Below are 57,671 nucleotides of genomic sequence, written 5' to 3'. Positions count from 1 at the left end.
TTGAAACTCATGCCATTTCTCAATAGTTGCCATCTATAAGTTTTCTACTCTACTCTTGGACGAGGCAATCGGCGATAGAAAAGGTGCTTTCAAGTTAAAATAAAGTAAAAATAAGTTAATTATTATGGTAAATAGTGGTTAATTTGTTATTTTTTTATCTCTTGAGCTAGCAAATTCGAATATTTATAATATTGTTTCACATGCGTTTTCAGGACGACCTGAATATTGACGCTTTTAATTAATGGGGACGACCCCGGCTATTATGGAAGAAAAGAGTGGCTTGGATCATCCTTTTGTGTGCAGGTTTATTAGAAATTGTTTGGGCAGTAGGTTTAAAGTACTCTCATGGTTTTACTCGTTTGACACCAAGTGTTATTACTGCGATCGCGATTATTGCGAGTATGGGGTTACTTGCCACAGCCATGCGTGATTTACCCGCGGGTACTGCATACGCAATTTGGACTGGTATTGGTGCTGTGGGCACGGCGATTGTAGGGATTATATTCCTTGGTGAATCGGCGAATATATTCCGTTTGTTAAGCCTCGGCTGCATTGTGATTGGCTTAATTGGTTTGAAACTCTCTAGTTAGCAACCTCTAATAACTAATAATAAGTGAAATACAAACCTTGTATTTTACTTATTATAGTACTTTTCTTGCATGTTATTTTTAATCTGATTGCATTTATACTCGTCATACTTCAAGTTGTAGGGCTTTTGTTAAGGTATAAGTGACTACGCTACGCTCCCCGTCTATCTTCACTTGTCGCCTACCTGCAACTCGAATTATATGGCTGTTCTGCGAGTGGTGATCCTTTTTCTCATTAATCCATGTTGGTATATAAATAATCTCTATTTTCATATTGCTGTGATAGAAAACGATCGTTAGCGGCTACGGATGATTTAGCTAGCGATAAGAGCAAATGTTAAGAACTGTATCAGCTGCTCCTAGCTGGTAAGCTTTGGCCAATGTTTATCAAGCATATTGGGAGGAGAACGGTGAGAGCAGTATTGTATATTGCTTTAAAGAATAGTGATAAGAGAATCAAACGTATGATCAGCTTCTTTTAACCTAATGCTAATAATTAAATATAATTAGACGCTTGCTGTAAATAAAACACCCAAATCAACGATTTATTATTGATTGATTTGGGTATGATTTTATATTGTGTTTTCAGCATATCGCAATATTCAATTTTTTACCTTGTGATGTTTTTCAACATAACGAGAAGGCCATATATCTGCGGGTTGTAAATCTAAGAAGTCAGCAATAATTTTTTCGCCTTTAGGCCAACGGCGAGCAAGAGCATTACTCAATGTGGATGAATTTAATCCAGCAAGGCGTGATACTGCGGAGAGTGATGAACCTTTTTTCTTTATTGCCGCAATGATATCTGCAGGATGCCAATCTTCTTTCATGATACCTCCATTTGTTATTGAATAATTAAATGTCAAATATAATTATTCTTTGTTTAATTAAATGTACTAGTGCTTTTTTGTTAATAATAAAAATAAACAAAGATTAATTATTTTTAAATATTTATAAATAAGGACTGTGAATCTGATTTTTGATGTGCTAAAGATATATCTCCTTTAATGTGAATAATTAATTCTAATTGATGGGGAGTAAAATGAATATAGAAAAAAAATCATTGGAAGAAATATGTACTAATTTCACTCGATATTTTTCTTATTATTTCGATTGGAATGATGTAGATGTTACTTTTTTCCATGTTAATTTGGCTAATAAAGAAATTCATCATATATCTAACAATTACGAATGGTTATTAACTTGCTGGGAGGACGATCTCGATCTGCATTTAAGTGAAAGGCTCTCTCCAGGTTTTCAGTATTGGAGTAATTATTCGGAAATTTATGAAAAAACGTTAGCTAAAACAGAAAAAAGGAATGTAAAACTGGATATTTGCAACAAGTATGGCAATATTTTTGAGATAATTTCAATTAATTCTAAGAAACTGCTTTCATTAGAAAATACCTTGGAAATTTATCAAACACGTCCGATTATAGCCGACTATGCACGTAATATATGGTTTAAAAGAGAAAATATCATTTTACCGGTTAGAGCAGGGATCCCATCATCTTATAAAGCAATAAAAGAGATTAAAAATAACCCTAAAGATTTATTGGATACATATCATCATATGAGATTTGGCAAGATTCGTTTTACACGTAAAGAGATGGTTACTATTGGATTATTTCTATCTCATTGCAAAATAAAAGAAATCAGTACAATTCAAGGTTGTTCAGACGCATCAGAAGTTAAGCGAATTCAAAACATTAAGGACAAATTAGGCTGTTCTAATGCTTCTTCAAGTGGTTTATTTAAGGCTCTTAAAAATCATGGTATCACGCAAGCATGTTTAGGTATTTTAGTTAATTGTCCATAATGAAATTATTTCAATTTCCAATGAAACGCTTATATTAAAAATATAAATTTAGGATAATATATGAAATGGAAAATTCGATTCGGTGCTGCGTTAGGAAATATGTTAGAACATTACGATATTGCTGTTTTTGCAGCAGTTTCAGTGTATCTTAGCGCTGAACTGAAACGTTTGGGTTATCACCAAGCGACAGAAATAGTCTGGGGTATTTTTGCACTACGTTATATGATTAGGCCTCTTGGTGGCTATATTATTGGGTGTTATGCGGATAGGGTAGGTAAAAAGCCAGCACTCATTCTGACCACAGTCATTACGGGGGTGGCCACATTCTGTATGGCTTTAATTCCTATTGAAACTCTTGGTGTTTATACACCAATTGTAATATTTATTCTTCAGGTAGCCCTTTCTTTTAGTTTTGCGGGTGAATATCCATCATTAATTACCTATTTATTTAGTGGAGCAAACAGTAATGAAAGTTCAAAAGTGTCTACACTTTCTGCTGGGAGCTCATTATTGGGTTTTTTTATTGCTTTTGGATTAGTTTTTGTATTAGAAAAAATCATAGAGCCTGAGTTAATGCAATCTATAGGTTGGCGGATTCCTTTATTATTGGGGATTGTAAATGTTCTTGTGAGCTTTTGGTTTAGAGCAAAACTACCAGACCAACCTATAATAAAAACTGATCATACTGTAGTAAAATGGCGCAATTGCTTTTATGTTTTTCTAATTGCAATCCCATCAAGTGCCACTTTTTATACACAGAGCATATCTCCATCTTTAGTCTCTCAGTATTTTAAAAATCCTGAACTTAAACGTATTTATGGAATGCTATCAACTGGCTTACTATTAGTCGCAATGATTATTTGTTCATGGCTTACTGACAAATATAGTAAACCTGAAAGAGTTTTTAATATGGGGGTTATGGGATTAGTTATTTTTTCTATACCCATTTATTATGCTATGAATAATGGAAGCTTTGAAACTATTTTGGTATCACAGTTTTTTATTACCATATATATTTCAATGATTTGGTGTAATGTCGCCGATCAATTAGTTAGAGACTCTGGTGGGGAAGTCACAATACTTGGCGTTGGATTTAATTTGACAGCGACTCTTGTCGGTGGAATGACACCATTAATTATAAGTTATTTAGTTGATATTAATCTGATTTATGTAGGTATGTTTTTATCGTTATGTGGATTATTCCCATTAACATTGAAAATGCTAAAACTAAATTAGTTTCAATGTGTAAGGATGAAATTATGGATATAAAAAATAGTTCAATAGAAAAATCATGCTCGAATTTATCTAAAGAGTTTTATAACTGTTTTGATTGGAATGAAATAGATATCACGGTTAATCATTTAAATATAAAAAAGAAAGAAGTTTATATTATATCTAATAATTATGAATGGCAATTAATGTGTTGGGATGATGATCTTGATTTATTAGTTAATGAGAGATTAAATGCAAGAATACAATATTGGAGAGATTATTCTGAAGCTTTTAAAAGAACATTAGAAAGAGCGAGTAAGAGAAAGTTGAAAATTGATTTCTGTGACATACATGGCGATGTAATTGAAATTATGACAATAAATTCGAAAAGTGAAATTCCCCCTTTAGATATAATGAAGATTTACCAATATAAACCAGTAATTGTTGATTACGCATATAAAATATGGAGGAATAATCCAAATGTCACTTTACCATTAAGAGCTAAAATAGAGGAAGTTCCCATTGAATTATCAAAAGGTATAAAACAAAAAAGTAAGCTAATTGATATACATGGATACATGCGATTTGGTAACATTCGATTTACGCGAAAGGAATTAATTACAATACGTCTATTTTTATCCCATTATCAGATAAAAGAAATTAGTGCTATTCAGGGATGCTCTGATGCATCAGAAATTAAACGGATTAAAAATATTAAAGAAAAATTAGGGTGTCCATATGTCTCTTCAAGTGGCTTATTTAAAGCATTAAAAGAGTACGGCATAACACTAGCTTGTCTAGATACGTTTATTAGTTAGATTTAATCAATGCATGCGGAGTCATAGATTGAGCATGAAACATTATATTATTCAAAGTGATGAAAAGGGAAAAAGGTATGAAATGGAAATTTCGATGCGGCGCTGCCTTGGGCAATGCACTTGAATATTATGATATTGCTGTGTTTGCAGCAATATCAATGTATTTGAGTGCAGAGTTAGAGCGTTTAGGATATTCACAAGCAACAGAAATGGTATGGGGAATTTTTGCTTTACGTTTTTTAATTCGTCCTATAGGTGGCTATATAATAGGGCGCTATGCAGATAGGGTTGGAAAAAAACCAGCGTTGATCCTAACTAGCTTGATTACCGGTATAGCAACACTTTGTATGGCATTTTTACCAATCCAATGGCTTGGTCATTATACACCTATAGCTATTTTAATTATTCAAATGGCTCTTTCGTTTAGTTTCGCGGGCGAATACCCTTCTTTGGTGACTTATTTGCTCAATGATGTATCTTCAACGGAGCGATCACGAGTCTCTTCTCTAGCCTCAGGTAGCTCATTATTAGGCGTTATTATTTCATTAGGGTTAGTATTTATATTAGAAAAATTATTAAGTTACGAAATGATGCAAGCCGTGGGGTGGCGTATTCCTTTACTGGTTGGGGCTGTTAATATTGCGGTTAGTTTTTGGTTTCGAGCTAAATTACCTAATCAACCTGTCTCTTCAGAAGGTTATCAGTCAATAGATTGGTCACGTTCACTATATGTTTTTTTATTAGGCGTGCCGGCAGCAGCAACTTTTTATGTGCAAAATATTTCCTCGTCATTAATTATCGAACACTTGCAATTAGATGTATATAAAAATACTTATGCAATAATTTCATCTAGTTCCTTATTGTTGATGATGATTACATGTGCGTGTCTAACTGATAAATATAGCTCATCAATTAAAACATTCAACATTGGGGTTTGGGGAATCGTTATTCTCTCTATACCTATGTATTACATTATGCAAAGTGACATTATTGAGCTTATTATTATAGCTCAATTAGTGATAACGGCATGTTGTGCAATGATTTTATGTAATGCTGCCGATCAAATGGCTAGTGCTTCTGCTGGGAAAGCAACAACTCTTGGAATTGGCTTCAATTTTACAGGAGTGATAATTGGCGGAACAACACCATTAATCATTAACTATCTAGTGGAGCTACATTTGGCGTATGTAGGGGCATTTATTGCACTTTGCAGTTCAACTGCTTTATTAGCTAACTTTATAAAAAAGAAAACGGCCATGATAAAAAAATTAAGTTTAAATACATAAAATATAATTTAAATATTAAAGGCTGATATATTATTAAATAATACAAATTTCAGATAGGCAACAAGCGAGGACAGTCGGGAGAATATAGATAAACTCTGTGAGTATAGCCTAGTACCTTATATTTTAACGAAAATTCCTGAAACTTGAAGAATGATGCGTATAGAATAATAGATTTTATAATATACGATATTTAATAAATAAAGATATTAACTACAAATTGTAATAGTATTTTTTAATCAATATTTATCTATGGATATAGGATATTAAAAATGAAATGGAAATTTCGATTTGGTGTGGCTTTAGGCAATGCGCTTGAATATTATGATATTGCCGTATTTGCGGCGATATCCGTGTATTTAACGGCAGAGTTAGAGCGTTTAGGGTATTCACAAGCCACAGAAATGGTATGGGGAATTTTTGCTTTACGTTTTTTAATTCGTCCTATAGGTGGATATTTGATAGGGCGCTATGCGGATAAAGTAGGAAAAAAACCAGCATTGATCCTGACAAGCCTAATAACAGGAACAGCAACACTTTGCATGGCATTATTACCTATTCAATGGCTTGGTTCTTATACTCCAATAACTATCTTGTTCATCCAAATGGCACTTTCATTTAGCTATGCAGGCGAATATCCATCATTAATTACCTATTTAATCAATGATACCCCAGATAATGAGCGTTCTCGGTTATCTTCTCTATCGGGTGGAAGCTCATTATTAGGGGTCGTTGTTTCATTAGGTCTAGTATTCACATTAGAAAATATTTTAACCCATGAAATGATGCAAACTATAGGTTGGCGGATCCCTTTGTTTTTAGGAACTATCAATATAGCGATTAGTTTTTGGTTCCGAGCCAAATTACCCAACCAGCCTGTAGTCCCAATGCATGAACGATCTATAGATTGGTCTCGGGCATTGCATGTATTTTTAGTGAGCACACCAGCAATGGTCACTTTTTATGTACAAAATGTTTCATCATCATTAATTGTTGAACACTTACAATTGGGTGATTATAAAAATATTTATGGCATGATTTCGGCTAGTTTATTATTAGTCACTATGATTGTCTGCTCATATCTAACAGATAAATACAGTTATTCAGTAAGAGTATTTAATGTTGGTATTTTTAGTGTGATTATTTTTTCTATACCTTTGTATTTTATTATGCAGAGTGGCGTTATTGAACTAATTATTATTTCTCAATTAATAATAACAGTTTTATTTTCTATGGTTTGGTGCAATGTCGCTGATCAAATGGTTAGAGCTTCTGGTGGGCAGGCGACAACGTTAGGTATTGGTTTAAATTTAAATGGCGTGTTAGTTGGAGGGATAACGCCATTAATTATCAGTTACTTAGTTGAATTTAATTTAACCTATGTCGGTGTATTTATTGCATTATGTTGCTTGACGGCAATGCTATCAAATGTTTTGCAAAATAAAGTGATGATACTGAAAAATCAAAGCTAACTATATGAGGTATAGAAAAAAGATAAAAAATTAGGTTGCCCTCATGTCTTGCCAAGTCGTTTATTTAAAGCATTTAAAGAGCATGCATGACGTTGGAATACCTCGACATTAGTGAGTCTAACTTAGTAACACATATCAATTGAATACTAGGGAAATAGAAAATGAAATGGAGATTTAGGTTTGGGGCTGCACTAGGCAATACATTGGAGTATTACGATGTTGCCGTATTTGCCGCGATATCTATGTATTTAAGTGCTGAGTTAGAACGTTTAGGATATGCTCAAGCAACCGAGATGGTATGGGGAATATTTGCATTACGCTTTATTGTCCGTCCTGTCGGTGGTTACGTGATAGGACGTTACGCAGATAGAGTCGGCAAGAAGCCTGCTTTGATATTAACGAGTTTAATTACAGGCACTGCAACGCTGTGTATGGCTTTATTACCGATTGAGTTATTGGGGGCTTATACGCCAATGGCGATTTTGGTTTTACAAATGGCTTTATCCTTGAGCTTTGCAGGTGAATACCCCTCTTTAATCACATACTTATTTGCAAGCACAACTCATCATGAGCAAGCTAAAGTATCATCAATTATTAGTGGTAGCTCAGTTCTAGGCGTTATTCTTTCGCTGAGTTTGGTTTTTATTTTAGAACGAGTTTTAACACCTGAAACAATGCAGTCTATAGGGTGGCGGATCCCTTTGCTACTTGGCGTTGTCAACATAGTGATAAGTTTTTGGTTTAGAGCTAAATTACCTCATCAGCCTCTGGTAGCAAAAGAGGAACAGGCAATTAATTGGTTACAAGCTAGTCATATTTTTCTGCTGACAATACCGGGTACGGTTATTTTCTTCGCTCAAAATATCTCCGCTTCTATTATTATTGAAAAAATACAGATTACAGATCTAAAAAATATTTATGGCATAACACTATCGTGTTCATTATTAATATGTATGTTGCTATGTGGTTGGTTGACAGATAAATATAGTTCACCAGAAAAGGTATTTAATTTGGGTGTATCGGGAATGATAATTTTATCAGTTCCTCTCTATATTGCGATTAGTCATCACTCTGTCATCTTCCTCATACTTTCTCAGACTATTATGACTATTTATGCAGCGATGATCCTCTGTAATTTTTCTTACATGCTATCACAAGTAGCGCAAGGAAAGGTTGCGACATTAGCATTTGGTTTTAATATTGCAGCGACAGTATTGGGAGGGATTACACCTTTAGTTATTAATTATTTAGTTGAAATTAATTTACTTTTTGTTGGTGTTTTTTTAGCTTTTTGCGGTGTAAGTCGATTTGTGGTTTATCGATTACCTAAATCAACATTAAATTAAAATTATATAAGAGGTTGTCATGGATATAAAAAGTCATTTATTAGAGAAAACATGTTTGAATTTAAAAAAAGAGTTTATTAATCATTTTGATTGGAATGATATTGATGTAACTTTCTTTCGTGTGGATGTTAAAAATAGAAAGATTTATATTATATCTAATAATTATGAATGGCAATTGATTTGCTGGGATGATAATTTAGATTTACTCCTTAAAGAAAGACTGAAACCAGGAACTCAGTATTGGAATAATTATTCTGAATCGTTTAAAAGAACCTTAGCGAAGGCGGATAAAAGAAATCTAAAAGTTGATTTTTGTCAGAGTAAAAATGACACTTTTGAGATGATAACAGTTAATACTAATAGGCAATTTTCGTTATCGGATATGGCAAGTATTTATAAGTATCGGCCAATAATCTCCGATTATGCATATCAAGTATGGAAGAAAAACCCAGATATTGCTTTACCGATGAGAGCGGATATCCCACTTCCTACCAATAATTTTGATAGTAAACGAGACGAGCAACTAATTAATCATCAATATATGCGTTTTGGTGATATTCGTTTTACGGCTAAAGAAATGTTAACGATCAAAATGTTATTATCTCATTGCCGAGTGAAAGAGATCAGTTATATCCAGGGTTGCTCTGAAATGTCAGAACATAAACGTATTCAAAATATTAAAGATAAGTTAGGTTGCCCTCATGCATCACCGAGTGGTTTATTTAAAGCTTTAAGAGATCACGGTGTGACATTGGCATGCCTTGATACGCTGATTGATTTTCCATGATATAGAAATTCAAGGGGAATTTTTATTGCATATTTTAAAAATAAATAGAGTGATAAAGTTATCAAGAAGTACATGTATGAAAATTTTTTAGTTAATTATTATTAGTTATGGTTTTTATGCTAATTATTACTCACAATTTATTTAAATTTTAATTAATAAAGTGATAGAAAAGGATTTTTATGAATATCAGATATCATGCATTAGAAACGGCTTGTTCAAATTTTAAAAAACATTTTGAAGATTATTTTGATTGGAATGATATTGATTTGAATTTTACGAGTATTGATATTGAATATAAGGAAGTTAAAATTATTTCAAATAATTATGAATGGTTATTAACCTATTGGGAGGATGACTTAGATCTACTGATAAGTGAAAGGCTAGAAGTTGGTTTCCAATATTGGGATGGTTATACCGAGAGTTATAGAAATACATTTGCAAAAACAGAAAAAAATGGTTTTAAAATTGATTACTGCAACAACTATGGAAATGTTTATAAGATCTTATCTATTAGTTCAAAAAGAGTTCTTTCGGTTGATGAACTTATGGATATCTACTTTCATCGCGCAGATATCTCAGATTATGCACACCAAACATGGCAGAAAAATCAAAGTCTGGCTTTACCATTAAGAGCCAATATAGAAGCGAGACAGTTTTCGTTATTAGATGACGACCAACAGCGAGCTGGGTTAATCGATACTCAGAAATTTATTCGTTTTGGCAATATATCCTTTAACTACAGAGAGGCAGTAACACTGAGATTACTGTTATCAAACTGCCGGATTAGTGAAATTAGTGTGATGCAAGGGTGTACAGATGCTATCGAGCTAAAACGAATTCAACGTATTAAAGAAAAACTAGGTTGTTCTGATGCGTCACTTGAAGAACTGCGCAAGACAATGACCGAACATGGAATAATATTAGTTGGGTTAGAACGGCTGGCCAGTTTTTATAAATATTATTAATTAAAAATAATATCTAGACTGTGTTGATATTTGTTTTATTCGCTTAACATTTTCAGTACGGTCTATATTTTATGATTTCCACTAGGTTTAACTTAAATATTAAGGTTATTGCCATGGATATAAAGAATGAAATCTTAGAAGGTTCTTATGATAATTCTTTAATTGGCATGTATTTAACGTATGTTGGTGGTTTTGTTGCTTTATGTTATTTGACATTATTAGTATCAAATCGGCTACCGAAACCGCAGACTGCCTAGATAATAAAAAAGCAGTAGTTAGATATGTATCTAGCCGCTGCTTTTATCAATAGGTACTTATGTGTTACTTACAGTGTAAATACACCAATCACTGCAATTACAGAAATGATCGCTGAAGCACCATAGAAAACCCATTTTGACGCAGGGACATGCACTTTAAAGTCATGCAGTGTGTGGTGAATACGGTGCATACCACACCATACCGGCAAAATGATCATCAGTAATAAGAACACTCGTCCAATAAAGCTGGAGCAGAATGCCATAATGCGTTCATAGCTGAGCATTTCTGGTGCGACACCTAGTGGAATTAAAATCCCAAGTAAGATAATAATTGCAGGGCCAATCACCGCGCTCCACATACCACCGGCACCAAATAATCCCCAGAAAATCGGTTCATCGGAACGTTTAGGCGTTAGATTCATCTGATCCTCCTTGGATTAAAATAGTAGCGCGATGGCTAAAATCGCAGCGGTAACAATAATGGTTAATGCCCAAAAGCCTTTTACAATTGGCTCATCTGGCATTTTTTTATCTTTAACAATAATCGCGACAGCTTTCGGGGCTAACTTAAACCATGTCGTGGTATGTAGTAGTGTTGCTGCTAACGTAATAATGTTAATGATCAAAACGATTGGGTTATGCAAGAAACCCACAAAGCCAGCCCATGATTCAGGGCCACCTTTCAATGCAAATACGCCGTATAGCACCAGTAGACTGAACCAAACTTGCAGTACGGAAGTACTTTCACGCATGATATAAAAGCGATAAAAACCCAGCTTTTGCCACCAGTCGCCTTTCATTTCCCTGACGTAGGGTTTACGTTTTGTTGTCATGACTTCAATTCTCCTTATCGTGGCTTCAGCATGGCGATAACAAGGTCTTGTGCACTAGCTACTTTACCTTGTTGAATTGCCGCAGCAGGGTCGACATGCTTAGGACAGACTTCAGAGCAGTAGCCTACAAACGTACAGCTCCAGACACCGTTATCACCATTTAACAATGGCATACGTTCTTTCGCACCATGGTCACGGTTATCAAGATTGTAGCGCTCTGCTAATGTGATCGCAGCTGGCCCAATAAATTCAGGGTTTAGTCCGAATTGTGGGCAAGCTGCGTAGCATAGGCCGCAGTTAATACAGCCAGAGAACTGATGGTATTTTGCCATCTGTGCTGGGGTTTGCTTATTTGGCCCTTCTGACGGCTTTCTATCGTTACCAATAATATAAGGTTTGATCGCCTCTAAGCGTTCGATAAAGTGAGTCATATCAACAACCAAATCGCGCTCGATTGGGAAGTTACCTAATGGTTCGACTTTTAACCCTTCTGGATAATCACGTAAGAATGTTTTACAGGCCAGTTTTGGTACGCTGTCAACCATCATGCCGCAAGAACCGCAAATCGCCATACGGCACGACCAGCGGTAAGACAGATCAGGCGCAAGGTTATCTTTAATGTAACCTAAAGCATCCAGCAACGAGGTTTGCTCATCATAAGGGACATCATATGCCACTAAATGGGGCTCATTATCCGTTTCTGGATTGTAGCGCGTGATCTCCATTTTTAAGTGTTTCATATCATCCATTAGCTTGCTCCTTCTTTGCCTTGTCTTGAGCTTCAGCTTCTGCACCATATACACGTTTTGCTGGCTGAGATTTAGTAATCTTCACATCACTGTATTCAAGGCGAGGTGCGCCTTCGGGATTATAGAATGCCAATGTGTGTTTTAAGAAGTTCACATCATCACGCTCTGTGCAGCCTTCGTCGAGACGTTGGTGTGCACCACGTGACTCTTTACGGTTAATCGCAGAATGAGCCATACACTCGGCAACATCCAAACCAAATCCGAGTTCGATGGTGTAAAGAAGATCAGTATTGAAGACGCTACTATGGTCACTAATCTCAACGTGTTTAAAGCGCTCTTTCAATTCAGCGATCTTATCAACAGTTTTTTGCATTAGCTCAGGTGTACGGTAGATACCGCAGCCTTCTTCCATTGATATTCCCATTTCATCACGAATTTTCGACCAACTTTCTTTACCTTTTTGGTTGAGAAGTTGATTGAGATTTTCTTCGATATCGCGAGTACGTGCTTCGATAGCGCTTGCATTCGCAGGTGTGGCTTCCGCTGCATGTTTTGCAGCTTGCTCACCGGCTAAGCGACCAAATACCACCAGCTCAGCTAATGAGTTGGAGCCTAAGCGGTTTGCACCGTGCAGACCGACTGATGAACATTCACCAACAGCGAATAGGCCTTTGATGCGAGTCTCACAGTTTTGATCTGTTTCGATACCACCCATTGTATAGTGAGCTGTTGGACGCACAGGAATTGGGTCGGTGACAGGGTCAACACCAACGTAAGCTTTTGCCAGCTCGCAAATAAATGGTAGACGTTCATGGAGTTTTTCTGCACCTAGGTGGCGGAGATCCAGATAGACGACGTCACCACGGTGAGTGCTGATAGTGCGTCCAGCACGCCATTCGTGCCAGAAAGCTTGTGAAACTTTGTCTCGTGGACCTAGTTCCATATATTTATTTTCAGGTTTACCGAGAGGGGTTTCTGGTCCCATTCCGTAATCTTGAAGATAACGATAACCATCTTTGTTAACGAGGATCCCACCTTCACCACGACAACCTTCAGTCATCAAAATCCCTGAGCCAGGAAGACCTGTTGGGTGATATTGAACAAATTCCATGTCACGCAGTGGCACACCATGGCGGAAAGCCATCCCCATACCATCACCCGTCACAATACCGCCATTGGTATTGTAGCGATAAACACGGCCAGCACCACCCGTAGCCATAACGATAGAATTTGCGCGGATCTGAACTTTGGTGCCTTCCATCATATTGAGGGCAACCAGACCGCGTACTTGGCCTTCATCCACAATGATGTCCAGAACGAAATGTTCATCAAAGCGCTGAATTTGTGGGTATTTTAATGATGTTTGAAAAAGAGTATGAAGCATATGGAAGCCGGTTTTGTCAGCAGCAAACCAAGTACGTTCAATTTTCATTCCACCAAAGCGGCGAACGTTAACTGAACCATCTGGTTTACGGCTCCAAGGGCAGCCCCATAGTTCCAGTTGGGTCATTTCTGTTGGGCAGTGTTCGACGAAATATTCGACGACATCTTGCTCACACAGCCAGTCACCACCTGCAACAGTATCATTAAAATGATAGTCATAGGAGTCATGAGCCTGAGTCACTGCGGCTGATCCCCCCTCTGCGGCCACGGTATGGCTACGCATAGGGTAAACTTTTGAGATCAGAGCAATCTTGATGTTGGGATTTGCTTCTGCGGCAGCAATCGCTGCACGTAAGCCTGCGCCCCCGGCCCCGATAATCGCTAGATCGGCATTGAAGGTTTGCACTGCGCTTCTCCATTGTTCAAGTGTAAATTGATAAATTCTTTTAAATACTTTTGATACTTAGCTATTTATTTGTCAGCACCAGTGAATACCGGTCTGCAAAACTCTCTTTTTTAATTAGTAAATAATATAATAGCTAATAATGACTTATCATGCTGGGAATTATAGCGAATAGTACCGCAGATAAATTTGATATAGAGGGGGGTTTTAGGTGATTTACTCCATAAAGTGTGATCTGAACCAAGTTTTTGCTAATTGTTTTTTCATGATTAGCATTTTAAGTTTAATAAAGAGTAAAAAAATGGAAATTCAAATGATTACCATTATTTTTCGGTGAGTTGGCAGCGTTAAAATCTAATCGAAATCGTTCTCATCGCGAGAGAGAGCATAAATTATTATAAAAATTTACCCAAATTGTTTTGTTTATTCTAAATGTGTAATTATGAGATGAAAAGCCAATATTAAAATATCTAATTTTGATATTTGTGTTCTTTCTGTGATGACTTTTTAGAATATTTTTTAAGATCTCTTATTTATAACATCACATTAACATTATATAAGAAATAATCATGTTTTTACCTTGAAGGCATCTATGACTTACGATTATGCGAAAAGGTTTTTTGCTTAATCGGTTGAAGCAGAGGATAATCGCGCATCAATTCGCTTGCCTTGTTACATTTTTGTGTGCCTACAGCGTTTATTACAGCATCATTGCATTTGGTTGAAGTGAATGCATTGTTTGTAAGGCAAGAGGTGAGTAAACTGCTCGACTATGTTTATTTTGGAGTTATGTTAATGAGTGAAGTAGCAGACTGGCAGCCCAGTGCCCCCATCGCTAACCTGTTACAGCGAGCAAAAATCGTCGCTGAAATAAGACGTTTTTTTACTGAGCGCTGTGTGCTAGAGGTGGAAACTCCTGCAATGAGTCAGGCCACCATCACAGATATTCATCTTGTTCCTTTTAAGACCCGTTTTGTCGGACCGGGAGCGGCACAAGGGATTGATCTCTATCTGATGACCAGCCCTGAATACCATATGAAGCGTTTGCTTGCTGCTGGCAGTGGGCCAATCTACCAACTCTGTCGTAGTTTCCGTAATGAGGAAGCTGGAAGGCATCACAATCCTGAATTTACCATGCTTGAATGGTATCGGCCTCATTACGATATGTATCGTTTAATCAATGAAGTCGATGATCTACTTCAGCAAGTCTTGGATTGCGAAAGTGCGGAACTTCTCTCTTATCAGCAAGCATTTTTACGTCATTTAGATATTGATCCGCTTTCCGCAGAAAAAAGTGAGCTAAGGGAGGTTGCTGCACGCCTCGATCTAAGTAATGTCGCAGACCAAGAAGAAGATAAAGATACCTTGTTGCAATTGTTGTTTACGATGGGGGTAGAACCTCATATCGGTAAAGAAAAACCGGCTGTGGTTTATCATTTCCCAGCAACGCAAGCCTCTTTGGCTGAAATTAGTACTGAAGATCATCGTGTTGCTGAGCGTTTTGAGGTTTATTTTAAAGGCATGGAACTAGCAAATGGTTTCCGTGAATTAACCGACGCTAGTGAGCAACGTCAGCGTTTTGAACAAGATAATCGTCGTCGTGCTGCGATGGGGCTACCTATTCATCCGATTGATGAACATTTATTATCCGCATTAACTCATGGTTTACCTGAATGCTCAGGTGTCGCATTAGGCGTCGACCGCCTGATCATGTTGGCGCTGAATGCAGAAAAAATCAGTGATGTGATTGCATTTCCTGTGACGATTGCATAACTCACTACTTGATTGCAGCCTATTGGCTGCAATCAATCGAGTGATTATGGATGTTGTTGCTGTTTTTGCAGAAATTGTACCCCTAAATCAGGGAAATCAGTAAAGACACCATCAACATCGGCTTGGTTGTAGATAATATCAAAGAGCTGCTGACCATCTTTCGCGTATTTCGGCAATTTATCAACACGAATGGTATAAGGATGCACCGCCATATTGTTGGCATGGGCGTCTTTAACCATGCCTGTTAGCTTAATATTATCAGGTGTTGACTCTTCGCTGACTAACATATGGTAATCAGGACCAATACCATCGGCATATTTAGCCACTTCTTTCATCGAGCCTGGCTTGAACATCCAGTCATAACTGTAGTTTACCCACGTTCCATCAGGTTTTTGTTCCTGAGTTTCATTCCAATCTGTGTAGGCTATCAATTGAACCAATTTTAAATTCATGCCCATTTCTGGCATCAATGTATTTTTAATGCGTTTAAGTTCATTAGCATCAAAACATTGTAGGTAAACATTTGAATCTTTATTGGTATAACCATATTGCTTAAGGACTTCGAGGGTTTTTTTAGTGATGTCTTTGCCTTCTTGTTGGTGGAACCAAGGCGCTTTGATTTCAGGGTAAATACCGATGTTTTTCCCCGTCGATTTATTCAAGCCTTGAATAAATTCGATCTCTTCTTGGAAAGTATGTACTCGGAAATCAGATTTCCCCATAGGGAAACGATTTGGGTAGCTTTGTATTTTTTTACCATCGACAAGGTCAAATCCTTCCGTGAATTTTAGTGATTTGATTTCATCAAGGGTGAAGTCAATCGCGTAATAACGTCCATCTTTGCGGGCTCGATCTGGAAAGCGTTCGGCGACATCAGTGACGCGATCAAGGAAATGATCATGAAGAACAACCAGTTCATTGTCTTTCGTCATCACTAAATCTTGTTCAAGAAAATCTGCATCTTGTGCGTAAGCCATCGCTTTCGCTGGCAGTGTATGCTCTGGTAAGTAGCCACTAGCGCCGCGGTGAGCGATAACAACTTTTTCTGCCGCTTGCGCAACAGCGGTCGCTGACACCACTAAAACCATACTGGCAACCAATGTTTTGAATCGGAAGTGCATGATGATATCTCCTTGTCACTTTTTATACTCGTCATACTTCAAGTTGCAGGGGTGTTGACTACGTTCAGCTAGCCGAGTCATATAGTTTATCTATGCTCCCCGTCTATCTTCGCTTGTCGCCTACCTGCATCTTGAATTATTTAGAGTATAGGTAAAAAAATAGGTCATACTTCTTAGTAAGAATATGACCTATTCAGGTTAAAGCATTAATGTGAACCTTTTAGTTCATTTTCGCTAATTCACGTTTATGTTTGGTTTCGCTAATCATAACGATGAATAAGAGAACAACGGCTAATGCAGAGCCACCGATCATGACGGCAAAACCACCGTCCCAACCGAAGTAGTCAACGGTATAACCCACGATTGCACTCGCTGCCACAGAACCACCTAGGTAACCAAATAGACCGGTGAAACCTGCCGCAGTACCCGCTGCTTTCTTCGGTGCTAGCTCCAGTGCGTGCAAACCGATCAGCATGACTGGACCATAGATCAAGAAACCAATGATTAGCATACAAGCCATATCGATATTCGGGTTACCTGCTGGGTTCATCCAGAAGACGATGGTGGCAATAGTCACCAAAATCATAAAGAACACACCCGTTGCACCACGGTTACCACGGAAGACTTTATCTGACATCCAACCACACAGTAATGTTCCCGGGATACCTGCATACTCATACAGGAAATAAGCCCAAGAGGATTTATCCATCGCAAAGTGTTTTACTTCACGTAGATAAGTTGGTGACCAGTCAAGAACACCATAACGGAGTAAATAAACGAAGACGTTTGCAATTGCGATCATCCATAGAAGTTTGTTAGGGAAAACATACTTCATAAAGATTTCTTTTGCTGTTAGCTCTTGCTCATCGGATTCTTTGTAGTCTGGTGGATAATCATTTTTATATTCTTCAATTGGAGGTAGACCACAAGACTGTGGTGTATCACGCATTAAAGCAAAGGCGATCATCGCAACAAGGATGGCAGCAAATGCAGGCATATATAGCGCTGCTTTCCAATCGTTAAACCACGCCATACCTAGCATGAATAGTAGAGGAGGAATACCACCACCAACGTTGTGAGCACAGTTCCAAATAGAAACAATTCCCCCACGTTCTTTTTGCGACCACCAGTGAACCATAGTACGGCCACAAGGAGGCCAGCCCATGCCTTGGAACCAACCACATAGAAATAGCAGTACAAACATCACCATGATGCTTGAAGTTGCCCATGGCACGAAGCCCATAATGAGCATCACTGCTGCGGCGAGGATCAGACCGGCGGGTAAGAAGACACGTGGGTTAGATCGGTCTGATACTGACCCCATAATGAATTTAGAGAAACCATATGCGATAGAGATCCCTGACAATGCAAAACCCAGATCCCCTTTGGAGAAGCCTTGTTCAACAAGATATGGCATCGCTAAAGCGAAGTTTTTTCTTACTAAATAATAGGCTGCGTAACCAAAGAAAATACCCATAAAGATCTGCCAACGCAGTCGACGATAGACGGGATCTATCTTCTCAGCGGGCAGCCTCTGGGCATGAGGTGCTGGTTTAAAAATACTTAACATATAGCCTCCGATGGCATGCTAATAGTTATTTCACTCTTTTCTTTTATCTATTGAAATAGAAAATGATGAGTGTTTTTATGGGTAAAACAACTAAAACGAAAGTGTTTGAGTGTTATATCGAGCAATATCTTTCATGAGTGCATTTATGATAGTCATAAAAAAACATTTTATCTGTAATCTACTGCACAAATATTTGTTTTATTTATTGGTCGCATAGTTAATGTTATTTATGAATGAAAAGAAACCATTTGAAGTGAATTTTTTGTGATGTTTGTCACGATTTTTGTCTTTTTATTACTTATTTAGACGTAATTGCTTTCGTTTTTGTTCCTTATCAAACACTGAGCACGTTTCTTGTCTATATTTAGTTATAGATTATAAAAATAGACCATACTAAAAGTAGTGTTGATGAATGTGAGGAAGACGACATGAATGGTTCATCTGTAGCTGAAACGGATGTCATCATTATCGGTGGTGGCGCAACAGGTGCAGGTGTTGCTCGTGACTGCGCCCGCCGAGGTTTAAAAACAGTTTTGCTTGAACGCCATGATATTGCTACTGGTGCAACAGGGCGTAACCATGGCTTGTTACATAGTGGTGCGCGCTATGCTGTCACTGACGGCGAGTCAGCAAGAGAGTGTATTGAAGAAAATAAAATACTAAAACGTATTGCACATCATTGTATTGAGCGGACAGATGGTTTGTTTATTACACTTCCAGAAGACTCGCTTGAATATCAACAACAATTTATTCGTGCCTGCCAAGCGGCGGGTATTGATGCGAATGCCATCGATCCCGCAGAAGCTATTCGCCTTGAACCGTCAGTCAATCCACAACTGATAGGTGCGGTTAGAGTGCCTGATGGTACGGTAGATCCTTTCCGTTTAACCGCAGCCAATATGTTGGATGCTCGTGAGCATGGTGCCAAAGTACTGACTTATCATGAAGTAATAGGCTTAATTCGTGATGGCGACAAAGTCCGTGGTGTGACTGTTTATGATCACCAAGCTAAACAACAGTATGATATTTACGCGGAAATCGTGGTTAACGCAGGGGGGATTTGGGGTCAGAAAATCGCCGAATATGCAGATTTAAAAATCAAAATGTTCCCAGCCAAAGGGGCTTTATTGATTTTGGGCCATCGTCTAAACAATATGGTCATTAACCGTTGTCGTAAACCTGCGGACGCCGATATTTTAGTTCCGGGTGACACTATTTCATTGATTGGAACTACATCAACGCATATCGAATATGACCAAATCGATAATATGTATGTGACACCTGAAGAAGTCGATATTTTGATTCGTGAAGGTTCGATGTTGTCACCTGCATTAGCGAAAACGCGTATTTTGCGTGCTTACGCCGGCGTTCGTCCTTTAGTGGCGAGTGACGATGATCCATCAGGTCGTAATGTCAGCCGTGGTATTGTGTTACTCGACCATGCGAAACGCGATGGCTTGGAAAACTTTATTACTATCACTGGTGGTAAGTTGATGACCTATCGCCTCATGGCTGAGTGGGCAACTGATAAAGTGTGTGAAAAACTAGGTCATTCAGCGAAATGTACCACCGCGGAAGCCGCGTTGCCGGGCTCGCAGCATAGCGCTGAAGAAGCATTACGTAATGTCGTGGCCATTCCTGCGCCAATTCGCGGCTCAGCAGTTTATCGTCATGGTGATCGTGCTTCGGCGATACTGAGCACTGACCGATTAGATAAAAGCTTGGTGTGTGAATGTGAAGCGGTCACCGCAGGGGAAGTCCGCTATGCGGTTAACTCTTTGACAGTGAATAACTTACTAGATTTACGTCGTCGTACTCGAGTCGGAATGGGAACTTGTCAGGGAGAGCTATGTGCATGTCGCGCAGCAGGGCTATTAAATCGTTTTAATGTTACAACACCTCATGAAACTGAACAGCAATTAAGTCATTTTCTCAATGAGCGTTGGAAAGGTGTGCGCCCAATTGCATGGGGAGATGCGTTACGTGAAAGCGAATTTACCAGCTGGGTTTATCATGGGCTATGTGGCATGAATGAAACCACATTAAGTAAAGGATCTGACAAGGAGGCTGGCAATGAAATATGATGCAGTCGTCATGGGAGGAGGGCTAGCTGGCCTTATCTGTGGTATTCGTTTAACACAGTCAGGTTTATCTTGTGCCATTGTGAGTGCGGGACAAAATGCGTTGCATTTTTCTTCAGGCTCCTTGGATTTATTAACCCATTTGCCTAATGGTCAATTAGTTGAAAGACCTCTTGAAGCTTTAGAAGCGCTGAGTGAACAGTCACCACATCATCCTTATAGTCGTCTTGGGAAGTTAGCCGTAATTAAGCTAACTCACCAAGCCGAAGCTTTATTGCAACAAAGTGGTATAAAGCTCAAAGGCTCTAGTGATGAGAACCATTACCGTATCACGCCTTTAGGCCATAAACGACTAACATGGCTAAGCCCTAAATCAGTGCCAACCGTTGATCTGCATAAAAAAATGAAGATGGGGAAAATTGCTGTTGTAGGTATCGAGGGTTTTTTAGACTTCCAACCACAAATGGTATCGGATGAGTTACAACGCGAAGGCCTTGCCGCGAGTGCCTATTATGTTCACTTACCGCTGTTGGACAGATTAAGAGAAAATGCCAGCGAATTTAGGGCAATCAATGTCGCTCGTTGGCTAGATCGCCCTGAAAATATGGCGCAAATTGTCGCTGAAATGGCCCCATTAGTTGCTGAATCAGAGTCTATTTTCATGCCAGCTTGTATTGGCCTAGATAGTGAAGAACCGTTGCTTGAGCTACAAAAGCAACTCGGTAAGCCTATTTATTTATTGCCAACACTCCCCCCATCATTATTAGGAATTCGATTACACGAAGCATTATTACGTCAATTTCGCCGTCAAGGTGGCATTATCATGCCAGGCGATAAAGTAACTTCCGTGAATTGTGTGGGATCACGCATTGAGTCTGTGATGACACGCAATCACGGTGATATCTCATTGAAAGCCTCTCAATTTGTATTGGCGACTGGGAGTTTTTTCAATAATGGATTAGTTGCTGAATTTGATCGCGTATATGAACCGTTAATGCACCTTGATTTGTGTGATATTCCTCAGCGTGGTCAATGGACTAACAAAGAGTTTTTTGCTTCACAGCCTTATATGGCGTTCGGAGTACAAACTGATGACCAGCTACGTGCGCAAAAAGAGGGTCAGACATTTGAAAATTTATATGTTGCTGGCGCTATTTTAGGGGGCTTTGATCCTTTAACCGAGGGCTGTGGTGCAGGGGTTTCATTGATCAGTGGTTTGCACGCCGCTGAAGAAATTATTGGTTACTTTGCAAGACAAAAAGCCATGCAGGCGGAGGTGGCACAATGAGTATTCAGGATGCAAGCTTTGAAAGCTGTATTAAATGTACAGTGTGTACGACCTATTGCCCTGTTGCTAAGGTGAATCCTCTGTATCCGGGGCCAAAACAAGCGGGGCCTGATGGGGAGCGTTTACGCTTAAAAGACCCGATGATGTATGACGAAGCGCTAAAATATTGTACTAACTGTAAACGGTGCGAGGTTGCTTGCCCGTCAGACGTAAAAATTGGCGATATTATCGCGCGGGCTCGTAATACCTATAGCCAGCAGAAACCGAAATTACGAGATGCTATCTTAAGTCATACCGATCTGATGGGATCATTATCAACGCCTTTTGCTCCCGTGGTTAATACGATCACGGGTTTGAAACCGGTTCGTCAGATCCTTGATAAGGCATTGAAAATCGATCATCGCCGTGAGTTGCCTAAGTACTCGTTTGGGACTTTCCGCCGTTGGTATGCAAAACAAGCTGCGGAGCAGCAAAAGTTTGCAGAGCAAGTGGCTTTTTTCCATGGTTGTTATGTGAATTACAATCACCCACAGCTTGGCAAAGATCTTATTAAAGTCTTCAATGGCATGGGGATCGGTGTTCAATTACTGAAACGTGAAAAATGCTGTGGTGTGGCATTGATCGCGAATGGTTTTATGAAACAGGCGAAACGGCAAGCGAATGTAAACCTAGAGTCGCTACAGGAAACGATCCTTGAAAATCATGTACCTGTTGTTGCGACCTCATCAACCTGTACTTTCACTATCCGTGATGAATACCCTCATGTGCTTGATGTGGATACATCGCAAATGCGTGAAAATATTGAGCTAGCAACGCGTTACATTTATCGTTTATTAGAGCAAGGTCGTGAGTTAAAACTTAAACATACACCATTAAAAGTCGCCTACCATACACCATGCCATATGGAAAAAATGGGTTGGACATCTTATACATTAGAGCTGATCAAACGTGTACCGGGGGTGGAGCTGATTGTGCTTGATTCTCAGTGTTGTGGTATCGCGGGGACTTACGGGTTCAAAAAAGAGAACTATGAAGTATCTCAAGGGATTGGCGCAGGATTGTTCAGACAAATTGAAGAAAGCGGTGCTGATATGGTGATCACTGACTGTGAAACCTGTAAATGGCAAATTGAGATGTCGACCAGTAAAAAATGTGAGCATCCGATTAGCTTATTAGCCAAAGCATTATAATCGTTGTTTGGTTAACCCATTAGAGAAAGGCATAAAACCTTTCTCTTTTTTTATGTTATGAGTCGGGATGGCACTGGCGAGAGATATCGCCAGCAGAATGGAAAACTACAGTGACTGTTGAAGCGTTTTCATCAGGAGCAATACTGAGGTACCACCCGGATCAGCATGGCCAATACTGCGTTCCCCGAGGTAACTGGCTCTTCCTTTGCGTGCTTGCATTGGAATAGTCGATTCAACACCTTGCTTTGCGGCTTCTACTGCTGCTGAAATGGCTTCATTTAAAGGTTGGGAAGCAGCATTTTCGAGAGCAGTACTCACTGGCCACCACACATCACACATGGTTTTATCATTTGGTTCTGCTTTGCCTCGAGAAACCACGCCTTCAGTACCTGTTTTAATAAGCTCTGCCAAATCTGCGACGCTCAGCGCTTCTTTACCAGCCGCACTTTGAGCTGCCTTAATAAAAAAAGTCCCAAATAATGGGCCGCTCGCTCCGCCAACACTCGAAAGTAATGTCATACCTGTTGTTTTAAGCAAAGTAGCAATGTCTTTGTCTTCGACAGAAGGCAGCTTTTCGGCGACTTTTTGAAAGCCTCGGTTCATATTAAGACCATGGTCACCATCGCCAATTGCTGTATCTAGCTCGGTTAGATTGTTTTGTTCTTGAGCAAAGGTCTGCGAACATTGGATTAACCAATGATAGATCTGTTGTTGTGTTAAATTCATTTGTATTACTCCTTTGGCCTAGCATTTCCAACGTAAAGCAGGGGTGTTAACGGGTTCGTCCCAGAGCATCAACGTTTCGTCATCAACTTTTAATAAGGTGATTGAAACGCCTTGCATATCAAGCGCAGTGCAGTATGAACCGACTAGGTTACGCTCAATAGTGAGGCCAAATTGGTGACAACAAGTTTGTAAACGATGGTATACCGCATAGAGCTCAGATAGCGGGGTTGCGCCTAGGTTATTGACGAGGGCAATGACACGATCGCCTTTTTTTAATGGCTGTTTGATCTGTTTATGTTCTTGCCAGCAGCTATTTTGACGATCCCATTGGCGGATCACGCGTTCATAATGACCATTGTCGATCAAAGTTTGGAACATCTGATCAACCGTATTATTTAAATTGCTAAAACTGCGCCGTTCAATACCCGGTTCTCCGTGAATGCCAACACCAAATTCCATTTCATTATCAGGTAGCTCAAATGAAGGTTTTCCTGCTGCTGGTACAGTACAAGCGTGTAACGCCACTCCTAAACTGTAGCCATTATTATTGGTTTTGTGGCCCAGTTCGACGAGCTGGTCAAGTGTGTATCCTTTAACCGCAGCCGCACCAAGTATTTTTTCCATTAATACGGTGTTGGCAACACCACGACGCCCTGCGGTATATAGACTATCTTTTACTGCCACGTCATCATCGACTAAAACTGTTGCGACTTGAGTACCTGCATCATGCAGTAGCTCGGCGGCAGTTTCGAAATTGAGAACATCCCCTGTATAGTTTTTGATGATCATCAAGACACCTTCGCCACTGTCAATGGCCATCGCACATTCCATCATTTGGTCAGGTGTCGGCGAGGTAAACATTTCTCCGGGACATGCTCCATCCAGCATGCCGAGTCCGATGTATCCGCTGTGCATGGGTTCATGACCGCTGCCACCTCCAGACAATAACCCCACTTTATTCTTTATTGGAGCATCCTTATGAACTAGGTAGGTAGGATCGATATTTAAACGCAGTTCGGGGTGAGCCGCTACCAGCCCTTGATTGACTTCACTGATGATATCTTCAACACGGTTAATCAGTTTTTTCATCTTACAAACTCCAGAAAATAGAGGTCGATGGTTATACTCGTCATACTTCAAGTTGCAGCGCCTTTCGTTAAGGTATAAGTGACTACGCTCACTCGCGCCAGTCACATAGTTTTCTATGCTCCTAGCGACTCATTCACTTGTCGCCTAGCTGCAACTCGAATTATTTAGAGTATATATCTGTTCGTTTGTGTTCTTTTTTGAGTGAATTGAAACGTAAACAGCGCGGTTCGTTTCGATTGTGCAATCAGACTATCACGGCTGTGGAATTATTGATGGGGCAAACCTATAAAATGAGAGTTGGATCGGTAATTTTTATTCGTCGATGAGAGGGAACATTTTCCCTCTCAAACTCAGCAAATTAATGTTGATCAGCCAGTTTTTGCTCCGAGGTGTGGGCAAAGAAGGTTTTTAGGATAAAGTTGAGTAGTACACCATAGGCTGGTAAGAAAAATAACATACAGATTAACAGCTTAAAAGTGTAATCCACTAAAGCAATCTCCACCCAATTAGCGGCCATAAAAGGATCACTACTGCGGTAAAATGCAATGAAGAAGAAGGCAATCGTGTCAATCAAGTTACCAAAAAACATGGCGCACGCAGGGGCGACATACCAACGTTTGTTCTGGCGTAATTTATTAAATACGCTGACATCCAGTATTTGTCCTAATACATAAGCCATAAAACTGGCGGCTGCGATACGTGCAACAAACAGATTAAATTCATTGAGAGCGCTAAAACCTTGCCATGCTCCTTGGAAAAACAGTGCGGATATGACGTAAGAGATCAGCAGTGCAGGTAGCATAACCGCGGTAATGATACGGCGAGCTAGTGGCGCGCCATAAATACGCACTGTCAAATCGGTGGCTAAGAAAATAAAGGGAAAGGTAAATGCCCCCCATGTGGTGTGGAAACCGAAAATATTAATCGGTAGCTGCACTAAATAGTTACTAGAGGTAATAATTAGGACGTGGAATAACGAGAGCCAAATTAACGCAGTGGCTCGTTGCTGCGCAGTGAACGTAAACATATTGTACCTTTTTAAGTAGCCATGGGGTGAGGGAACCCATAAAACATAGCCTCGACATCGAGGGAGCGTGTATATACTCGTTATACTTCAAGTTGCAGCGCCTTTCGTTAAGGTATAAGTGACTACACTCACTCGCGCCAGTCACATAGTTATCTATGCTCCTAGCGACTTGCTCACTTGTCGCCTAGCTGCACCTTGAATTATTTGGAGTATAATACGTTTGTTGCGCAACAAAAGCAAAACTGTTAAACCTGAGATAGGCTTTTTATTATATAATCAAAACATCATTTATTTTTTTATAAGTATGGTTATGTCTGATTCATTTGCAAATGCCACAAAAACCCTTGATACACTTGGCTTACGTTGTCCTGAACCTGTGATGTTAGTTCGTAAAACTGTTCGTGGAATGGCAGCGGGAGACACATTACTGATTATTGCCGATGACCCAGCAACAACGCGCGATATACCCGGATTTTGCCGTTTTATGGAACATGAATTGCTGGCGGTTGAAGCGGAACAAGCACCTTATCGCTATTTGTTACGCAAAAAAGCAGAAGGGCTGTAACTGTGATTTGAAACCGTATGACTGGCTGGGAATATGTTATTTATTTAAAATAGATCAAGGTACAACGCAAGTTCTATATCGGAACTAGCGCCTTGATTTTTCTCTTAGTTATTGAGTTTGCTCTTCAATCAGTGACAAAATCTCTTCGCGGCTCAATTTTGTGCCTGCCATAATTAATTCAATATTAGCGCCAGCAGTGAAGAGCGATTTTACCATTTGACGTTGGGTTATTTTGACACCTTCTTCAACGCCTATTTTACGGCCTTTTTCAATACCTTCTTCAATACCTTCTTCAATACCTATTTTATGACCTTTTTCCTGACCTTCTTGTCGTAGCCGCTCTGCTAAATTCATAACCACCTCTTTATGTTGTGGAATTTGCTGACTAAAGCAATGAATTATTTGTTCAAAGTGCTCTGGAGACTCCAAAACCACCAGTAAGTACTGCAAAATAATCGTAATGTCATCTTGACTGTTACCATTATTATTGAGCGTTTGAGCAAAGAGTTCAACCATTCGTTGGTATTCATCACGCAGGTTTTTATGCTTCATTGCCAGTTCCATTACTGCAATTTTTCGATGATTAGCTAGCTCATTATCATCTATGACAGTGATATCAACTAAAGGAAACGGTTTAAAATACAGCTCTTCGGCAAGCTCTTTCCAATCAAAGCAGCGAGTCCATAAATTCTGATAAGGGTAGGGGGACATTTTTCCATGATAAAACAGTATGGGTACAACCAATGGTAGTACCTTGTGTCCTTGCTGTAAGTGTTGGTTCATTGCGGAAAAAGCATAGTACATCAATCGCCAACTCATTAATTTATCTGGCGTTGATTGATGTTCGACTAATAAATAAAAATAACCATCGCCCATATCTGTTTTTACAGAGTAGAGAACATCTGACAATCGTGAACGCAATTTATTATCGATAAAAGACGAGTTAGTGAGTGCTAGCGTCTTAAAATCACATAATGATTTGATATTTTCTGGAAGGTAAATATCAAAAAAGTCTCGTGCATTATCGACTTGGTTCAGAAAACCCTTAAAAGTCGCATCATGCGGTGTTTTAGGTGGCTGTAGTGACATAGCGTATATATCAAAGTTATTTTGGAGCATTGATAGTAACCAATATGACGGTGAGAGAGGAGCAAGTTACTCCTAATTTTAGCAAAAATTAATCAATTAAAACAAAGTATTAGTCTTATCATTTAAACGAAAACTACATTTGATTAGTAGTAAAAAACAATAGTTGCTTAGTTGACTAGTAATGAGTTTGCTATGTGTATTAAAAAAGCGCCACAAGGGCGCTTTTAACTAGATGCGATCAATAATGATGGCTATTTTTTCACTTGCGGCAATTTCACTTTCAATAACCGTACGGCATTCGCCGTTACTAGAGCCGTAGCCCCTGAATCGGCGAGTACTGCTACCCATAACCCTGTGATCCCCAGCAAGCTGGTCACTAAGAACACCGCTTTTAAACCAAGTGCAATAGTAATGTTTTCACGAATGATCTTACGAGTTGCTTGGGACAGCGCAATGATTTCTGGCAAACCGGTTAAACGGTTATGTGTCAGCGCAGCGTCTGCCGTTTCCAGTGCTACATCAGTTCCACTACCCATTGCAACGCCAATACTGGATGCTTTCATTGCTGGCGCATCATTGATGCCATCACCAACCATCATGGTGCTGTGATTACGGTTTAATTCCATTACCGCGGTGACTTTGTCTTCAGGGAGCAAACCTGCACGGTATTCCATACCGAGTTGTCCTGCGATAGCACTTGCCGCTCGTGGGTTATCTCCCGTTAACATAACGGCATTAACATTGAGCGCTTTAAGCATAGTCATTGCATCAGTAGCATCACTACGTAAGGTATCTTGTAGTGCAGTTAAACCAATAACTTGGTTGTTTTCTAACGTCACAACAACCGTTTTACCTTGCGCTTCAAGTGCTTCAACTTGATTCTGCCAAGTTGGCTCAAGCGGTGTATCTAAGCGGCTTGGTGCACTCACTAAGATATGTTTATCACCAAGGTAGCCTTCAACACCTTTACCTGCCAAGGCTTTGCGATTTTCAGCTTCGACAACCGTGATAGACAGTGCTTCTGCTTTATTAATGACTGCTTTAGCTAATGGGTGATGTGAACCTGCCTCAACGGATGCAGTGATCCTCACTAACTCATTTTCAGATAAACCATCAACGGGCACTAAATCGGTAACATGAGGTTTACCTTCAGTTAAGGTGCCTGTTTTATCCAATGCAATTGTCGTAACAGAACCGAGTTGTTCTAATGCGGCACCACCTTTAATTAATGCACCTCGGCGTGTTGCCGTTGCTAGGGCTGAAGTGATTGCTGCTGGTGTTGAAATAACTAATGCACAAGGACAACCTATTAGTAACAGCGTTAAACCGCGATAAATCCATGTTTCCCATGGCGCACTAAAGAAAATAGGTGGAATAACAACAACGAGTGCCGAAAACAGCATGATTAATGGAGTATAAATACGGCTAAAGCGATCAATAAAGCGCTCAATAGGCGCACGGCGCTCTTCCGCTTCTTCAATCAGCTGTAGGATGCGGTCGATAGCATTTTGACCTTGCTCAGAAACCACTTTCATCTGTACAGCGCGATCAACAGATAAACAACCCGCCGCGACTTTTTCACCTACATTACGTTCAACAGGGACAGATTCCCCCGTTAGTGAGCTTTCATCAAAACTAGCAAAACCAGAAACCAATTCAGCATCTGTTGGTAAACGCCCGCCCGGTGCAATTTCAATAATATCGCCTGGACGTAATTGTGAAACCGGAACCGTCATTTTTTGCCCATCTTTCACTAAGATGGCTTCTTCAGGAACAAGAGCCATCAGTGCACTGACTCCGCGCCTTGCTCGGCCTGCGGAGTAGGACTCCAACATTTCGCCTAACATAAATAGCAAGATAACCATTGCCGCTTCTTCGGTAGCTTGGATAAAAATGGCACCGATAGCTGCTACTGTCATCAATGTTTCGATGGCAAAAGGTGTACCTGTTCTAATTAAACGTAATGATTTACGTGCAATAGGGTAAAGCCCAAACAATGTCGTTAATGTAAAAGCAATCAGGCCAACTTTCGGGTTGATCAGCTCAATACCCCAGCTAATGGCCATCAGGATAGCTAAAATAATAACGGGTTTGGATTCGCTTAACAGGCTCTGCGGTGGCGCGATTGTTGCAGCGCTATTATTACCAACATCATGTAATTCATAACCCGCGGCTTCAACGGTTGAGCGGACGGTTGCACTGATATCACTATCGGCATCAACCACCAACTTTTCAGTTGCAAACAAAACCTTAGCTTGAGTCACTTGTGGTATTTGTTTAACGGCATTTTCGATTTTTTGCGCACAACTCGGGCAATCCATCCCACGGATTATCCAGTTGAAACGTTGTCCCGCTGTTTGTACGGGCTCAATTTCGTCTGCCACATTATGAGATACGCTACAGGCAGAGCCATGTTGATGTTCTGTATGATCATGAGTTTGATGAGAGGAACTACTACAGCCTGTGTGCTGATGAGTCTCCTCATCATCGTCAGGGTGTTTCTCAACAGTACTATGAGCATGGGTATGTGAGTCATCACTTACTTTTTGACTATTTTGTACAGCGGTAGACGAACAGCTGTTACTTGAGCAGCAAGAACTGGTGTGCTGATGTGCTTCTTTATGGTTGTGTGAGTGCATATAAGCCCCCTTATCAAACAATAAACTTATACTCGTCATACTTCAATTTGCAGGGCTTTTCGCTAAGGTATAAGTGACTGCGTTACGCCTAGGTCACATAGTTTATCTATGCTCCCCGTCTATCTTCGCTTGTCGCCTATCTGCAACTAGAATTATTTGGAGTATGATCAATATTGATAAGTCTACACTTTGGAGTCTACTCCAGAGTCAAATAAATAAAGGGGCGCCAATTGACAATAAATGCTATTTGAGAATTTTATCAATTGGCGAAGTGTATTTTATAGATAAATCGCTCGGATAATAAAGAATTGCCCAAGGAAATAGAGTGCGGCAACAATCGCTTTAGATGCTTTAAACGAGAAGCGGAAGCGTGCAATCAGCCAAATACAGTTGGAAATAAATAGCAAGAAAGCGCCAACCATAATGGAAAAGTTGTAATCACGACCTAAACCAAAGAACTGGTCACCAGCGACCCATGCCATGATCATGCTCATGATTAACAAAGCAAACACCATCGCTTGCATATCTTCTAATTTGGTCCAAATTAAAACTAGGGTGATAGCTGCAATGACTAGAGGGATAGGAAGCCAAGGTAGGTATAAGCTGAAATCAAGTTGCATACCAAAACTGATGGTATAGAGCAGGTAGCTAGTGAACATCAAAGCTACAGATGCAAGTAAGCGCTCACTTGATAGCATGCGCATCATATCAGCCAGTAGTGAAACTGCTAAACCGGCCAAGATCAGATAACCTTGAGAGGTTAAAAAATCAGCGTTCCACCCCCAAAGTAGTAGTAATATCAGTGTGATAGGACGAAATAGCCAGCGTTGCCACTCAGGGCCACGATAAGCGGCATCAACATACAGCCAACCAGAAAAAAGTACGGCAAGGAATGGCCAACTAATCATAAACACATCCTTATAGATTCGAATAAATGAAGCAACTGTGGTGGTATTAGTTCTTTGACATTAAGATAAACTATATTGTTGAACAGATTAAGTGCAATGTTAAATTTATGAATAAACCAATTTTATTAATTATTGTGTTTGCGATTATTGCAGTATTAGCGACTAAACGTTTTTTTGACCAACGCAAGCAAAATGAAATTAATGATAGTTCTTTACCCGTTAGCTACTCCGTCGTGGTAGAAAGTAAAAAAGACTATCCTTATCCAAATATGCGCTCTCGTGAACGTGATGTCGTGTCACCGGAAACTTTCCGCTACGAAGTTTATTTCAAGCCATTGAATAACATGAAGGTGATGAAAGTGATCGTAACCGAAAAACAGTATCAAGAGATTGAACAAGGCAGCCAAGGAACTTTGCGCATGCAAGGGACAAGGTTTCTTGGCTTCATACCTGATTAACGGTTTTATTGTTTTTTCTTAGCGTCTTCAATGGCTTGTTTTTGTTTCTTTTGCATGGCTAACATCTCAAATACGCCAAAAAAGAAAATACGTGTTTGCAGCCAACCTGATAATTTTTCGTCTTTGGCTAAGGTAGCTTTTAAAAAGATAGTCTGCAATGCATGCATGAAAATCATAAAGATCATCGCAATATCCATAAAATACTTCAGAGGCTTAGGAAATGGATGGATTAAATTGAATACCATAAATGCCCAAACACAAATCATTAGCACACGGCCTGCATTAATTAGCATGGCTTGTTTCCTCAATTGAATGACGAATAAATAAACGATAGGCGACTTGGCCTGCAATTTTCTCACGATGCAGCTGCCAATTTGTTGGAATGTTAGTAAGTGGTGACTCCGCTTCTGATTCTACATATATCCAGCTTTCATCGGCTAACCATTGGTTTTTTTCTAATAGTTGAATGGTTTCGAGTAGTAAGCCCTTGCGAAAAGGGGGATCAATAAACACCACATCAAAAGGGGTGCCTGTTTGTGCAAGCACTGCAAGGCTATTTCCTTGTACAATTGTGGCGTTATCTGCTTGCAAACGTGCTTTATTTTCAGTGAGTAACTGGCTGTTTTGTTTCTCTAATTCAATAAAAGTCACATGATCAGCAAATCGAGAGAGGGCTTCAAACCCCAGTGAGCCACTACCCGCAAAGCAATCAAGGCAACGCGCATCTCGTACAATAGGCATTAGCCAGTTAAATAAGGTTTCTTTAATTCTATCGGTGGTGGGACGTAAGCCCTCACTATCGCGGACAGGGAGTTTTCTTCCGCGCCATTTTCCACCGATGATACGTATTTGACCGATTGATGCACTTTGTGGTTTTTTTGCCATAATATCCATTGCTGCTCAATGTAACTGAGCGTCGAAAAATTGATGTTATACTCGCCATACCTCAAGTTGTAGCACTTTTCGTTAAGGTAGAGTGACTACGTTCATGCGCACTAGTGACATAGTGTTCTATGCGTCTAGTGATTGGTTCATCAGTTGCCTAGCCGCACCCTGAATTATTGAGAGTATATCTATTGTAGCGCGTCATTTTCACAGTTTTTACTTAAAAAATCAGATTAAATTGTCATGATTTTTCTTTCAGATATGTGTTGCAGCGCGATGAAATGATAGACTGCATGTAATTTTATTGCGATTTAATTATTAAGCGCCATGTTTTTACCGCGAGGAGTGTAGTGGCTGATGGCTAAAGACAAGAAAAAAGGCTTTTTCTCATGGTTGGGTTTTGGTCGTAAAGACGAAAAAGAGACCCAACAGCAAGAAGCAGAACAACAAAAAATAGATGCTGCTAAAGCGAATGAGCTGCAACAACAAGATAATGAAGCTGCCATCAAAGCAGCTGAAGATGAAGCCGAGCGCCAGTATCAAGAGAAGCAAGCGCAAGAGCAAGCGGCAATTAAGGCAGCTGAAGAAGAGGCGGAGCGCTTACATCAAGCACAGCAAGCTGAGTTAAAAGCAGCTCAAGAAGAAGCTGAACGCCAACGTCAAGCAGAGCTGGCGGCTGAGAAAGCCGCGCAAGAACAAGCGGAACGTGATCGCCAAGCCGCAGAAGCGGCGCGTGTAGCGGAAGAAGAAGCTGAACGCCAACGTCAAGCAGAGCTGGCAGCAGCGAAAGCCGCAGCAGAGCAAGCGGAACGTGATCGCCAAGCTGCGGAAGCGGCGCGTGTAGCGGAAGAAGAAGCCGAGCGTCAACGTCAAGCAGAGCTGGCAGCAGCGAAAGCCGCAGCAGAGCAAGCGGAACGTGATCGCCAAGCTGCGGAAGCGGCGCGTGTAGCGGAAGAAGAAGCCGAGCGCCAACGTCAAGCAGAGCTGTCGGCAGCGAAAGCCGCAGCAGAGCAAGCGGAACGTGATCGCCAAGCCGCGGAAGCGGCGCGTGTAGCGGAAGAAGAAGCTGAACGCCAACGTCAAGCAGAGCAGGCAGCAGCGAAAGCCGCAGCAGAGCAAGCCGAACGTGATCGCCAAGCCGCAGAAGCGGCGCGTGTAGCGGAAGAGGAAGCCGAGCGTCAACGCCAAGCAGAGCTGGCGGCTGCGAAAGCCGCAGCAGAGCAAGCGGAACGTGATCGCCAAGCTGCGGAAGCGGCGCGTGTAGCGGAAGAAGAAGCCGAGCGTCAACGCCAAGCTGCGGAACAAGCTGAGCTTGAAGCACAAGAAATTGTTGCATTACGCGATGAAGTTCTCAGTGAACAAACCGAAGAGGAAGAGCCTAAGCAAGTTGAACAAGAGAAACCGAAAAAAGAAGGTTTCTTTAGTCGTTTGAAAAAAGGTTTATTAAAAACTCGTCAAAATTTAGGTTCAGGTTTCCTTGGTTTATTCACGGGGAAAAAAATTGATGATGATCTTTTTGATGAATTAGAAGAACAGCTGTTGATCGCCGATGTTGGCGTTGAAACTACGCGCAAGATCATTGATAACTTAACTGCACATGCAAGTCGTAAAGATTTAAAAAATGCAGAAGCGTTATATGGTCGTCTGCGTGAAGAAATGTCTGATATTTTAGCAGGTGCGGACAAACCGCTGGTTATTGAAGACAAGAAACCCTATGTTATTCTTATGGTTGGGGTTAATGGTGTGGGTAAAACAACCACCATTGGTAAATTAGCTCGCCAGTATCAGTCCGAAGGGAAAAGCGTCATGTTAGCGGCTGGAGACACTTTCCGTGCTGCGGCGGTTGAGCAATTACAAGTATGGGGTGAGCGTAATCAGATCCCTGTTGTCGCTCAACATACGGGTGCCGATCCTGCATCTGTGATTTTTGATGCCATTCAATCTGCACAAGCAAAAGGTGTGGATGTTCTTATCGCTGATACCGCAGGTCGCTTGCAAAACAAAGCGCACTTGATGGAAGAATTGAAAAAAATCGTCCGAGTCATGAAGAAACTGGACGAAGAAGCGCCGCATGAAATCATGCTAACCTTAGATGCAAGTACTGGACAAAATGCTGTCAGTCAGGCGAAACTTTTTAATGATGCTGTAGGTCTGACAGGTATTACATTGACTAAGCTCGATGGTACAGCAAAAGGTGGGGTTATCTTCTCTATTGCTGATCAATTCGGTATTCCTATTCGTTATATCGGTATTGGTGAGGGAATTGAAGATTTGCGCCCATTTAAAGCAGACGACTTTATCGAGGCTCTATTTGCCCGAGAGGAATAATTTTCGATGATCCGCTTTGAACATGTCAGTAAAGCTTATCGTGGTGGCCGGCAGGCTCTTCAGGGGGTAGATTTTCATCTGCAACCGGGAGAGATGGCTTTTTTAACTGGGCACTCAGGTGCCGGTAAAAGTACGCTACTCAAACTCATTTGTGGTATTGAGCGCCCAAGTGCAGGGCATATACTGTTTAATGGTCATGATATCAGTCGATTGAAAAATCGGGAGATCCCTTTCTTGCGCAGGCAAATTGGGATGATTTTTCAAGATCATCACCTGCTATTTGATAGAACAGTTTATGACAACGTCGCGATGCCATTGATTATTTCAGGGGCGAGTTCAGAAGATATTCGTCGTCGAGTTTCGGCGGCTTTGGACAAAGTTGGTTTGCTTGATAAAGCAAAAAACCTGCCAATACAATTATCTGGCGGTGAGCAACAACGTGTTGGTATTGCCCGTGCGGTAGTCAATAAACCAACGATGTTATTAGCGGATGAACCAACGGGTAACCTTGATGGCGAATTGTCTGAGGGGATCATGCGTTTGTTTGAAGAGTTCAATCGTGTTGGTGTAACGGTGCTCATGGCGACTCATGATATTGCATTGATTGAGCGACGTAACTGCCGTGTACTGACCCTGAGTGAAGGAAGAATGGTCGGAGGTCAACATGGCTAAAAATGTACGCAAAGGTAGACCAGAAAGGCCAATGCAGTCAAAAACCAAAGCGTTGAAAGGTGGCTGGCGTGAGCAATGGCGTTATGCATGGTTAAATACGATTGCGGATATGCTAAGACAGCCTCTAGCGACCTTTTTGACGGTTATGGTAATTGCAATTTCTTTAGCTTTACCAAGTCTTTGTTACATTGTTTGGAAAAACGTTGCTCAAGCAGCAAACCAATGGTATCCGACGCCTCAGCTTACTGTTTATTTAGATAAATCCCTTGATGAGCAAGGTGGACAAAATGTGGTTAATCAACTGCAAGCCCTTGATGGGGTTGAAAGTGTAAACTACTTGTCACGTGATCAAGCGATGAGCGAGTTCCGTAGTTGGTCGGGTTTTAGTACCGCACTTGATATGTTAGAAGAAAACCCATTACCTGCTGTGGCAATCATTACACCAAAAATTGATTTTCAAAGCTCAGAGGTGTTAACCACCTTACGTGACCGAGTCGGTCAGGTTAGTGGTATTGAAGAAGTACGCATGGATGACAGCTGGTTCTCTCGACTTGCGGCGTTGACTCAGTTGGTTGGGCAAATTGCGACGGTGATTGGTGTTTTAATGATTGTGTCGCTATTCCTTGTTATTGGTAATAGTGTACGTTTAAATATTTTTGCCCGTCGAGATACCATTAATGTTATGAAACTCATCGGTGCGACAGATGGATTTATTATGCGGCCATTCCTACATGGCGGCTTGCTAATGGGGGCACTTGGTGCAGTGATCTCCCTGATTATGTCTGCACTATTGGTTTGGAAGTTATCCGATGTTGTGACCCAAGTTGCGAGTGTCTTTGGCACACAATTCCATATCGAAGGACTGCTATGGGAAGAATCATTATTGGTTATTCTTATGTCAGCAATGATTGGTTGGGTGGCCGCGTGGCTAGCAACAGTTCAGCATCTACGCCATTTTACACCTGAGTAATCATAGTATTATCGGCACAGCGGTCAACTTTGCCGACTGTGCCGATAAAAAAAACGATATAAGTAGGAACTTTTGAGTTTTACAAATGTCTGACTTTGACTTGCTGCGATAATAGTAAGTGTCATTTATTTGACTCACTAAAACTGCTAAACTACGTTTCACTAATCTCGTATATCACATCGAATTAATCTCTTTTATATTATTTTCAATGAGGATCTGAATGACCAAAGACATGCAATCATTAGCACTTGTTCCGCAAGGAAGTATTGAAGCCTATATGCGGGCGGCTAATGCTTATCCTATGCTCACCGCTGAGGAAGAAAAGGAACTTGCTGAACGGCTGCATTACCATGGTGATCTGGATGCGGCAAAACAATTGATCCTATCGCACCTGCGTTTTGTGATCCATGTGGCTCGTAGCTACGCAGGCTATGGTTTACCGCAGGCAGATCTCATTCAAGAAGGAAATATTGGCCTGATGAAGGCCGTTCGTCGCTTTAATCCAGAAGTTGGCGTTCGCTTAGTTTCTTTCGCTGTTCATTGGATCAAAGCTGAAATTCATGAATACGTCTTACGTAATTGGCGTATTGTTAAAGTTGCAACCACTAAATCACAACGTAAGCTGTTTTTTAACTTAAGAAAAAACAAAAAACGTCTTGGTTGGTTTAATCAAGATGAAGTAGATATGGTGGCAAAAGAGCTGGGTGTTAGCACAAAAGATGTCCGTGAAATGGAATCCCGTATGTCTGCGCAAGACATGGCATTTGATATGTCAGACGATGATGACAGCGGTGATTTTGGTCAGCCTGTTGCGCCTGTGCTGTACTTGCAAGATAAGTCGTCGGATTTTGCAGGTTCTATCGAAGAAGATAACTGGGAAAGCCATGCGACAGATCGCCTTGCAGATGCTTTAGATTCATTAGACGAACGTAGCCAAGACATCATTCGCGCGCGTTGGTTGGATGATGATAATAAAACGACGTTACAAGAACTGGCTGACAAATATGGTGTTTCTGCTGAACGTGTCCGCCAGCTGGAAAAAAACGCAATGAAAAAATTGCGTGCTGCTATGGAAGATGACGAAGAAGACGAATACTAATCTTCTTTTAATCTATCTACTCCTGCATTTATTGTTACCAATCACTATGGTGCAATAAATGCAGAAATTATTTTATGACTCACTATATAGCTCTAGGGGTAATCCATCAGGATCAGCAAAAAAGGTAAATCTTTTTTGTGTATAGGGATCCACTCGTGGTGCTTCACAAGCCACATCATGTTGGCGCAAATAATCAATCCACTTATCAAGATCATCAACGCTAAACGCCAAATGACGTAAGCCACAAGCTTCGGGGTAACTTAGACGTGGTGGTGGCGTTGGAAAACTAAACAATTCAATTTGATACTGATTATCTAGTGCTAAATCGGCCTTCCACGAATCAGACTCTACTCGATAATGTTCTTCCAATAAATGCATACCTAAGATCTGGCAATAAAAATGTTTACTCAATGCGTAATCAGAAGCAATGATGGCAACATGATGGATCCGTTTTAGTTTCATCTAATTAAACTCGCTTTTCCCATTGATTTTCATTTGCTGTTTCCGTAAAGCCGCAGGCTAATAAAAACGGTATGAGTATATTTTTATTTGTATCGGTAACGTCTTCTAAACTAAACAGCCAATGCGTGACTTGGGGCTGTTGTCGGCAAATTTCATCCAGCAAATAAAGCCCTACACCACGACGGCGGGTGATCTCACGTATTAAAAAGTGGCTAATAATTCCTTGTTGGTGGTTAATTTGCACTTTTGCAGCACCAAGTAGGCGATCATTAAAACGCGCCGCATAGATTTTTTGTTCTGATTTAATCAGATCATCGACGTGATTTCGGGTCTGGTCTGTCCAGATTTTGTACAGGTCAAGATATTGTTGTTCAGTAGGATCCACCAAAGGAATTATTGTCAGTTTCATGATATTTGTAGCTGTTTCCCCGTTCATTTTTCAGTCACACCTGCCGACAGAGTGATCTGTAACCGATTTTTAGATTTTAGAGTTAAAAATTTGGCTTGAAGAGATCTTCCGAGTTTAGCTCGGATTTATTTAAATTTAACTAGAATATAACACTAGCATTTAGCCAAAAACTACCGATTAACATTAGATTTTTATTCTGCTTATAACGTAATTATCTATCATATCCATTTGCTATTTAGCATATTTATCTTGTTTAATGTTATGAAATATATGGTCTTATTGGCTATGCATTGAAATATAAAGTATAGATTAATACCAATTATAATAATCTACAACAAATCAAACACAAACACGCAGAATCATGCGGAACCATAAAGATGGGGACGGACGAATGAAACAAATGAATAAAGCATTATTAGCGGGATGTATTGCGATGGCATTTAGCCAAGCGGTATGGGCTAAAGAAATTAAAATCGCGGTTGTTGGTGCTATGTCAGGTCCTGTTGCTCAATATGGCGATATGGAATTTACAGGGGCGCGCCAAGCGGTTGCTGATATCAATGCAAAAGGCGGTATTAATGGCGATACCTTAGTTGCGGTGGAATATGATGACGCATGTGACCCAAAACAAGCGGTCGCCGTGGCAAACAAAGTTATCAACGATGGTATCCGCTATGTTATCGGTCACCTGTGCTCTTCTTCAACACAGCCAGCATCTGATATCTATGAAGATGAAGGCGTTATCATGATCACCCCTGCCGCGACTAATGCTGATTTAACCACGCGTGGTTATCAAATGATCATGCGTACTACGGGGTTGGATTCAGACCAAGGGCCAACAGCGGCGAAATATATAATGGATCAAGTCAAACCTAAACGTATTGCGGTCGTTCATGATAAACAACAGTACGGTGAAGGCTTAGCGCGCTCTGTGCGCGAAAACTTGAACAAAGCAGGTGTCAAAGAAGTCATGTTTGAAGGTGTGACCGCAGGTGATAAAGACTTCTCTGCGTTAGTTGCGAAATTGAAAAAAGAGAACGTCGATTTCGTCTACTTTGGTGGTTACTACCCAGAAATGGGGCAAATTTTACGCCAAGCAAAACAGTCAGGTTTGAATATTCGTTTTATGGGGCCTGAAGGTGTTGGTAACTCATCACTGTCGAATATTGCCGGCGAAGCCTCTGAAGGCATGTTAGTGACGTTGCCTAAACGCTACGATCAAGTACCAACAAACCAACCGATTGTTGATGCGATCAAAGCTAAAAAAGAAGATCCAACCGGTCCATTCGTTTGGACAACGTATGCAGCAATCCAAGGTCTGACAACGGCAATGGAGCGTACGGGGAGCCGTGAACCAGAAGATTTGGCTAAAGATCTAAAAGCCAATCCTGTTGATACTGTAATGGGAACATTGAGTTGGCAGCCTAATGGGGACTTGAAAGGTTTTGAGTTTGGTGTATTCGAATGGCATGCAGATGGCACATCCACTGCGGTGAAGTAATCTTACTATTCAGGCGCTAACCGGAAGTGAGCTATGCTGCTTCCGGTTTCTGCACTCTGTTTAGGGATAGTAGTATGAAAGGATAGCCTTATGTCAGATCAAATTCTTTATTTTATCCAACAGTTCCTTAATGGCTTAACACTAGGCAGTACCTATGCGCTGATTGCCATCGGCTATACTATGGTTTATGGCATTATAGGTATGATTAACTTTGCGCATGGCGAAGTGTACATGATAGGTAGCTATGTTTCGTTTATTGTGATCGCCGGCCTGATGATGTTAGGGATTGATGTTGGATGGATCCTTATCGCTGCGGCATTTGTGGCAGCAATTGTTGTTTCAAGTTCTTATGGCTGGAGTATTGAGCGTGTCGCTTATCGGCCAGTTCGCCATTCAAAAAGACTAATAGCGCTGATCTCCGCGATCGGGATGTCAATTTTCCTACAAAACTACGTTAGCCTATCTCAAGGCTCCCGTGATCTCGCACTACCGAGTCTGATCACAGGGCAGTGGGTATTAGGTGAAAGTGATGGTTTCGAAGCGACCATTAGCAAAATGCAGCTGACTATTTGGGTTGTGACTTTGCTAGCCATGTTAGCGCTAACGGTATTTATTCGTTATTCACGGATGGGTAGGGCATGCCGCGCATGTGCTGAAGATTTAAAAATGGCGAGTTTGCTAGGAATTAACACCGATCGCGTCATTTCTTTAACCTTTGTCATCGGTGCAGCAATGGCTGCTGTTGCGGGTGTATTATTGGGGCAATTTTATGGTGTTATCAACCCATACATTGGGTTTATGGCTGGAATGAAAGCCTTTACCGCTGCGGTACTGGGGGGAATTGGGAGTATCCCTGGCGCCATGTTAGGTGGCCTGATCCTCGGTGTTGCTGAGGCGATGACATCGGCTTATTTAAGCACTGAATATAAAGACGTTGTGTCATTTGGATTATTAATTGGTGTGTTGTTGATCATGCCAACCGGCATTCTGGGTCGTCCGGAGGTCGAAAAAGTATGAGAAAAGAAAATTGGATTAATGCCATTGTTGCCTCAGTGATGTTCTTCATCTTAGCGGTTTTTATGATGGGGTTACAGCTTACCCTTGATGGTACTAAGCTCGTGGTGTCTAGCGCTGATTCGGTTCGTTGGAATTGGATATTTGCGGGTATTGCGGTGATTTTTATTTTCCAGCTAGTCCGACCCTCATTAACCAAAGTATGGCAAGGTGTCCCTAAAAAATCATGGGCAATACCGGATTTTGATGGCTCTACGGCAAGGCAAAAGATTCTGGCTGTTTTTATTATTATTGCAGCAATTATTTGGCCATTCATTGTTTCTCGTGGCAGTGTGGATATAGCCACCTTAACATTAATTTATGTAATGTTAGGTTTGGGGCTAAACGTGGTGGTGGGTCTTTCGGGTCTGTTGGTTTTAGGTTATGCAGGTTTCTATGCCATCGGCGCCTATACATTTGCGTTATTAAATCATTATTACGGTTTTGGCTTCTGGGAAAGTTTACCTATTGCAGGGTTAACCGCAGCATTAGCGGGTTTTTTGCTAGGATTCCCAGTGCTGCGATTACGGGGAGATTATTTGGCGATTGTAACCCTAGGTTTTGGTGAGATTGTGCGTATTTTATTGCTCAATAATACTGAAATTACTGGGGGACCGAATGGGATCAGCCAACTGCCTAAACCCACCTTTTTCGGTTTAGAATTTAGTCGTAACGCAAAAGACGGTTGGGACACTTTCCACAATTTCTTTGGTCTTGATTACAATGCGGGCGATCGCATTATTTTCTTATATTTCGTTGCGCTATTATTGGTAGTGTTAACGTTATTTGTGATTAACCGTTTACTGCGTATGCCATTAGGGCGTGCTTGGGAAGCTCTGCGAGAAGATGAGATAGCTTGCCGTTCTTTAGGTTTATCACCCACAAAAATTAAACTGACCGCATTCACTATCAGTGCTGCCTTTGCTGGTTTTGCAGGCACGCTATTTGCCGCTCGCCAAGGGTTTATCAGCCCTGAGTCATTCACTTTTGTTGAATCTGCATTTGTATTAGCGATCGTTGTTCTTGGCGGTATGGGATCGCAAACTTCAGTAATATTAGCTGCGATCATATTAGTCGTCTCAAGAGAGATGATGCGTGATCTGAATGCCTACAGCATGTTGTTGTTGGGGGCTTTAATGGTCTTAATGATGATTTGGCGCCCTCAAGGGCTATTGCCAATGAAACGTCGTCAAATGAAATTGAAGAATACAGAACAATTAGTGGATCAGGGGGAAAAAGTATGACCCCTCTATTACAAGTTAATGGTTTGTCGATGCGCTTTGGCGGCTTATTGGCAGTGAATAACGTGGAATTGACGTTAAATCAAGGCGAAATCGTCTCTTTGATTGGCCCGAACGGTGCTGGTAAAACCACTATTTTCAACTGCTTAACAGGTTTTTATAAACCGACAAGCGGCTCAATTATTTATCGTGAAAAACATTTGGAAGGCTTATCGGGGCAGGCAATTGCTCGTCTGGGGGTGATCAGAACCTTTCAACATGTCCGCTTATTTAAAGAAATGACGGTGATTGAAAATCTATTAGTCGCGCAGCATCAACATTTGAAAAGTGGTATTTTTTCTGGCTTATTAAAGACACCTGCATTTCGTCGAGCAGAATCAGAAGCGATTGATAATGCAGTTAAATGGCTTGAACGCGTTAATCTATTACAGTTTGCTAACCGTCAAGCTGGTAACTTAGCATATGGTCAGCAACGTCGCTTAGAGATCGCTCGTTGCATGGTGACTCGCCCTGAAATTTTGATGTTAGATGAGCCTGCGGCAGGTTTGAATCCAAAAGAAACCAACGATCTGGATGAATTAATTGCTGAATTACGTTCACATCATCAAGTTTCTATTTTATTGATTGAGCATGATATGAAGTTGGTGATGGGGATTTCAGATCGTATTTATGTGGTTAATCAGGGAACACCACTGGCGAATGGAACGCCTGAGCAAATCCGTCAGCACCCTGATGTTATCAAAGCTTATTTGGGGGAGGCTTACTAATGTTAGAGTTTAAACAAGTTTCTGCCCATTATGGAAAAATCCAAGCCTTACATCAGGTCAGTTTGAATATTCAAAAAGGCGAAATTGTCACCCTGATCGGTGCTAATGGCGCAGGGAAAACCACTCTGCTAAGTACATTATGTGGTGATCCACGCGCCTCTGAAGGGCAGATCCTTTATCGAGATGTGGATATTACTCAGTTGCCTACAGCAAAAATTATGCGTGAAGATATTGCGATTGTGCCTGAAGGGCGACGTGTTTTTTCACGAATGACGGTTGAAGAGAATTTGGCGATGGGCGGTTTTTTTGCTAATCGTCAGCAATATCAGCAACGTATTGAACGTGTGTATACGTTGTTCCCTCGTTTATACGAACGTCGTAGTCAGCGTTCAGGAACTATGTCAGGGGGCGAACAACAGATGTTGGCGATTGGTCGTGCACTGATGAGCCAACCTGAATTGCTGTTGCTTGATGAGCCATCATTGGGGCTAGCCCCGATCATTATCATGCAAATCTTCGATACTATTTTGCAACTACGTGAGGAAGGCATGACGATCTTTCTTGTTGAACAAAATGCAAATCAGGCATTGAAATTGGCGGATAGGGGCTATGTACTTGAAAATGGCCATATTGTACTGGAAGATAGTGGTAAAGCATTACTGGCGAATGAAGCGGTAAGATGTGCTTATTTAGGTGGTTAATCATTAAGAGAAGGGCATTAATATAAAAATATGTATCGATTATTAATGCCCTTTTGAAAAGTATCATGATGGGTTAGTTGTAGTTGGTTTTTTTGTTATTACGAATAGGAGTTGATCTTTTTTATCATGATTTTCTAAAAACAGTCCATCTTTACCTTTAATGAAAAATGTTTTTCTTATTATTGAAACCGTCATCCCTTTTAATATTTCGCCATCCTCCTTTTTTATTAGCCTGATTGTTTTTTTGGCAGTGACAATGCAATGCCCTTGCATGGTTTTTTCTATAAAAATTAAAGGTCGTTTAATACTTTGTTCATTATCCATCATGCTATTACTAATAACATAATTATCATCTTTGATGAGTGGTTGTAATGCAATCAATGGATCTGCTGTAAAACCTTGGTGAGCAAACTGAGATATAAATTGTGCATTTCTACGTCCAAACTCTGCGGTAAGAAGCTTTGCATCTACAAGTTTATAGGGTTCTGGTTGTCGATATGGTGTATATAGAAAATAATCCATTCGATGAAGATCAAGGTTGAATTGTTTAGATAATTTAGAGTCATAAATGAATCCATTTTTTTGGTTTTTAAGATCTAAATCTTCACCAGTTTTTATCTCATTTTCTGAAGGTATAAATTTCTCATATTCTTTTTTTATCATTATTGACGTTGTATTTTTATCATGAAATATCTCTTTTTTATATAAGTCTGGTAATTTGAAATGCCTTTCAATAAACTTAATATTCGCTTTTCTGTCAGATGTGAATCTAATTCTATTTATAAATGATACTAGTTTTTTCCATATGGAATTATTATTATTTTGAATGCTATTAATAGAGTTAATGAATGAGGTTGATCCACAAACCGGTTTTTTTAATCTATTAGGATTAATGGCCGGATTGGAACATGTTGCTTGAATGGTTATTGTCATAGAAAACTCACTTATTTAATTCTTTTAGATGCATATATACCTTAAATACCACCACTAAAATTGTATAAATAGATACTCTTACCGCATTCAAATCATAAAAAGACAACTGGCTACACTCACCCACGATAATATTTGGTCACTTTTAATTGTGAAGCAGTTCTCATTTCAGCTATTTGCTTGTTTCTACAGATTAAATCAATTGTATATACATCTTCTTTTGAATAAATAGCAAGTTACCCATTGTTGTATAGGTACACTCCCTCCTTTCTATCTAATTTTTGTACAAAAATTAAAATTTAAATGTATATACTTTGTGAATTAAATGTATATATATTTAGGGTCAGATGAGTAACAACACAGATTATGATGATAATAAAATTAGGCGCTAAAAAGTTTAACTGATTGAATTTTAATTAATTAACTAAAGATAGCTACTCGGTTATCAGTCAGTGAAAAAATAATGACTAATCACAAATATCATTGATTGTTGTAAAAAAGTTAAATTGAATGAAAGGGGATAGCAGATGTTAAACCGTACAGACTCTACACGTATTATTCGTGCTCCGCATGGTAGCGAGAAGACCTGCAAAAGCTGGCTGACAGAAGCAGTTTACCGCATGATCCAAAACAACTTAGACCCCGACGTGGCTGAGCATCCACAAAGTTTAGTGGTGTACGGTGGTATTGGTCGTGCAGCGCGTGATTGGCAATGTTATGACAAAATCCTAGAGGTTCTGAAAACTCTCGAAGACGATCAGACCTTATTGGTGCAATCAGGTAAGCCTGTCGGTGTCTTTCCCACTCATCCAGATGCACCCCGTGTATTAATCGCTAACTCAAACATTGTTCCACATTGGGCAAATTGGGATCATTTTAATGAGTTAGATAAAAAAGGCTTGATGATGTATGGCCAAATGACAGCGGGATCGTGGATCTATATTGGCTCACAGGGCATCGTTCAAGGCACCTATGAAACTTTCGTTTCTTTAGCAAAACAACATTTTAATGGCAACCCAGCAGGCCGTTGGATCTTAACCGGTGGATTAGGAGGCATGGGCGGTGCACAGCCTTTAGCCGCAACTATGGCCGGTTTTAGCATGATCGCGGTTGAATGCGATGAAAGCCGCATCGATTTCCGTTTAAGAACTCGTTATGTCGACAAAAAAGCCACTTCATTAGATGAAGCGTTGCAATATATCGAGGAAGCAAAGCGTGATGGTAAGCCTGTATCCGTTGGTTTATTAGGCAATGCTGCTGATGTATACAGCGAATTGGTGAAACGCAATATCACCCCTGATTCGGTGACAGATCAGACAAGCGCACATGATCCTGTTCATGGCTACCTACCACAAGGTTGGACACTGCAACAATGGCGTGAAAAGCAGCAAACAGCACCAAATGAAGTGACAAAAGCAGCGAAAAAAAGTATGGCAGTGCAGGTTGATGCCATGTTGACCATGCAACAACGTGGTTCAGCGGCTTTCGATTATGGCAACAATATTCGTCAAATGGCAAAAGATGAAGGTATCTCCAATGCCTTTGATTTCCCAGGTTTTGTTCCTGCTTATATTCGCCCTCTATTTTGTGAAGGTATCGGACCGTTCCGTTGGGTCGCACTTTCAGGGGATCCTGAAGATATCTATAAAACAGATCAAAAAGTTAAAGAACTGATCCCCGATGATAAGCATCTACATAACTGGCTGGATATGGCTCGTGAGCGGATCGCATTCCAAGGCTTACCAGCCCGTATTTGTTGGGTAGGGCTCAAAGATCGCGAAAGGTTAGGTCGTGCATTTAACCAAATGGTGAAAAATGGCGAACTAAAAGGTCCGATTGTCATTGGTCGAGATCACCTAGATTCAGGCTCTGTAGCGAGTCCACATCGCGAAACGGAAGCCATGAAAGATGGCTCTGATGCCGTGTCTGACTGGCCACTGCTGAACGCGCTACTGAATACCGCGGGTGGTGCGACATGGGTGAGTTTGCATCATGGTGGTGGTGTCGGTATGGGCTTTTCACAGCATGCTGGTGTCGTCATTGTTTGTGATGGTACCGATGCGGCAGATAAACGCTTAGCCCGCGTTTTACATAATGACCCAGCGACAGGGGTTATGCGTCATGCTGATGCAGGCTATGACATCGCAATCAACTGTGCAAAACAGCAGGGTTTAAATCTACCTATGGTCAAGTAATGTCTTTTGCCGACCAAGTAATTGGTCGGCCTTATTTATAAGGATTTCTGTATGAATATGCAGCTACAGCAAAAAAGGCAAGGGCCACTGTCAGGGATCAAAGTGATTGATTTAAGCCGTGTGTTAGCCGGACCCTATTGCACAGGTATGATGGCCGATCTCGGTGCCGAAGTGATAAAGATCGAGGTTCCTGACCACGGTGATGATAGCCGTCATCTAGGTCCTTTTATTGATGGAGAAAGCGTTTATTACGGTTTGATCAATCGAGGTAAGCGTAGCATTGAGCTCGATCTGAAGTCTGATGCTGATCGTGAGATCCTTTACCAACTGGTCAAAGAAAGCGATGTGGTGGTTGAAAATTTTCGACCGGGGGTGACGGCGAGACTCGGGATCGATTTTGAGAGCTTAAAACAACATAATCCCACGTTAATTTACGCCAGTATTTCTGGTTTTGGTCAAGATAGCCCATTAGCCAATTATCCCGCTTATGACATCGTAGCACAGGCCATGTCAGGGCTGATGAGTGTGACAGGTTTCCCACAAACAGGTCCTACACGCAGCGGGGAATCAATAGGAGATGTTTGTGCAGGCATGTTCGCGTCTTGGGCGATCAGCAGTGCTTTGTTCGCTCGGGAAGCCCACCAAGAAAGTGCGCAATATATTGATGTAGCAATGGTTGATGTATTGCTAAGTATGCAGCTAACAGGCTTATCTAACTTATTTGCCAATGGTGAGGCACCTAGCTTAGTCGGTAATCGTCATCCAGTTTCAACGCCTTTTGATACCTATCAGGCGCAAGATGGCTTAGTCGTCATAGCCATTGCCAGTGAAAAATTATTTCAGCGTTTCTGTGAATGTATGGGACAGCCAACATTACGTGATGATCCTCGTTATAAAGACGACCCAACCAGAACGATTTATCACGCTGATTTACGTAAAGAAATAGAACAATGGACAGCGCAAAAAACAGTAGAGCAAGTTTGTGATTTATTGTTAAACGCAGGCGTACCTGCATCGCCGATCCATAACTTACAGCAGGCGACACAAAGTGAGCATGCAAAAGTTCGCCAAATTCTTATCGATCTCAATGATGGCGGTACCCCGTTAATTTCTCAGCCTGTTTTCTTTAATGGATGTAAACCTCATGTGACGCAAAGAGCACCACATTTAGGAGAAGCTAATCAGGTTTATAAGCCGTCAACAATAACAACGAAAAATGCGGAGACAATACAATGAGCTTTCAAATTGATGAAACAGAACAAGCCATTGTCGATGCTGTGGAAAAAGTTTGCCGAGATGTTTTGCAAGCGAACGCACAGCGTTATGACGAAACAGAAACTTTTTGTGCAGAAAGCTTATCTGCTTTAGGTGAAATGGGATGCTGGGGAATTAACTTACCGGAGCAATACGGTGGTTTTGGTATTGGTAGCATTGCGATGAGTATGATTGTTGAAGCCGTTGCTGCTGCATGTGCATCAACATCATCAGCACTGACTGCGCATTTTCTTGCAACGGACTCTATCTTAATCGGTGGGACTGAAGAGCAAAAACAATATTGGTTACCCAAAGCAGCCAGTGGTGAGCTATTAGGTGCATTTGGCTTAACTGAACCCGCAGCAGGTTCAAACCCAGCAGATATGCGTACTATTGCAACACGTGAAAATGGCGGCTGGCGAATTCGTGGTAATAAACACTATATTACCAATGCCAAAGAAGCTGATTTTATTGTGTTATATGCCAAAACAGACCCTGAAGCAGGAGCTCGTGGTATCAGTGCATTTATGATCCCAAAAGGCACTGAAGGTGTTGAGTTTTCTTCCCCTGAAAAAACCATGGGACTACGTGGTAGCACAATCTATGAATTAGCCCTGAATTGTTGGTTACCTGAATCTGCATTATTAGGTGAAGAAAATAAAGGTTTCCATACTGCAATGGAAGTATTGGATAAAGGGCGTGTGGAGGTTGCTGCAACGTCATTAGGTATTGCCCGAGCAGCGATGGAATGTGCTCTGGGGTGGGTCAAAGAACGCCAAATTGGCAAAAAACCATTGGCAGCCTATCAAGGAACACAATGGCGCCTCGCAGATATGCATACCCAGCTGGAGGCAGCAAGAATGTTGACTTGGAATGCCGCTGAACGCCGTGATACAGGCGAGCGTTTTAGTTTGCAATCGGCGACAGCAAAATTATTTGCCGCAGAATGTGCCGGTTTTGTCACTGATGCTGCATTACAACTGCATGGCGGTTATGGCTATATTCGCGATCTGCCTCTAGAACGCTATGTTCGTGATGCAAGAATTTTACGAATTTTTGAAGGTACCTCGGAAATTCAAAAAATTATTATCTCACGTGCGGTTTTAGATGCCGTTTAATAATTAAATATCACGCTTTGATGGGTGGACAGGCATCCATCAATGAGAAGTTGAGCTGCAATCACGATCATGGAATTAAAAACACAACAACAATCAGGTTTAAGAATGTATTTCAATTTTTAATGGCGGGTGATCTCTATCAATAACAATACCCGACTTAATGTCTAACGGCTGCACCCTACAGCATCCATGATGACAAATTGGTTCATTCTTTAAGCCAGCCTTGCTTAAAGAGGAGTTACCATGACAGTTTCAAACAATATAATCGCAGATAAAAAAAGCCGGCAGGACAACGTTCCCCTAATAGAAGCTCGTTCGATTGATTACATTCCTGAATCTGAGCGCCATGGCACGTTATCAAGCCAATTTACCCTTTGGTTTGGGGCAAACCTACAGATCACCGCCATTGTCACAGGGGCACTTGCTGTGGTTTTAGGTGGAGACGTGTTTTGGTCTTTGATTGGTTTATTTATTGGCCAGTTACTTGGTGGGGCAGTTATGGCTTTGCATGCGGTGCAAGGGCCTAAGCTGGGCTTGCCACAAATGATTTCCAGTCGTGTGCAGTTTGGTGTGTATGGTGCGGTGATCCCTATCTTACTGGTTTGCATGATGTACGTAGGTTTCTCTGCGAGTGGGACTGTATTAGCAGGGCAAGCCGTTGGACAGTTACTTCATGTTAGTGACTGGATTGGTATTTTGATTTTTGGCGCAGTGATCATCGCCATTACTATCTGTGGTTATCGTATCATTCACATATTGGGCAAAGTGGCGAGTGTAGTTGGGGTGATCGCATTCTTTTATTTGTTCTTCCGCCTTTTCTACATGAATGATGTTTCCGTGTTACTTGAAAATCGTCATTTTAGTTGGACCAATTTCTTATTGGCGATGTCATTGTCTGCATCATGGCAAATTGCATTTGGCCCTTATGTGGCTGACTATTCACGCTATTTACCTACAAAAACTCCCACTATTAAAGCTTTCCTTGCGGTAGGTTCAGGAACGGTGATCGGGACTCAAGCTTCGATGATCCTTGGTGTATTTGCAGCAGCGCTAGCAGGAAGCCAATTTGCAGGCCATGAAGTGGCTTATATTGTTGGATTAGGTAGTACAGGTTTGATTGCAGCACTACTCTATATCAGTATCTTTTTCGGTAAAGTGACTATTACAGCGTTAAATGCCTATGGCAGCTTTATGTCGATGGCCGCTATATTTTGTGGTTTCCGAGGTAAACAGCAAATTTCACGTGGGCAAAGGCTATTTTTCATCATACTGATGGTGAGTTTCTCAACTCTCTTAGGTCTTGCTGGCCAGCACTCCTTCTTAAAATTATTTTCTGCTTTCTTATTATTCTTACTGGCATTTTTTACACCTTGGAGTGCTATCAACCTTGTTGATTACTATTGGGTAACCAAAGGTCGCTATGATGTACCTCAATTATCAAACCCAAATGGCCGTTATGGACGTTGGAACAAAGTGGGCATTATCACCTATGTGGTTGGGGTCTTGATCCAATTACCTTTTATCGCAACAGGTTTCTATACAGGGCCATTAGTTGAAACGTTAGGAGGCGTTGATATTTCATGGATTGTTGGCTTAGTGGCAACCAGTATTATCTATTATGTGGCGATTAAAATATGGCCAATGTCAGTCGCGGATCGCTTGATATTGCCATCTACTCATTAATTAACAAAATAATATAAGTATTTCATAAAGTTAAAAAAATCGGCGAGTGGATTAGCAGTGATTTATTCACTGCTAAGGCTCCCCTTAGCCTAAAAAACCTCTTCTGGCAGAGAGCATTAGGAGTAATTATGAAAATTTTAGTGGCTGTTAAAAGAGTTATTGATCACAACGTTAAAGTGCGTGTGAAAGCAGATGGTTCGGGTATTGAATTAGCGAATGTCAAAATGGCGATCAATCCTTTTGATGAAATTGCGGTGGAAGAAGCGGTTCGCCTTAAAGAAGCTGGAAAAGCGAGTGAAGTCGTTGTGGTCTCCATTGGTGATATTAGTTCACAGGATACATTACGTAGTGCAATGGCGATTGGTGCTGATCGTGCAATCTTAATTCAGAGACCCAATGATTTGGTATTAGATCCGTTGGATATCGCTCGATTATTGCAACAAGTCGTCATAACAGAGCAACCTGATTTAATTCTCCTTGGTAAACAAGCTATTGATAACGATTGTAACCAAACAGGGCAAATGCTATCGGCATTGTTGAAATGTGGTCAGGCAACCTTTGCCTCTTCAATTGAAATCGAAGGAGCGCTATTGCAGGTAACGCGCGAAATAGATGGTGGCCTAGAAACATTGTCTTTATCACTACCTGCGGTAGTAACAACCGATTTACGTTTAAACGAGCCGCGCTATGCAACGTTACCAAACATTATGAAGGCAAAGAAGAAACCATTAGAGATACAAACGATTTCAGAGATGGATTTTACCCCCTTAAATCAAGTGAAAACATTAACCGTGACTGAGCCGAAAAAGCGCGTAGGCCAATGCACATTATTTAATGACATCAATGCATTAGTGAATGAATTACAAGCAAAAAACGTTTTCTAGTAAGGGGAATACTATGAGTCAATTATCTGTACTTGTTGTGGTCGAACATGACAACCAAACAATTAAATCATCAACCTACCATAGCGTGAATGCGGCAACGCAAATTCTATCGGGTCAGGGCCAGCTGCATCTGTTAGTTGCAGGTAGCGAATGTGCGAAAGTGGCTGAACAGGCTGCAACCATTGATGGTGTGGGAAAAGTAATTGTGATTGATAGTCATGAATTACAGCACCAGTTAGCGGAAACCATTACAGAGGCAGTGATAGCGGTTGCGAAAGATTATAGTCATATACTATTTCCTGCGACGACATACGGTAAAAATATCGCGCCACGTGTTGCTGCGACACTCGGTATTGCACAAATTTCTGATATTACAGAAGTGATTGATACACAAACGTATGTGCGCCCAATCTATGCAGGTAATGCATTAGCTACAGTACAAAATAATGGACAACAAGTGGTACTCACGATCCGTAGTTCTGCTTTTCCAGCAACAAGTCACTCACAAAATAAAGCTGTTATTGAAAATTATACCGTTGGTCAATTTAACCCACTATCACAATTAAAAAGTCAGTCATTAACACAAGTTAGCCGAGCAGAACTCAGCTCCGCCAAAATTGTGATATCAGGGGGGAGGGGATTAAGCTCAGGCGAAAACTTTGCCTTGATTGAAACCATTGCCGATAAACTGGGTGCCGCGGTGGGGGCATCAAGAGCGGCAGTTGACGCGGGTTATGTGCCAAATGACTATCAAGTTGGGCAAACAGGCAAAATTGTTGCCCCTGATCTGTATATCGCGGTCGGTATTTCAGGCGCGATTCAACATATAGCAGGAATGAAAGAGAGCAAAGTGATCGTGGCAATTAACAGCGATCCTGAAGCGCCTATTTTCCAAGTTGCTGATTATGGCATTGTTGGTGATCTGTTTGAGATCTTGCCTGAATTTGATAAAGCATTGGCCTAAGAGGAATTGATTATGGCTATCGACAATAGTGTCAATGTTAACGAGGCTCCCGAGCGGGAATCGATGGAATTTGATGTCCTGATTGTCGGTGGTGGGCCTGCGGGATTATCGGCGGCGATCCGACTAAAGCAGCTCGCTGTAGAAAATAACCAAGAGATATCAGTTTGCTTAATTGATAAGGGTGCTGAAGTTGGTGCACACATTTTATCAGGGGCGGTTATTGATCCTCGTGCATTAGATGAATTGCTACCAAACTGGCAACAGCTTGTTGCCAGTGAATTAACTGAGGTCACTCAGGATAGTTTTCTACTATTAAAAGAACATAAAGCGAGTCGCTTACCTTTGGCTTTACTGCCAGCGAGTTTAAAAAATAGCGGCAATTTAATTGGTAGCCTTGGACAGGTTTGTGCTGCGTTGGCGGCACACGCTGAACAATTGGGTGTTGATGTTTTTGCCGGTTTTGCTGCGACAGACATTTTATACGATGAATCGGGTGCCGTTGTTGGTGTCACTACTGGCGATATGGGGTTGGATAAATCGGGAAATCCAACGCCTATGTATCAACCAGGGATGAATTTACGGGCAAAAATGACCTTATTTGCTGAAGGCTGTCGTGGGCAGTTAGGGAAACAACTCATTGAACGTTTCGATTTAGCAGCAGGTCGTGGGAAGCAAACTTATGGGCTTGGTATAAAAGAAATCTGGCAAATACCCAAAGAACAACATCAGGCAGGGTTGGTGGTTCACTCTATTGGCTGGCCCCTAGATAACCATACTTATGGTGGCGGCTTTGCATATCATTACGGTGACAACCTTGTCGCGGTTGGTTTGGTGGTTGGACTCAATTATGAAAACCCTTATTTGTCACCTTTTGATGAATTTCAGCGTCTAAAAACGCATCCATCATTTAGTGCTTTTTTACGTGGTGGCGAGCGGGTGAGCTATGGTGCGCGAACCCTTGTTGCTGGTGGCTTAACGGCACTACCTGAATTAAGTTTCCCTGGTGGTGCGTTGATTGGTGATGATGCTGGGTTTCTGAATGCCGCACGTATCAAGGGGAGTCATTGTGCTGTGAAAAGTGGTTCATTAGCTGCTGAAGCATTGTTGGCATCGATTGACCATGAATCGATAGATTATGACAAATTTAATCTGCAATACCGGCAAAAATTTGAGCAGAGTTGGTTATATCGTGAATTATATCAAACCCGTAATTTTAAGCCTTACATGAAAAAAGGGTTATATATAGGTTCTTTATTATTCGGTGCTGAACAATTGCTATTAAAAGGGCGCACACCATGGACGCTGAAACTAAAACAGGCAGACCATCAATGCTTGAAAGAGGCTAAATATTTCCAGCCGATCGTGTATCCAAAACCAGATGGCATTTTAACGTTTGATAAACCCTCTTCGGTTTTTTTATCTAATACTAACCATGAAGAGCAGCAACCTTGTCACTTGAAATTACAAGATGATGATGTACCAATAACTGTCAATTTATCGATGTATTCAGCACCTGAAACGCGTTATTGCCCCGCGGGGGTATATGAAATTATTCAGGAACAAGAACAACCCAAATTGCAAATTAATGCGCAAAACTGCCTGCACTGTAAGGCGTGTGATATTAAAGACCCAACACAAAATATCTGTTGGACGGCGCCTCAAGGGGGAGAAGGCCCTATTTATCAAGGGATGTAACGACTTTGTTGTGATGTGTAGTTGTGCTTGATTTTATCAGTCGCTTTGGGGCATTTAATTATTTGCCCCATTTTTTTACTCGAAATTAAGGGGTTTCAATACGTGAATGGAGTTTTAATTTGTAACGTGAGCCTGCGGTTATCATATTGACATAACTAATTAGCGCAGTCCCTGTCCATGTGCGGCGGCTGAGTTGTAAGCAAGGAGAACCTTCTTTAATTGATAGCGAATGCGCGATAGTTTTGGTTGCTAATGCGGCTTCAATAGTATGCTCCATCTCACTGACAGGGAAATGTCGTTGTAAATAGCCACTAGGGGTTTCTGTATCTCCAAAATGTTGTTTAACGAAATCAGGTGCGATGGCGTGATTGACGTAACGCTCTTCCAGCATTAATGGGATGTCATTTTCAAAATGCAGTACTTTACAATAACCGACATCACTCCCTTCTCTTACACCAAGCTGTAAAGCGATCTCGGCTGAAGCAGTAATGACTTTTAATTGTAATTGATGACCACTGTATTTATTACCACTTAATGATATTTCATCAAATATATCAAATGCTTTAGTTACCGGTAGCTCATGCTTTTGCGTAGCAACAAACGTCCCTTTACCAGCGATACGGCTGAGGATACCTTTTTGGCTCAATTCAGAGATAGCTTTATTCACCGTCATGCGGCTTACATTAAACTGTGCGCAGAGTTCGAGTTCTGTAGGTATCTGCGTTTCAGGTTTAAAAATACCTAAATCAATACTTCGCAGAATGTACGATTGAATTTGCTTGTAAGCTGGTTGTGAATTCATTGTTATTATTTAATTAGTAATAGTATTAGGGAGAACCTATTTATGGCATTCATCGCCGTTGCTCAAGTTTAACAGTAAATACGTTCTTTTCTAGTCACCTCGTATAGATTCGTCATACTTCAAGTTGCAGCGTTGTTGACGATACTGACTCGCGCCAGTCACATACTAGTGTATGCTCCTAGCGACTCACCCACTTGTCGCCTAGCTGCACCTCGAATTATTTAGAGTATAGTTAGCAGCACAAATTTTGATAAAACACAGATAGAGAATAATCTGTAATTATCTGAATCATATTCAATTCCTATTGGGAGGCGAGTATGTTTTGACTATGATGGTGGTGGATCCATCATGCTTCAAGCGGTAGGGGGTTGACTACGCTCAGTTGACTGTTATTTATGCTCCCCACTTATCTTTGCTTGTCGCCCACCTGCAACTCAAATTATTTAGCGCAATAAATTGATAATTAGGATAAGAAAAAATGCGTGCTCAATATTTTAATGTCACGTTAACCCAATGTGACTACAAAAATGTTATCCCAACAGGAATGGTAAGGCTAATTGCATCTGACCTAGTTTTCTTTTTTAATCTTGAAGATTTTAAAAATAGCGATGCTTTTTTAGAGAGCCTAAGCAGCGGCGATGAATTAGTGATCTGCGCTGAAATATTTAATGATGGTAGTTATTGGCTCAAATGGGCATATCATAAAACTAAAGGTTGGATTGAACCTGATAGAAATGTGTCATTCCATAAAGGACTTATCAAAGAATTTCTTTGGGCTTTTGGTCTCAGTGCTTTTGCTGTACTTGCCTATTTCTGCTTTATTTATTCAGATGATAATATGTTGCTGATTGTACTCGGAGCATTTGCTAGCTGTGCCGCTTTCGTTGGTTTTAGTATGGTAACCCTTTTCCTCAAAACCATTTGGAATATCGTTAGCCCGCGTCGAAAATCAATACTAAAAGCACTTGATCAAGTCATTGCAGGGCAATATCAAATCAGTCATGAAAATCCCAAGTTAATTAGCCTATCAGGGATCAAAAACCCTAAGATGAAGCTAATAAAGCCTCAGTTTGCTAATCAACTAAAAATAGCAGAGGGGGAGTTTCAATCTACACAAGGGAAAGTCAATTTATTTGGTATCCAGCAATATACAGTGATTGGTTATAAAGGCGCCAAAACAGTTTTTAATGCAAATTTATTGCAAATAGATGGTGAACCTTTCAGTATTGTGACTCCCGAAAATGAACCTTTGTTTAATAATCACAGTTTATTTATTGCTCAAGGCGATCAAATTGAAATTATTCATAAGAAACTGAATGAAACGGATACAGTGGAGATGGTATTTGGTGTTTTTAATCAACAAGATCATCTAGCATATACCTTAAGTAATGGTGGTAGCCCACAAGAGCGTAGTTTTTATAAAGGATTATGGATATTTACAGCTGCACTGATAGCGCTTTTTGCTATCGCCCTATTAGTAATGAATATAACTGAAGTTATTGAACGAGGTAATCATTGGGATTATTGGGATTGGCTTTATATTTTGGATAATGGTGTTGGATTTATTAGTTTTGCGTCTTCAATTACGCTAGGCATTAGTTTTTTAACCGGTTTATGTGTAGCAATCTATTTTTACGTTTCTAAGCGAGGGCGTATGAATTTTATTGCGCAACGTTATTTAAGCTACTTACGCCAAAAAAGTGGCCAATCAGATTATGTCACTGAGGTGCGTACATGAACCCATTCCTCAGTAAACGTTTTATTATTTTGACGGTCGCATTTATCACTTGTTTAGTTGCAACCATTGCATTTCACTTTCGCGGTAATGCGGCTAGTTGGACATGGGAAAATCAAAAAATTGGCTCGGAAATCGCTAATTTTGATTGGGTTAAAACTTTCCCAACAGATCAGGGAATGTTGATCGTTGTTCAAAGAAGCCAACGTGCAGGTTATTACTCTTATTCACGTTATAATATTCCTTCTCACGATTACAGTTATCAGGTGCTTCTAGCAAATAAAACGGGTATCCACTATATCGGTAAAGGAAATCATAGCTTTTACAATGCAGCATGTAATAAAGCTGAATGCACACTGATCTTTAATGATGGTAGTCGGGTGCTAAACTTAGCTGATTATTCAATAACAGACATGGAACCTTGGCAAGAGCCGTATGGTGAACAATATTCAACTTTAATTATAGGGAAGATACTGAATACACCCAATGACCAAACTTATCTAGTGGTGAGTAATAGCGATTTATTTAAAACAACAGATAAAGGCCGTACATGGCAACTTTTTGGTAATGTACGTGACTTAGTTAAATTATATTACCCAGAAGAACTTGTTGATAATTCTCACTTCTTATTTGCTACTCAAAAAAACAAGCTCATCGTTTGGTTTAGTTATGGTAATAATATGGGCTCACTTGAGATCACTATTAATAGCGAAACAGGCAAAATTTTAGGTAATAAATGGCTACCATTGCGGATCAATGAAGTTGAGCAATCACCTAATGGTGATATTTATGCTATTGCCCAAGAACCGTCACGTAAGCTGTTTTCATTATTACAGTTTCAGGATAATGGGGAGTTTTCTGTGGTGACGGAAAATGGCTATAGCC

At 40.6% G+C, this 57,671-nt stretch carries 53 protein-coding genes (2 of these 53 cut by a window edge); 33 read left to right on the top strand and 20 right to left on the bottom strand.

Annotation, left to right across the window (positions count from 1 at the left end):
* Nucleotides 1–11, bottom strand: the 5' portion of a protein-coding gene (locus tag JI723_RS17050; protein WP_070925421.1) for an EamA family transporter. It extends 898 nt beyond the left edge of the window; only the first 11 of its 909 coding nucleotides appear in the window; it begins with the start codon at nt 9–11; its stop codon lies off the left edge, out of view.
* A gap of 264 nt (nt 12–275) precedes the next feature.
* Here JI723_RS17050 and sugE point away from each other — a divergent pair, with 264 nt between their 5' ends.
* A complete protein-coding gene (gene sugE / locus JI723_RS17045; RefSeq protein WP_272581278.1) occupies nt 276–590 on the top strand; it encodes a quaternary ammonium compound efflux SMR transporter SugE in 315 nt (104 codons plus the stop codon).
* A gap of 599 nt (nt 591–1,189) precedes the next feature.
* Here the strand turns inward: sugE and JI723_RS17040 are convergent.
* Entirely contained in the window at nt 1,190–1,417 is a 228-nt protein-coding gene (locus JI723_RS17040) for a helix-turn-helix domain-containing protein (protein ID WP_272581277.1), read from the bottom strand.
* A gap of 212 nt (nt 1,418–1,629) precedes the next feature.
* Between JI723_RS17040 and JI723_RS17035 the strand changes: the two genes are divergently transcribed.
* The 8 genes from JI723_RS17035 to JI723_RS17000 all read left to right on the top strand — a co-directional run bounded on the left by JI723_RS17035 (nt 1,630) and on the right by JI723_RS17000 (nt 10,289).
* On the top strand, nt 1,630–2,406 hold the full coding sequence (locus JI723_RS17035) for a hypothetical protein (protein WP_337979585.1): 777 nt from the start codon (nt 1,630–1,632) through the stop codon (nt 2,404–2,406).
* Nucleotides 2,407–2,466: 60 nt separating this feature from the next.
* Nucleotides 2,467–3,642: an MFS transporter gene (locus JI723_RS17030; protein ID WP_319067099.1), complete on the top strand. Its 1,176-nt coding sequence runs from the start codon at nt 2,467–2,469 to the stop codon at nt 3,640–3,642.
* A 23-nt stretch (nt 3,643–3,665) separates the two neighbouring features.
* Nucleotides 3,666–4,436: a helix-turn-helix transcriptional regulator gene (locus tag JI723_RS17025; RefSeq protein ID WP_272581274.1), complete on the top strand. Its 771-nt coding sequence runs from the start codon at nt 3,666–3,668 to the stop codon at nt 4,434–4,436.
* A 77-nt stretch (nt 4,437–4,513) separates the two neighbouring features.
* Nucleotides 4,514–5,722 (top strand): MFS transporter, encoded by a 1,209-nt coding sequence (locus JI723_RS17020; RefSeq protein WP_319067098.1) that lies wholly within the window; start codon nt 4,514–4,516, stop codon nt 5,720–5,722.
* 269 nt (nt 5,723–5,991) lie between these two features.
* Nucleotides 5,992–7,191, top strand: a complete 1,200-nt coding sequence (locus tag JI723_RS17015) for an MFS transporter (protein ID WP_272581272.1) — start codon at nt 5,992–5,994, stop codon at nt 7,189–7,191.
* A 161-nt stretch (nt 7,192–7,352) separates the two neighbouring features.
* Nucleotides 7,353–8,537 (top strand): MFS transporter, encoded by a 1,185-nt coding sequence (locus JI723_RS17010; protein ID WP_272581271.1) that lies wholly within the window; start codon nt 7,353–7,355, stop codon nt 8,535–8,537.
* A gap of 19 nt (nt 8,538–8,556) precedes the next feature.
* A complete protein-coding gene (locus JI723_RS17005) occupies nt 8,557–9,324 on the top strand; it encodes a hypothetical protein (RefSeq protein ID WP_337979584.1) in 768 nt (255 codons plus the stop codon).
* A 179-nt stretch (nt 9,325–9,503) separates the two neighbouring features.
* On the top strand, nt 9,504–10,289 hold the full coding sequence (locus JI723_RS17000; RefSeq protein WP_272581269.1) for a hypothetical protein: 786 nt from the start codon (nt 9,504–9,506) through the stop codon (nt 10,287–10,289).
* A gap of 325 nt (nt 10,290–10,614) precedes the next feature.
* Here the strand turns inward: JI723_RS17000 and frdD are convergent, their stop codons facing one another.
* Genes frdD through frdA form a run of 4 tightly spaced genes read right to left on the bottom strand, consistent with a single transcriptional unit; the run spans nt 10,615 to nt 13,917 of the window.
* Entirely contained in the window at nt 10,615–10,968 is a 354-nt protein-coding gene (gene frdD, locus JI723_RS16995; RefSeq protein WP_070929008.1) for a fumarate reductase subunit FrdD, read from the bottom strand.
* Between the two features lie 15 nt (nt 10,969–10,983).
* Nucleotides 10,984–11,379 carry a fumarate reductase subunit FrdC gene (gene frdC / locus JI723_RS16990; RefSeq protein ID WP_319067092.1) on the bottom strand — a complete coding sequence of 132 codons (396 nt, stop codon included), beginning with the start codon at nt 11,377–11,379 and terminating at the stop codon, nt 10,984–10,986.
* A 14-nt stretch (nt 11,380–11,393) separates the two neighbouring features.
* Complete coding sequence (locus JI723_RS16985; protein WP_337979583.1) at nt 11,394–12,128, bottom strand: succinate dehydrogenase/fumarate reductase iron-sulfur subunit; 735 nt, start codon at nt 12,126–12,128, stop codon at nt 11,394–11,396.
* Nucleotides 12,121–13,917, bottom strand: a complete 1,797-nt coding sequence (gene frdA, locus JI723_RS16980) for a fumarate reductase (quinol) flavoprotein subunit (protein WP_140187597.1) — start codon at nt 13,915–13,917, stop codon at nt 12,121–12,123. Before frdA ends, JI723_RS16985 begins: the two co-directional genes overlap by 8 nt.
* A gap of 792 nt (nt 13,918–14,709) precedes the next feature.
* Here frdA and epmA point away from each other — a divergent pair.
* Nucleotides 14,710–15,687, top strand: coding sequence for an elongation factor P--(R)-beta-lysine ligase (gene epmA, locus JI723_RS16975; RefSeq protein ID WP_140183038.1), 978 nt, complete (start codon nt 14,710–14,712; stop codon nt 15,685–15,687).
* Nucleotides 15,688–15,731: 44 nt separating this feature from the next.
* On the opposite strand, the gene glpQ is transcribed toward epmA, so the two are convergent.
* Nucleotides 15,732–16,808 (bottom strand): glycerophosphodiester phosphodiesterase, encoded by a 1,077-nt coding sequence (gene glpQ, locus JI723_RS16970; protein WP_337979582.1) that lies wholly within the window; start codon nt 16,806–16,808, stop codon nt 15,732–15,734.
* Between the two features lie 220 nt (nt 16,809–17,028).
* Nucleotides 17,029–18,378: a glycerol-3-phosphate transporter gene (glpT, locus tag JI723_RS16965; RefSeq protein ID WP_070929005.1), complete on the bottom strand. Its 1,350-nt coding sequence runs from the start codon at nt 18,376–18,378 to the stop codon at nt 17,029–17,031.
* Nucleotides 18,379–18,806: 428 nt separating this feature from the next.
* Here glpT and glpA point away from each other — a divergent pair, with 428 nt between their 5' ends.
* The 3 genes from glpA to glpC are packed head-to-tail and all read left to right on the top strand — an operon-like array spanning nt 18,807 to nt 22,937.
* Nucleotides 18,807–20,462, top strand: a complete 1,656-nt coding sequence (gene glpA, locus JI723_RS16960; protein WP_272581266.1) for an anaerobic glycerol-3-phosphate dehydrogenase subunit A — start codon at nt 18,807–18,809, stop codon at nt 20,460–20,462.
* A complete protein-coding gene (gene glpB / locus JI723_RS16955) occupies nt 20,452–21,747 on the top strand; it encodes a glycerol-3-phosphate dehydrogenase subunit GlpB (protein ID WP_272581265.1) in 1,296 nt (431 codons plus the stop codon). Before glpA ends, glpB begins: the two co-directional genes overlap by 11 nt.
* Nucleotides 21,744–22,937 carry an anaerobic glycerol-3-phosphate dehydrogenase subunit GlpC gene (gene glpC / locus JI723_RS16950; protein WP_140183041.1) on the top strand — a complete coding sequence of 398 codons (1,194 nt, stop codon included), beginning with the start codon at nt 21,744–21,746 and terminating at the stop codon, nt 22,935–22,937. The genes glpB and glpC overlap by 4 nt, the downstream gene beginning before the upstream one ends.
* Before the next feature lie 105 nt (nt 22,938–23,042).
* On the opposite strand, the gene dhaL is transcribed toward glpC, so the two are convergent.
* The 3 genes from dhaL to JI723_RS16935 all read right to left on the bottom strand — a co-directional run bounded on the left by dhaL (nt 23,043) and on the right by JI723_RS16935 (nt 25,779).
* Nucleotides 23,043–23,663, bottom strand: a complete 621-nt coding sequence (gene dhaL / locus JI723_RS16945) for a dihydroxyacetone kinase subunit DhaL (protein WP_337979581.1) — start codon at nt 23,661–23,663, stop codon at nt 23,043–23,045.
* An 18-nt stretch (nt 23,664–23,681) separates the two neighbouring features.
* Nucleotides 23,682–24,752 carry a dihydroxyacetone kinase subunit DhaK gene (gene dhaK / locus JI723_RS16940; RefSeq protein WP_337979580.1) on the bottom strand — a complete coding sequence of 357 codons (1,071 nt, stop codon included), beginning with the start codon at nt 24,750–24,752 and terminating at the stop codon, nt 23,682–23,684.
* A 358-nt stretch (nt 24,753–25,110) separates the two neighbouring features.
* Nucleotides 25,111–25,779 (bottom strand): 7-cyano-7-deazaguanine/7-aminomethyl-7-deazaguanine transporter, encoded by a 669-nt coding sequence (locus JI723_RS16935; RefSeq protein ID WP_272581261.1) that lies wholly within the window; start codon nt 25,777–25,779, stop codon nt 25,111–25,113.
* A gap of 310 nt (nt 25,780–26,089) precedes the next feature.
* Here JI723_RS16935 and tusA point away from each other — a divergent pair, with 310 nt between their 5' ends.
* Nucleotides 26,090–26,344: a sulfurtransferase TusA gene (tusA, locus tag JI723_RS16930; RefSeq protein WP_070929026.1), complete on the top strand. Its 255-nt coding sequence runs from the start codon at nt 26,090–26,092 to the stop codon at nt 26,342–26,344.
* A gap of 108 nt (nt 26,345–26,452) precedes the next feature.
* Here tusA and JI723_RS16925 read toward each other — a convergent pair whose 3' ends face one another.
* The 3 genes from JI723_RS16925 to JI723_RS16915 form a co-directional block, all read right to left on the bottom strand.
* Nucleotides 26,453–27,463 (bottom strand): Rpn family recombination-promoting nuclease/putative transposase, encoded by a 1,011-nt coding sequence (locus JI723_RS16925; RefSeq protein WP_337979579.1) that lies wholly within the window; start codon nt 27,461–27,463, stop codon nt 26,453–26,455.
* Nucleotides 27,464–27,684: 221 nt separating this feature from the next.
* Nucleotides 27,685–30,072, bottom strand: coding sequence for a zinc/cadmium/mercury/lead-transporting ATPase (locus tag JI723_RS16920; RefSeq protein WP_272581259.1), 2,388 nt, complete (start codon nt 30,070–30,072; stop codon nt 27,685–27,687).
* A 278-nt stretch (nt 30,073–30,350) separates the two neighbouring features.
* Nucleotides 30,351–30,977 (bottom strand): lysoplasmalogenase, encoded by a 627-nt coding sequence (locus JI723_RS16915; RefSeq protein WP_175442547.1) that lies wholly within the window; start codon nt 30,975–30,977, stop codon nt 30,351–30,353.
* 110 nt (nt 30,978–31,087) lie between these two features.
* On the opposite strand from JI723_RS16915, the gene JI723_RS16910 reads away from it, so the two are divergent.
* Entirely contained in the window at nt 31,088–31,438 is a 351-nt protein-coding gene (locus JI723_RS16910; RefSeq protein ID WP_272581258.1) for a DUF2500 domain-containing protein, read from the top strand.
* A gap of 5 nt (nt 31,439–31,443) precedes the next feature.
* On the opposite strand, the gene JI723_RS16905 is transcribed toward JI723_RS16910, so the two are convergent.
* Nucleotides 31,444–31,731, bottom strand: coding sequence for a DUF1145 family protein (locus JI723_RS16905; RefSeq protein ID WP_272581257.1), 288 nt, complete (start codon nt 31,729–31,731; stop codon nt 31,444–31,446).
* Nucleotides 31,721–32,323: a 16S rRNA (guanine(966)-N(2))-methyltransferase gene (gene rsmD, locus JI723_RS16900; protein ID WP_175442546.1), complete on the bottom strand. Its 603-nt coding sequence runs from the start codon at nt 32,321–32,323 to the stop codon at nt 31,721–31,723. Before rsmD ends, JI723_RS16905 begins: the two co-directional genes overlap by 11 nt.
* Before the next feature lie 357 nt (nt 32,324–32,680).
* Between rsmD and ftsY the strand changes: the two genes are divergently transcribed.
* The 4 genes from ftsY (at nt 32,681) to rpoH (ending at nt 37,392) form a co-directional block, all read left to right on the top strand.
* Nucleotides 32,681–34,651 carry a signal recognition particle-docking protein FtsY gene (ftsY, locus tag JI723_RS16895; RefSeq protein WP_337979578.1) on the top strand — a complete coding sequence of 657 codons (1,971 nt, stop codon included), beginning with the start codon at nt 32,681–32,683 and terminating at the stop codon, nt 34,649–34,651.
* A 6-nt stretch (nt 34,652–34,657) separates the two neighbouring features.
* On the top strand, nt 34,658–35,323 hold the full coding sequence (gene ftsE / locus JI723_RS16890) for a cell division ATP-binding protein FtsE (protein ID WP_070928995.1): 666 nt from the start codon (nt 34,658–34,660) through the stop codon (nt 35,321–35,323).
* Nucleotides 35,316–36,293 carry a permease-like cell division protein FtsX gene (gene ftsX / locus JI723_RS16885; RefSeq protein ID WP_319067458.1) on the top strand — a complete coding sequence of 326 codons (978 nt, stop codon included), beginning with the start codon at nt 35,316–35,318 and terminating at the stop codon, nt 36,291–36,293. The genes ftsE and ftsX overlap by 8 nt, the downstream gene beginning before the upstream one ends.
* Nucleotides 36,294–36,513: 220 nt before the next feature.
* Nucleotides 36,514–37,392, top strand: a complete 879-nt coding sequence (rpoH, locus tag JI723_RS16880) for an RNA polymerase sigma factor RpoH (protein ID WP_070928993.1) — start codon at nt 36,514–36,516, stop codon at nt 37,390–37,392.
* A 72-nt stretch (nt 37,393–37,464) separates the two neighbouring features.
* Here the strand turns inward: rpoH and JI723_RS16875 are convergent, their stop codons facing one another.
* Complete coding sequence (locus JI723_RS16875; protein ID WP_337979577.1) at nt 37,465–37,854, bottom strand: VOC family protein; 390 nt, start codon at nt 37,852–37,854, stop codon at nt 37,465–37,467.
* Nucleotides 37,855–37,858: 4 nt separating this feature from the next.
* Nucleotides 37,859–38,263, bottom strand: a complete 405-nt coding sequence (gene panM, locus JI723_RS16870) for an aspartate 1-decarboxylase autocleavage activator PanM (RefSeq protein WP_272580736.1) — start codon at nt 38,261–38,263, stop codon at nt 37,859–37,861.
* 391 nt (nt 38,264–38,654) lie between these two features.
* Here panM and JI723_RS16865 point away from each other — a divergent pair, with 391 nt between their 5' ends.
* The 5 genes from JI723_RS16865 (at nt 38,655) to livF (ending at nt 43,526) form a co-directional block, all read left to right on the top strand.
* The gene (locus JI723_RS16865) at nt 38,655–39,764 is read left to right on the top strand and encodes a branched-chain amino acid ABC transporter substrate-binding protein (RefSeq protein ID WP_336193929.1); all 1,110 of its coding nucleotides are present in this window, start codon (nt 38,655–38,657) and stop codon (nt 39,762–39,764) included.
* A gap of 90 nt (nt 39,765–39,854) precedes the next feature.
* Nucleotides 39,855–40,781: a high-affinity branched-chain amino acid ABC transporter permease LivH gene (livH, locus tag JI723_RS16860; RefSeq protein ID WP_070928991.1), complete on the top strand. Its 927-nt coding sequence runs from the start codon at nt 39,855–39,857 to the stop codon at nt 40,779–40,781.
* Complete coding sequence (locus JI723_RS16855; protein ID WP_272580735.1) at nt 40,778–42,061, top strand: high-affinity branched-chain amino acid ABC transporter permease LivM; 1,284 nt, start codon at nt 40,778–40,780, stop codon at nt 42,059–42,061. The genes livH and JI723_RS16855 overlap by 4 nt, the downstream gene beginning before the upstream one ends.
* Nucleotides 42,058–42,825: a high-affinity branched-chain amino acid ABC transporter ATP-binding protein LivG gene (gene livG / locus JI723_RS16850; RefSeq protein WP_070928990.1), complete on the top strand. Its 768-nt coding sequence runs from the start codon at nt 42,058–42,060 to the stop codon at nt 42,823–42,825. Before JI723_RS16855 ends, livG begins: the two co-directional genes overlap by 4 nt.
* Nucleotides 42,825–43,526, top strand: coding sequence for a high-affinity branched-chain amino acid ABC transporter ATP-binding protein LivF (gene livF / locus JI723_RS16845; RefSeq protein ID WP_337979576.1), 702 nt, complete (start codon nt 42,825–42,827; stop codon nt 43,524–43,526). The genes livG and livF overlap by 1 nt, the downstream gene beginning before the upstream one ends.
* 63 nt (nt 43,527–43,589) lie before the next feature.
* Here the strand turns inward: livF and JI723_RS16840 are convergent, their stop codons facing one another.
* Nucleotides 43,590–44,459 carry a hypothetical protein gene (locus tag JI723_RS16840; RefSeq protein ID WP_272580733.1) on the bottom strand — a complete coding sequence of 290 codons (870 nt, stop codon included), beginning with the start codon at nt 44,457–44,459 and terminating at the stop codon, nt 43,590–43,592.
* Nucleotides 44,460–44,983: 524 nt separating this feature from the next.
* Between JI723_RS16840 and hutU the strand changes: the two genes are divergently transcribed.
* From hutU to JI723_RS16805, 7 genes are all read left to right on the top strand, one after another.
* Nucleotides 44,984–46,651, top strand: coding sequence for a urocanate hydratase (hutU, locus tag JI723_RS16835; RefSeq protein ID WP_140180977.1), 1,668 nt, complete (start codon nt 44,984–44,986; stop codon nt 46,649–46,651).
* A 51-nt stretch (nt 46,652–46,702) separates the two neighbouring features.
* Nucleotides 46,703–47,887 carry a CaiB/BaiF CoA transferase family protein gene (locus tag JI723_RS16830; RefSeq protein WP_337979575.1) on the top strand — a complete coding sequence of 395 codons (1,185 nt, stop codon included), beginning with the start codon at nt 46,703–46,705 and terminating at the stop codon, nt 47,885–47,887.
* Nucleotides 47,884–49,023 carry an acyl-CoA dehydrogenase family protein gene (locus tag JI723_RS16825; RefSeq protein WP_070928986.1) on the top strand — a complete coding sequence of 380 codons (1,140 nt, stop codon included), beginning with the start codon at nt 47,884–47,886 and terminating at the stop codon, nt 49,021–49,023. The genes JI723_RS16830 and JI723_RS16825 overlap by 4 nt, the downstream gene beginning before the upstream one ends.
* A gap of 243 nt (nt 49,024–49,266) precedes the next feature.
* Complete coding sequence (locus JI723_RS16820) at nt 49,267–50,706, top strand: purine-cytosine permease family protein (RefSeq protein WP_070928985.1); 1,440 nt, start codon at nt 49,267–49,269, stop codon at nt 50,704–50,706.
* 128 nt (nt 50,707–50,834) lie between these two features.
* Nucleotides 50,835–51,590: an electron transfer flavoprotein subunit beta/FixA family protein gene (locus JI723_RS16815; protein ID WP_272580730.1), complete on the top strand. Its 756-nt coding sequence runs from the start codon at nt 50,835–50,837 to the stop codon at nt 51,588–51,590.
* A 13-nt stretch (nt 51,591–51,603) separates the two neighbouring features.
* Complete coding sequence (locus JI723_RS16810) at nt 51,604–52,554, top strand: electron transfer flavoprotein subunit alpha/FixB family protein (protein ID WP_070928983.1); 951 nt, start codon at nt 51,604–51,606, stop codon at nt 52,552–52,554.
* A 12-nt stretch (nt 52,555–52,566) separates the two neighbouring features.
* The gene (locus JI723_RS16805) at nt 52,567–54,249 is read left to right on the top strand and encodes an electron transfer flavoprotein-ubiquinone oxidoreductase (protein WP_272580729.1); all 1,683 of its coding nucleotides are present in this window, start codon (nt 52,567–52,569) and stop codon (nt 54,247–54,249) included.
* A gap of 85 nt (nt 54,250–54,334) precedes the next feature.
* On the opposite strand, the gene JI723_RS16800 is transcribed toward JI723_RS16805, so the two are convergent.
* On the bottom strand, nt 54,335–55,051 hold the full coding sequence (locus JI723_RS16800; RefSeq protein ID WP_070928981.1) for a UTRA domain-containing protein: 717 nt from the start codon (nt 55,049–55,051) through the stop codon (nt 54,335–54,337).
* A 478-nt stretch (nt 55,052–55,529) separates the two neighbouring features.
* Here JI723_RS16800 and JI723_RS16795 point away from each other — a divergent pair, with 478 nt between their 5' ends.
* Together JI723_RS16795 and JI723_RS16790 are read left to right on the top strand one after the other, a co-directional pair.
* Entirely contained in the window at nt 55,530–56,789 is a 1,260-nt protein-coding gene (locus JI723_RS16795; RefSeq protein WP_337979574.1) for a hypothetical protein, read from the top strand.
* Nucleotides 56,786–57,671, top strand: the 5' portion of a protein-coding gene (locus tag JI723_RS16790; RefSeq protein ID WP_272580727.1) for a hypothetical protein. 239 nt of this gene lie beyond the right edge of the window; the window shows 886 of its 1,125 coding nt (coding positions 1–886); its start codon is at nt 56,786–56,788; the stop codon falls past the right edge of the window. Before JI723_RS16795 ends, JI723_RS16790 begins: the two co-directional genes overlap by 4 nt.

The sequence above is a fragment of the Providencia manganoxydans genome (genome assembly GCF_016618195.1).
Classification (GTDB): Bacteria; Pseudomonadota; Gammaproteobacteria; order Enterobacterales; family Enterobacteriaceae; genus Providencia; species Providencia manganoxydans.
The sequence above is the reverse complement of the archived record's forward strand: the minus strand, read 5'-3'. Positions and strand labels throughout refer to the sequence as shown.

Coding starts and splice junctions, on each gene's coding strand:
- JI723_RS17040 (WP_272581277.1), bottom strand. CDS start 1,417: ATGAAAGAAGATTGGCATCCTGCAGATATCATTGCGGCAATAAAGAAA.
- JI723_RS17035 (WP_337979585.1), top strand. CDS start 1,630: ATGAATATAGAAAAAAAATCATTGGAAGAAATATGTACTAATTTCACT.
- JI723_RS17030 (WP_319067099.1), top strand. CDS start 2,467: ATGAAATGGAAAATTCGATTCGGTGCTGCGTTAGGAAATATGTTAGAA.
- JI723_RS17025 (WP_272581274.1), top strand. CDS start 3,666: ATGGATATAAAAAATAGTTCAATAGAAAAATCATGCTCGAATTTATCT.
- JI723_RS17020 (WP_319067098.1), top strand. CDS start 4,514: ATGAAATGGAAATTTCGATGCGGCGCTGCCTTGGGCAATGCACTTGAA.
- JI723_RS17015 (WP_272581272.1), top strand. CDS start 5,992: ATGAAATGGAAATTTCGATTTGGTGTGGCTTTAGGCAATGCGCTTGAA.
- JI723_RS17010 (WP_272581271.1), top strand. CDS start 7,353: ATGAAATGGAGATTTAGGTTTGGGGCTGCACTAGGCAATACATTGGAG.
- JI723_RS17005 (WP_337979584.1), top strand. CDS start 8,557: ATGGATATAAAAAGTCATTTATTAGAGAAAACATGTTTGAATTTAAAA.
- JI723_RS17000 (WP_272581269.1), top strand. CDS start 9,504: ATGAATATCAGATATCATGCATTAGAAACGGCTTGTTCAAATTTTAAA.
- frdD (WP_070929008.1), bottom strand. CDS start 10,968: ATGAATCTAACGCCTAAACGTTCCGATGAACCGATTTTCTGGGGATTA.
- frdC (WP_319067092.1), bottom strand. CDS start 11,379: ATGACAACAAAACGTAAACCCTACGTCAGGGAAATGAAAGGCGACTGG.
- JI723_RS16985 (WP_337979583.1), bottom strand. CDS start 12,128: ATGGATGATATGAAACACTTAAAAATGGAGATCACGCGCTACAATCCA.
- epmA (WP_140183038.1), top strand. CDS start 14,710: ATGAGTGAAGTAGCAGACTGGCAGCCCAGTGCCCCCATCGCTAACCTG.
- glpQ (WP_337979582.1), bottom strand. CDS start 16,808: ATGCACTTCCGATTCAAAACATTGGTTGCCAGTATGGTTTTAGTGGTG.
- glpT (WP_070929005.1), bottom strand. CDS start 18,378: ATGTTAAGTATTTTTAAACCAGCACCTCATGCCCAGAGGCTGCCCGCT.
- glpA (WP_272581266.1), top strand. CDS start 18,807: ATGAATGGTTCATCTGTAGCTGAAACGGATGTCATCATTATCGGTGGT.
- glpB (WP_272581265.1), top strand. CDS start 20,452: ATGAAATATGATGCAGTCGTCATGGGAGGAGGGCTAGCTGGCCTTATC.
- glpC (WP_140183041.1), top strand. CDS start 21,744: ATGAGTATTCAGGATGCAAGCTTTGAAAGCTGTATTAAATGTACAGTG.
- dhaL (WP_337979581.1), bottom strand. CDS start 23,663: ATGAATTTAACACAACAACAGATCTATCATTGGTTAATCCAATGTTCG.
- dhaK (WP_337979580.1), bottom strand. CDS start 24,752: ATGAAAAAACTGATTAACCGTGTTGAAGATATCATCAGTGAAGTCAAT.
- JI723_RS16935 (WP_272581261.1), bottom strand. CDS start 25,779: ATGTTTACGTTCACTGCGCAGCAACGAGCCACTGCGTTAATTTGGCTC.
- tusA (WP_070929026.1), top strand. CDS start 26,090: ATGTCTGATTCATTTGCAAATGCCACAAAAACCCTTGATACACTTGGC.
- JI723_RS16925 (WP_337979579.1), bottom strand. CDS start 27,463: ATGCTCCAAAATAACTTTGATATATACGCTATGTCACTACAGCCACCT.
- JI723_RS16920 (WP_272581259.1), bottom strand. CDS start 30,072: ATGCACTCACACAACCATAAAGAAGCACATCAGCACACCAGTTCTTGC.
- JI723_RS16910 (WP_272581258.1), top strand. CDS start 31,088: ATGAATAAACCAATTTTATTAATTATTGTGTTTGCGATTATTGCAGTA.
- JI723_RS16905 (WP_272581257.1), bottom strand. CDS start 31,731: ATGCTAATTAATGCAGGCCGTGTGCTAATGATTTGTGTTTGGGCATTT.
- rsmD (WP_175442546.1), bottom strand. CDS start 32,323: ATGGCAAAAAAACCACAAAGTGCATCAATCGGTCAAATACGTATCATC.
- ftsY (WP_337979578.1), top strand. CDS start 32,681: ATGGCTAAAGACAAGAAAAAAGGCTTTTTCTCATGGTTGGGTTTTGGT.
- ftsE (WP_070928995.1), top strand. CDS start 34,658: ATGATCCGCTTTGAACATGTCAGTAAAGCTTATCGTGGTGGCCGGCAG.
- ftsX (WP_319067458.1), top strand. CDS start 35,316: ATGGCTAAAAATGTACGCAAAGGTAGACCAGAAAGGCCAATGCAGTCA.
- rpoH (WP_070928993.1), top strand. CDS start 36,514: ATGACCAAAGACATGCAATCATTAGCACTTGTTCCGCAAGGAAGTATT.
- JI723_RS16875 (WP_337979577.1), bottom strand. CDS start 37,854: ATGAAACTAAAACGGATCCATCATGTTGCCATCATTGCTTCTGATTAC.
- panM (WP_272580736.1), bottom strand. CDS start 38,263: ATGAAACTGACAATAATTCCTTTGGTGGATCCTACTGAACAACAATAT.
- JI723_RS16865 (WP_336193929.1), top strand. CDS start 38,655: ATGAAACAAATGAATAAAGCATTATTAGCGGGATGTATTGCGATGGCA.
- livH (WP_070928991.1), top strand. CDS start 39,855: ATGTCAGATCAAATTCTTTATTTTATCCAACAGTTCCTTAATGGCTTA.
- JI723_RS16855 (WP_272580735.1), top strand. CDS start 40,778: ATGAGAAAAGAAAATTGGATTAATGCCATTGTTGCCTCAGTGATGTTC.
- livG (WP_070928990.1), top strand. CDS start 42,058: ATGACCCCTCTATTACAAGTTAATGGTTTGTCGATGCGCTTTGGCGGC.
- livF (WP_337979576.1), top strand. CDS start 42,825: ATGTTAGAGTTTAAACAAGTTTCTGCCCATTATGGAAAAATCCAAGCC.
- JI723_RS16840 (WP_272580733.1), bottom strand. CDS start 44,459: ATGACAATAACCATTCAAGCAACATGTTCCAATCCGGCCATTAATCCT.
- hutU (WP_140180977.1), top strand. CDS start 44,984: ATGTTAAACCGTACAGACTCTACACGTATTATTCGTGCTCCGCATGGT.
- JI723_RS16830 (WP_337979575.1), top strand. CDS start 46,703: ATGAATATGCAGCTACAGCAAAAAAGGCAAGGGCCACTGTCAGGGATC.
- JI723_RS16825 (WP_070928986.1), top strand. CDS start 47,884: ATGAGCTTTCAAATTGATGAAACAGAACAAGCCATTGTCGATGCTGTG.
- JI723_RS16820 (WP_070928985.1), top strand. CDS start 49,267: ATGACAGTTTCAAACAATATAATCGCAGATAAAAAAAGCCGGCAGGAC.
- JI723_RS16815 (WP_272580730.1), top strand. CDS start 50,835: ATGAAAATTTTAGTGGCTGTTAAAAGAGTTATTGATCACAACGTTAAA.
- JI723_RS16810 (WP_070928983.1), top strand. CDS start 51,604: ATGAGTCAATTATCTGTACTTGTTGTGGTCGAACATGACAACCAAACA.
- JI723_RS16805 (WP_272580729.1), top strand. CDS start 52,567: ATGGCTATCGACAATAGTGTCAATGTTAACGAGGCTCCCGAGCGGGAA.
- JI723_RS16800 (WP_070928981.1), bottom strand. CDS start 55,051: ATGAATTCACAACCAGCTTACAAGCAAATTCAATCGTACATTCTGCGA.
- JI723_RS16795 (WP_337979574.1), top strand. CDS start 55,530: ATGCGTGCTCAATATTTTAATGTCACGTTAACCCAATGTGACTACAAA.